The following is a 41,094-nucleotide window of genomic DNA, read 5'->3' on the forward strand; positions in this document are numbered from 1 at the left end:
CGAACACCGGTCGCAGCACGTCATGGGGGTGGTTGTCAAGCCCCGAGACCGGCCCTGACCTGCGAAAACGCCCTTCGGGTGCGCCGAAAAGCGTGTTATTCTGGAAAGCCACGGAAGGGGTCCTGTCACATGACGTTCAAGGTTGGCGACACGGTGGTCTACCCCCATCACGGGGCCGCGCTGATCGAGGCCATCGAAATTCGCCAAAGGTGTGGACAAGACCTACCTGGTGCTCAAGGTGCAGCAGGGAGACCTGACGCTCCGCGTGCCCGCCGAGAACGCGGAGTTCGTCGGCGTGCGCGATGTAGTCGGCCAGGAGGGTCTGGACCGGGTCTTCGAGGTGCTCCGCGCACCGTACACCGAAGAGCCGACCAACTGGTCCCGTCGCTACAAGGCGAACCTGGAGAAGCTCGCCTCGGGTGACGTTATCAAGGTCGCCGAGGTTGTGCGCGATCTCTGGCGTCGCGAGCGCGAGCGCGGTCTGTCGGCCGGCGAGAAGCGGATGCTCGCCAAGGCTCGCCAGATTCTCGTCAGCGAACTCGCGCTGGCCGAAAACACCAACGAGGACAAGGCGGAGACGCTGCTCGACGAGGTGCTCGCCTCGTAGTGCAGTCGGGCTGCCGCCCACCGCTCACAGCGCCCGGTGCCGGCGCGCCGCTCCCAGGACGACCCGTCCTGGAGTGGTGCAGTGGCACTTCGGGCGCTGAGGCGTGTCCGGACGACGCCCCTTCGCCCGAGCCGGCTGGTCCCGGGATGCCTGACCGTTTCTGCGTGTACTGCCTCTGCGCGTGCCGCGGTACGTGTCGGCGGGCGGAGACCATGGTGCTTTCGGAAGGGGTCCCGGACGCCCGTCGTGCACGGGGTCGTCGTGCACGCCATGGCCATACCCACTTCGCCGAAGGAGTGAAACCTGAACGCCACAGCAGCAGTCGCAGCAGCAGTGGTGCCCGCCGCGGGACGCGGTGAGCGGCTGGGGCCCGGAGCCCCCAAGGCCCTGCGGGAACTGGGCGGGGTGCCGCTCCTGGTGCACGCCGTCCGGGCGCTCGCCCGCAGCCGGGCGGTCGGCCTGGTCGTGGTCGCCGCGCCGGCCGACGGCGTGGCCGAGGTGGTCGGCCTGCTCGACAGCCACGGCCTGGACGGCAAGGACGTCCGGGTGGTGGCGGGCGGGGCGACCCGCCAGGAGTCCGTCCGGCTCGGCCTCGCCGCCATTCCCTCCGAGGTGGAGATCGTCCTGGTGCACGACGCGGCCCGGCCGCTCGTCCCGGTCGAGGTGGTGGACGCGGTCGCGGCCGCCGTCCGGGCCGGGGCCGAGGCCGTGGTGCCCGCCGTACCGCTGGCCGACACCGTCAAGCGGGTCGAGCCGAACCCCGGTCTGCCCGAGCCCGTGCTCGACACGCCCGACCGGGCCACCCTGCGGGCGGTCCAGACGCCGCAGGGCTTCCGCCGGGAGACGCTGGCCGAGGTGCACGCCAGGGCGCTGGCCGAGGAGGCCCGGGGCGGTCTGCCGCCGGTCACCGACGACGCCGGCCTGGTGGAGCGCTTCGGCGGCCGGGTGGTGGTGGTGCCCGGCCACGAGGAGGCGTTCAAGGTGACCCGTCCGCTGGACCTCGTGCTCGCCGAGGCCGTACTCGCCCGCCGGAGGGCCTCCGATGGCTACTGATCCGTCCGCACCGCTGCTGCCCCGGGTGGGCATCGGCACCGACGTGCACGCCTTCGAGGCCGGCCGCCCGCTCTGGGTGGCCGGGCTGGAGTGGCCGGGCGCCGAGTACGGCCTGGCCGGGCACTCGGACGCCGACGTGGCCGCGCACGCCTCCTGCGACGCGCTGTTCTCGGCCGCCGGGATCGGCGACCTGGGTGCGCACTTCGGCACCGACCGGCCCGAGTGGTCGGGCGCGTCCGGGGTGACGCTGCTCAAGGAGGCGGCCCGCCTGGTGCGCGGGGCCGGCTTCGAGATCGGCAACGTCTCGGTCCAGGTGATCGGGGTCCGGCCGAAGATCGGCAAACGCCGGGACGAGGCCCAGGCCGCGCTCTCGGCGGCGGTCGGCGCGCCGGTCTCGGTCTCCGGGACCACCACCGACGGACTCGGCCTCACCGGCCGGGCCGAGGGCCTGGCGGCGATCGCCACGGCGCTGGTGTACGAGCGGCGCTGAGGAGCCGGGGCGCACGCGGTGGGCGGCCCCGGCCGGCGCGTCCGGCCGGGGCCGCCGTCGGGCGGCGTTGCTGCACCGGGGTGGAGCCGTCCGGGAATACCCGGGGACTGACGAGTGTTCAGGACTGTTCGCCGGGGCCGGAGTCGCTACCGTTCGGTGCGGGCCTCCTCGGCAGGCCCCCCGTACGCCGCTTGACGAGAAGAGGTCCCCGATGGCCGCACACCTCTCCGACCGGGCCAAGGCCCTGATCGACGGCAAGAGCTTCGCCGTGGTCTCCACCCTCCAGCCCGACGGCAGCCCCCAGTCCTCCGTGGTCTGGGTCAAGCGCGACGGCGAGGACATCCTGTTCTCCACTGTCGAGGGCCGCCGCAAGCACCTCAACCTGGTGAAGGACCCGCGGATCTCCCTGGTGGTCAACCCGCCGGAGAGCCCGTACACCTACCTGGAGGTGCGCGGCGAGGTCACGCTCACCCGCGAGGGCGGCCGGGAGCTGATCGACGAGCTGGCGGACAAGTACCGCGGCGAGAAGGTCTACAACTACGACGGCCCGGACGACGTGCGGGTGGTCGTCCGGATCACCCCGCGCAAGGTGGTCGGCAACCTCTGACCGACCGCCCGGCGGCCTGGTGAGGAGAGGGGTGTCTCCGCCGAGCCGCGGAGAAGAAACGGTGCATCCGCGGTATTGACATTCGAGAATGTCGCGGGGCACCCCCTCATGCCCACTACGCTTGACGCTGTGAGCATTCGACTGTACGACACCAGCACCCGCCAGGTACGCGACTTCGTCCCGCTTGTACCGGGTTGTGTCTCGATCTACCTGTGCGGCGCTACCGTCCAGTCGGCGCCTCACATCGGGCACATCCGGTCCGGCCTCAACTTCGACATCATGCAGCGGTGGTTCGCCTACCGCGGCTACCAGGTGACCTTCGCCCGGAACGTCACCGACATCGACGACAAGGTCATCGCCAAGGAGCGCGAGTTCGGCACGCCCTGGTGGCAGATCGCCTACGCCAACGAGCGCGCCTTCAACGACGGCTACGCGGCGCTCGGCTGCCTGCCGCCGACCGTCGAGCCGCGGGCGACGGGGCACATCCCCGAGATGATCGAGATGATGCAGGCGCTCATCGCCCGGGGCCACGCCTACGCGGTGGACGGGAACGTCTACTTCGACGTGAAGTCCTACCCCGGCTACCTGGAGCTCTCCAACCAGAAGCTGGAGAACCTCCGCCAGCCCGAGGGCGAGGGCGAGACCGGCAAGCGCGACCAGCGCGACTTCGCCATGTGGAAGGCGGTCAAGCCGGGCGAGCCGAGCTGGGACACCCCGTGGGGCCCCGGCCGTCCGGGCTGGCACCTGGAGTGCTCCGCGATGGCCCACAAGTACCTCGGCCGGGCCTTCGACGTCCACGGCGGCGGGATCGACCTGATCTTCCCGCACCACGAGAACGAGATCGCCCAGTCCAAGGCGTACGGCGACGACTTCGCCAGCTTCTGGGTGCACAACGCCTGGGTCACCATGAGCGGCGAGAAGATGAGCAAGTCGCTCGGCAACTCGGTGCTGGTCTCCGAGATGGTCGAGCGGTGGCGTCCGATCGTGCTCCGCTACTACCTGGGCGCCCCGCACTACCGCTCGACCATCGAGTACAGCGAGGAGTCGCTGCGCGAGGCCGAGGCCGGCTTCGGCCGGATCGAGGGCTTCGTCCAGCGCGTGGTCGAGCGCTTCGGCAAGGTCGACGCGGCACCCGAGGTCCCCCCGGCCTTCGCCGAGGCGATGGACGACGACCTGGGCGTCCCGCAGGCGCTGGCCATCGTGCACACCGCCGTCCGCCAGGGCAACAGCGCCCTGACCGCGGACGACAAGGAGAGCGCGGTGGCGCGTCTGGCCGAGGTCCGTGCGATGCTCGGAGTGTTGGGTCTCGACCCGCTCGACCCGCACTGGGCCGGGGCGGAGCGCGGCGAGGACCTCCACGGCGTGGTCGACTCGCTGGTCCGGATGGTGCTGGAGCAGCGCCAGGCGGCCCGGGACCGCAAGGACTTCGCCACCGCGGACGCCATCCGCGACCAGCTCGGCGTGGCCGGGCTGGCCATCGAGGACACCCCGTCCGGCCCGCGCTGGACGATCAACAGCCAGTAACCCCATCTGACGATCGGGGTGAGGGTGGGCCGCACCGGACCGGTGCGGCCCTCCCGCATGACGTAGCGCATGCCGTCGGCCGGCTCCGGTTCCCACCGGGCGGCCGGGCATGCCGGACAGACAGGAAGTACAGCCATGGCCGGCAACAGTGCACGCAGGAACCGCCGCAACCCCGGATCGAAGAAGGGTGCGAGTGTCGGTACCGGCGGTCACAGCCGGAAGGCGCTCCAGGGCAAGGGCCCGACCCCGCCCGGCGAGGAGCGCAAGGGCCACCCGAAGCAGCGCCAGGCCAACGCCGCGCTCAAGCGCGAGCGGGACGCCAAGGCCCGGGCCGGCATGCGCCGGGCCGGTGCCGGCGGCCGCGGTGGCCGGGGCGGTGCCGGTTCCGCCGAGCTGGTCTTCGGCCGCAACTCGGTGGTCGAGGCCCTCCAGGGCGGTGTTCCGGCCAACGCGCTGTACGTCATGCAGTTCATCGACACCGACGACCGGGTCCGCGACGCCTTCCAGGCCGCCAACGACCGCGGCATCCCGCTGATGGAGGCCCCGCGGCCGCAGCTGGACCAGATGACCGGCAACATGAACCACCAGGGCCTGGTGCTCCAGGTCCCGCCGTACGAGTACGCGCACCCCGAGGACCTGCTGGGCTTCGCCGCGGACGCCGGCGAGGACGCGCTCATCATGGCGCTGGACGGCGTCACCGACTCGCGCAACCTGGGCGCCGTGGTCCGCTCCGCCGCCGCCTTCGGCGCGCACGGCGTGGTCATCCCCGAGCGCCGGGCGGCCGGCATGACCGCCGGTGCCTGGAAGACCTCCTCGGGTGCCGCGGCGCGGCTGCCCGTGGCCCGTGCCACCAACATGACCCGGGCGCTGGAGGCCTACCAGAAGGCCGGCCTGATGGTGGTCGGCCTGGCCGCCGACGGCGAGGCCGAGATCGGCGACCTGGAGGCGCTGACCGGCCCCGTGGTGATCGTCGCGGGCAGCGAGGGCAAGGGCCTGTCCCGGCTCGTCTCGGAGACCTGCGACATCCGGGTGCGGATCCCGATGCCGGGTGCCACCGAGTCGCTGAACGCCGGCGTCGCCGCGGGCATCGTCATGTACGAGGCCGCGCGCCTGCGCAGCAAGGTCGGCTGAGCGGGGTTCTCCGCACAGCACGGACGAGGCGTGCGGCGCAGGCGGTCTTCCGAATTGGCCGTAGCGCGTCCGCAATCCTGGTGAAAGCGATCGGGCCCGACCGGGCCCGATCGCTTTTCTCATGATCACTTCAAGTGGGCGCCGGACATCCACCCGGGAGAGTGTCCTAACCGGGTGTCACCCGGTTAGACGGGTGTGGACACCAGAACACCTCGGCGCCCCCTCCTGGGCGGCGGCAGCACCGGGATAGACGCGGGCCCCGGCCTCAACACCGTCAAGGTGCCTTCCGACCCCGCGCGCCTCAGCAGCACCCAGGCGAGCTTCCGGCTCCAGCTCGGCGCCCCGGTGGCGCCGCTGATCGACCCCCCGGCCGGACTGCTGTCCACCGGCGCGGCGTTCGGCGACCCCTACGCCGCCCAGGGCCTGATCCGCCGTCCGCTGGTCACCCCGCAGGTCGTGGTGCCCGCCTCCGCCGTACCGGCGTTCGCCGGGGCCGGCGGCGCCGGTGCGCCGCGCCGCAAGGGCAGGGTCACCGCCGTCACCTGGACCGGGCAGGCACCCCCCGGGGACCTCGCGGCCACCCGGCTGCTGGAGGCCGTCCGGCTCACCGGCGTGCCCGCGCCGGCCGGGGTCGGCGGGCGCGGCACGGCCGACAACGACACCCAGGTGATCCCGCCGTACGCGGGCGCCCGGACCGTGCCGCGCCAGCCGCGCGGGGGCGGCGGGAGCGCCACCGGGGTCGGCGTCGGCCCGGTCGGCGCGCCGCAGGGCTGGACGCCCAGCGGCGAGCTGCCCGAGGTCTCCGCGGCGTCCGCCGAGGGCCGGCAGCCCTGGTACCCCGGCCGCCGGGTCGACCTCGGCCTGGTGCTCCTGCCGCTGCGCGCCGTGCTGGGCTCGCTCTCGGTCTACGCCGGGTTCAGCAAGCTCTGCGACCCGGTGTACTTCGACGGCGGCGAGCGCGGCTCCATGATGCGCTGGCTCTCCTCGCTGCACCCGTGGAAGGTCGCCGAGCCGCTGCTCTCCTTCGCCATGGCCCACCCGGTGGGCTCGGGCCTGGTGGTCTCGTTCACCGAGATCGTGGTGGGCGTGCTGACCCTCCTCGGCCTCTGGCAGCGGCTCGCGGCCGGAGCGGCGATGCTGCTCTCCGCGGCCCTGCTCTTCACCGTCAGCTGGCGGGCCGTGCCGGTCTACGACACACCCGACCTGATCTTCCTGGCGGCCTGGAGCCCGCTGCTGATCGCCGGAGCGCCGTACGCCTCGCTGGACGGGCGGCTCAACCTGGAGGCCTGGCGCCGGTACGGTTCCGGTGCGCCGGCGGCCCTGCGCCGCCGGGTGCTGCGACGGGGCTCCGTGCTCACCGCGGTGGTGGTCGGCCTGACCCTGCTGCTCGGGTCGATGCTGGGCGCGGCGGTCCGCACCGGCGGCCGTCCGCACCCCGCGCCGTCCCGGCCGGCCACCGACTACGGCACGCCGGTCTGGCCGAGCGGAGGGCCGTCCGTGGCCCCCGGCGGGCAGGGCTCGTCCACCTCGCCCTCGCCCGCCCCCTCCCGGCCCGCCTCGCCGACGCCGAGTGCGTCCGCGCCGTCCTCCTCGGCCCCGGCACCGTCCTCGTCGAAGGCCGGGACGGCCACCCCGAGCGGCAAGGCGCGGTCGACCAAGCCGGAGACCGGCGGCACGGGCTCGGCCTCGTCGGCGGCCCCGTCGGCCTCGTCGCCGGCCGGCTCGTCCCCCGCACAGCGCAGCACCCCCGCGCCGGGCGGCTCGGGGGCGGCGCCCAAGCCGAGCCAGAGCACCGGCTCCGGCCCGGGGCTGCTGGGCGGGGTGCTGGGCAGCGGGCCGCTGGCCGAGCTGTCCGGTGACGGCGGCCGGAGCACGCGGCCGGGGTCGCCGACGTCCACCTGACGGGCGGTCGGGTCCGGCGGGCCGTCGGACCGCGTCGGGCCGTCGGGCGCGCAGGGCTCGCCGGGCGCGTGCGGCGCGTGCGGCTCGCCGGGAAACGGATCGGCCGGGTGCTCCGTGGGGGAGCACCCGGCCGATTGCCGTGCCGTGGCCGACCGTTGCGGGCCGTTCCGTTCCCGGGGCTCTGTGCGGGGCCCGGCGAGCACCGTGGGGCGTCGTGGGGCCCCGCTCAGGGCGCGGGGTGCCGTCGGGCGGTGCTCAGGGCGCGGGGTGCCGCGGGCCGCCGTGGGGACCGGCTACCGGGGCGTGCGGCCGGCTCCGGAGGCGAGCTCCTTGGCGGCCTCGGTGAGGTCCTTCGCGGTGTCGATGGCGCGCCAGTAGACGCCCTGCGGCAGCTGGTAGCCGGCCAGCCGCTTGCCGCGGGCCAGCTGCGGGAACGTCGTCCGCTCGTGGTCGCCGACGTCCGGCAGCAGTTCGGTGAACTCCGGGGCGAACACGTACAGGCCCGCGTTGATGAGGAAGGGGGAGGGCGGGGCCTCGATGAAGTCCAGCACGTTGCCGAACTGGTCGGTCTCCACGGCGCCCCACGGAATTCGCGGCCGGGCCAGCGCCAGCGTCGCGACGGCGCCCCGCTCGTGGTGGAAGGCGGCCATGTCGCGCAGGCTGAACCTGGTCCAGATGTCGCCGTTGGTGGCGTACCAGGGCTCGTCCGGCCGGGGGAGCGCCTTCGCCGCGTACTTGAGCCCGCCGCCGCGCCCGAGCGGCTCGGCCTCGACGACGGTGCGGACCCGCAGCGGCAGGTCGGCCTTGTCGAGCCACTCCTCCAGCACGTCGGCCAGGTGCCCGCAGGAGATCACCACGTCGGTGACGCCCTCGGAGGCGAGCCAGGCCAGCTGGTGGCCCAGGATCGGCGTACCCGTCCCCGGGATCTCGACCAGCGGCTTCGGGCGGTCGTCCGTGTAGGGCCGCAGGCGCGAGCCCTGGCCGCCGGCCAGGATGACGGCCTGGGTGACGACGGCCTGCTGGGGAGTGGGGGGCTGCGGAGCCTGCGGGGGCGTGGTGTCAGCGGTCATGCCTGCACAATAGGCGTGTGCTGCCGGTCGCCCGCAGCGGCGGTGGCGTCAGCCGGTGATTCCCGACGCGAACGAGCCGTCACAGACCGGGCGGGCGAAGGAACGGGCGCGCTGGACGTCCCCCTGGTACTTGCGCACCGCCGCCTTGCCCAGCTCGGTGGCGAGCGTGCTGCAGTACGGCGTCAGCGCCGGCTGCTCGCGCATCGAGCGCTCCAGCAGGTCCAGCGCGGTGCCCGGGTTGTGCGCGCGCAGGTCGTCCAGCAGGGCGACGCGCAGTGTGTCCTGCGGCGCGAGCCCCTCCGGCGCCTTGCCGGTGGACGCCCGCCCGATGCCGGCGCCGTCCCCGCTGGACGCCGCCACGACCTGCTGGTCCAGGCCCGTCGGCGGAGCCCACGGCACCCTGGTCACGGCGAGGGTGCCGGTGGTCACCAGGACCACGGGCAGGGTGAGGGCGATGGTCTGGCCGATGCGGCGAACTAGCTGCTTCACGCTCAGGAGAGTAGCGCCGAGTACGCGCCGGATCGCCCTCCGTTACACCATCGAGTGACACCGTGTCCCGGTTCGTCCCGTCGCCGTGTTGACGAAGGAGCGTCGGGCCCGTGGACCGGCGGCGGAATCGCGACGGAGCCCCGCCGGACCGCACGGTCCGACGGGGCTCCGTCCTGCGCTCTCCCCCGCCCGGCGGCTCGTCCGCCCGGCGGGTGGTGGCTCAGTTGCTCAGGCGGGCACCGGTGCTGGTGGAGAACACGTGGGTCTCGTTGGCGATCGGCACGACGTGGATGGTCTCGCCGCGCGCCGGGATCTGACGGCCGTGCACGCGGACGACCAGGTCCTTGTCCTCGCCGCCGATCTTGGTGGTGCCGTACACGAAGCCGTCCGAGCCGAGCTCCTCGACCACGTTCACGGTGACCGCGACGCCCTCGATGCCGCCGCCCGGGACGATCTCGAAGTGCTCCGGGCGGATGCCGACGGTCACGGTCTTGTCGGTGCCGGCGCCGGACAGGTCCTCGCGGGAGATGTTGACGACCGAGCCACCGAACTTCACGCCGCCGTCGACCAGCGGCACCTCGATCAGGTTCATCGCGGGCGAGCCGATGAAGCCGGCCACGAAGAGGTTGGCGGGCTTGTCGTACATGTTGCGCGGGGTGTCGACCTGCTGGAGCAGGCCGTCCTTCAGCACCGCGACCCGGTCGCCCATGGTGAGCGCCTCGGTCTGGTCGTGGGTGACGTACACGGTGGTGATGCCCAGGCGGCGCTGGAGGCCGGCGATCTGCGTACGGGTCGAGACGCGGAGCTTGGCGTCCAGGTTCGACAGCGGCTCGTCCATCAGGAAGACCTGCGGCTCGCGGACGATCGCGCGGCCCATCGCGACACGCTGGCGCTGACCGCCGGAGAGCGCCTTCGGCTTGCGGTCCAGCAGCGCGGTGAGGTCGAGGATCTTCCCGGCCTCCTCGACCTTGGCGCGGATCTCCGCCTTGTTGACGCCGGCGATCTTGAGCGCGAAGCCCATGTTCTCCGCGACGGTCATGTGCGGGTACAGCGCGTAGTTCTGGAACACCATCGCGATGTCCCGGTCCTTCGGCGGAAGGTGCGTCACGTCGCGGTCGCCGATGCGGATCGCGCCGCTGTTGACGTCTTCCAGACCGGCCAGCATGCGCAGGCTGGTCGACTTGCCGCAGCCCGAGGGGCCGACCAGGACGAGGAACTCCCCGTCCGCGATGTCCAGGTCCAGCGCGTCCACGGAGGGCTTGTCGGCCCCGGGGTAGACACGGGTCGCCTTGTCGTACGTCACAGAAGCCATGGCTGTGCTCTCCTTCACCGGCAGGAACGTGCCGGACGATCCGAGTAAAGGGTGGATGTCGTGCCGCCGCCCCGCCAACTGGTCTGAACCACTGAGCGCACCGGCTCCCGGTGACGCTACCTGGGCCCTCGCTGCTTGTCAGCCCCCGGCCATCCCGATTTCGGCATCGGTTCCATCACACCCGCCCGCCCTCACCCGGCCCCGGCCGTCCCCCGGATATGCCAGCACCGCCCCACCCCCGCCCGGTAGACTTCCCCCGGTGCCGCCGTGACCATGTCGCGGACGGTCACCATGCCTCCTTAGCTCAGCTGGCCAGAGCACCGCTCTTGTAAAGCGGGGGTCGTCGGTTCGAACCCGACAGGGGGCTCCAGCAGCGAACGCCCCGGACCAGTGCGGTCCGGGGCGTTCGTCGTTCCCGGGCCGGCGCGGGCCGTTTCGCCGAGGGGTCTGTGCACCCCGGTCAGTGGGATCGGAGGTCCGGGGCACCTGCGTCGGACCGGAGTTGGCGCAGGGTCCAGGTGGTGGCGGGGGGTTCGGCGAGGTGGGCGGTGTGGGTGGTGAAGAGTTCGGCGGCGCGGCGGTAGGAGAGGCGGGCGCGGCCGGTGTGGGGGCAGCGGTCGGCGGCGGGGGTGGTCGCGGGGGCGCGGCGGTCGGTGAGGAAGAGCGGGCCGGTGGTCCGGCCGGCGAGGAGCAGGGGGAGCAGGCGGGCGGTCCCGGCCCGCCAGCGGAGGGGCGGGGCGGACGGAAGGGTGCGGCGGCGGGGGAGGTCGAGGTCGTCGGCGTCGAGGGCGAGGACGGTCTCGATGGCGGCGCCGCTCTCGTGCAGCAGGTGCCAGAGGACCTGTTCGCGGAGCGGGGCCCGGCGGGCGAAGAGGGCGCGCAGCTGGTCGGCGGTGAGCGGGGCGGGGCCGTCGGCGGTGGCGGGGAGGGGGTGCGGGCGCAGGCCGGCGGTGGGGTCGGTGCGGATCCAGCCGTGGGCGCGCCACCAGGTCACGGCGGCGCGCAGGGTGGAGAGTTCGCGGTTGAGCGTGCGCGGGTCGGTGCCGGCGGCGCGGTGGCCGGCGGCGGCCCGGAGGCGGGCGGGGGCGTCCGGGTGGTCGAGCAGGGCGAGGGGGAGGACGGGCGGCCGGGCGCGGCGCCGCCCGGGGCCGGTGGGGGCGGGGCGGTCGGCGAGCGCCCAGGCCCAGGTGTCGAGGGCGATCCGGTAGATGCGCCGGGAGGCGGCGCCGAGGCCGGCGGCGGCCAGGTAGCGCTCGACGGCGACGGCGTACTCGACGGGCTGGGGGCTCTCCACGGGAATGGCTCTTCTTTCCGCAGTAAATGACATCTGGGGGAGGGGTTCAAGAATAGCCATTAGCCGCAGTAAACGGCAGTCTGAGCTGGTGGATTGGCGATATTTACTGCGGCAGACCCAGCCCGTCGAAGAATTGATGCAGAAAGACTCAACTTTTCCTCCGGACACCCTTGTTCACGGCTCCTCGGCGGGGGCAGACTTGCCGCCCATGGCAGTGGATACGGAGCGGGTTCCGTCGCGCGGGCAGCGGTCGGGCGGGCGTCTCGCCGTGCTGGGCGAACGCGATTTCAGGTGGTTCTTCGTCGGGTACGCGACGTCGTTGTTCGGCTCCTCGATGGCACCGGTGGCGGTCGCCTTCGCGGTGCTCGACGGCGGAGGGGGCGGGACCGACCTGGGGTGGGTGATGGCGGCCCGGATCCTGCCGATCGTGCTGGTGATGCTGGTCGGCGGGGTGGTCGCCGACCGGCTCGGCAGCCGGCGGGTGATGCTGGTGGCGGACGTGCTCCGCTGTGGGGTGCAGGGGGTGTTCGCGGCGGCGCTGGCGGCGGGGCACGCGCCGGTCTGGGTGATGGTCGGACTGGTCGCGCTCTGGGGGCTCGGCGAGGGCGTGTTCCTGCCGGCACTCGGGGCGCTGGTGCCCGCACTGGTCGCCCGCAAGGAGCGTCTTCCGGACGCCAACACCCTGCTGGGGCTGGCCCGTTCGGTGTCCACGGTGGCCGGGCCGGCCACGGCGGGCGTGGTGGTGGCGGCGTACGGCCCGGCGGCGGTGCTGCTGGTCGACGCGGTCACGTACGGCGTCGGCGCGCTGGCGCTGGCCCGGCTCGGGGTGGCCGCACCGGAGGAGCCGGGGGAGCCGGAGTCGATGCTGGCGGACCTGCGCGAGGGGTGGTCGGAGTTCCGCTCCCGGCCGTGGCTCTGGATCACCACGGTCCAGATGGCGTTCTTCAACCTGCTGGTCTGGGCGCCCTTCCTGGTGCTCGGCCCGCTGACCGCCCAGCGGGCGCTCGGCGGCGCGCGCGGCTGGGGCCTGGTGATGGGCGTGTACGGGGCCGGCGCGGTGCTGGGCGGCCTGCTGATGCTGGGCCGCAGGCCGGTGCGGCCGCTCGCGGTGGCCACGGCGGCGACCCTCGGCTGGGCGCTGCCCTCGGCGGCGCTCGCGGCGGGCCTGTCACTGCTCTGGACGGCGGCGGTGGCGCTGGTGGCCGGGGCCGGTTCGGCGGTCTGCGGGGCGCTGTACAACTCCACGATGCAGCGTTGGGTGCCGGCCGACGTCCTCGCCAGGGTCACCGCGTTCGGCGGGCTCGGCGCGTTCGTGCTCGGGCCGCTCGGCCTGGCGGCGGCCGGCCCGCTGGCGGACCGGGTGGGTGCGGCGTCCGTGCTCGGCTTCGGCGCGCTGTGGCAACTGGTCGCGGGCGTCGTGGTGTTGGCGGTTCCGGCGGTGAGCCGGCGGCAGTGGGACGAACCCGCGGAGCCCGGCGCCGAGGGCGGGCGCCCCGGCCGGGCGGGCAGGGGGTGACGCATGCTGCCGCAGCGCCGGGCGCTGCGCGAGGCGCCCGCCCGGTCACCCGGGGTGAGCGGGCGCGCAGGGCGGCCCGGGCGGTCGTACGGTGGAGGGAGTGCGGGGGCGAACGGAGGAGGTAGGCCATGCCCGGTTCTGTCACCATCAGCCATCACGAGTCGGCGGTCGCCCTGGATCACGCGGACGCCAAGCGGCTCGCCACGGTGCTGGAGGAGCTCGCGTACCTGCTGGAGATCCCCGGTCCGAACCGGATCAACGACGCGCAGCTCGGCGCCCTCTGCGAGGGCCGGTCGCCGGACCGGGCCGAGTTGTCGCACTGGTCGCGCGGGATCGCCGCGGAGCTGAAGGGACGGCTCTAGCCGCGGCCGTGGCGGACCGGCCGGAGTCGTACGATGGCGCGCGGGGCGTGTGGTTCTCGCGCGCCTTCCGGGTGCCGGTCCGACCGGCGGCCGGACCGGCGGAGGAGGGTGGGGGCCCGCACGTGCCGCAGTCCGAGGCGCATTCCGAGCCGCAGTCCCGGCGGACGTCAGACCCGCAGCCCGGCCGGAGGACAGGCCCGCAGCCGGGCCCGATGTCCTGGCTGACCGTGGAGACGCCGTTGCCCAGCGGGCCCATGCACATCGCGGTGACGCCGCTGGGCGTGGCGGCCGCGGGCTACCTGGGGCACGCGGGCGGCGAACTGCCCCACTGCACGGACGAGTCGAAGATCGCCGCCGTCACCGACCGGATCGGAGCCTACCTGGCGGGCCGCAGCCGGGAGTTGGGCCTGCCGATCGACTGGAGCCTGAGCACCGGGCCGCACCGCGCGGTGTTGCAGACGCTCTGGCGCGACGTGCCGTTCGGGCGGACCATCACGTACGGCGAACTGGCCGCCCGTAGCGGGGTGTTCGAGTCCGTGACGGAGCCGGGGCTGGCGGCCCGGACGGTCGGGCAGATGATGGCCGCCAACCCCGTCGCGCTGCTGGTGCCGTGCCACCGGGTGGTGGCGGCGGACGGGATCGGCGGATTCGGCGGCGGCCGGGTCGGGATCGACGTGAAGCGCTGGCTGCTCACCCTGGAGGGTGTGTTGGAGCCGACGCTGGACTGGAACGGGCCGCTGTGACCGGCGGACCGGGCCGCCGGAGCGGGCCCGGCCGGCCGCGCCGCTCAGTGCACCAGCTCCACCGGGGTGAGGCCGCGGCCGAACGGGGACTGCCGCGGCAGGACCGGCCGGACGCCCGAGACCAGCGTGTAGTCGATGCCCGTGTGGTCGATGCCGGCGAGTTCCCCGGCGCGATCGGTGTCGGGCCGCTCGCCGAGCGCCAACTGCACCGCGTTCCACGGCAGGTTGAGGCCGCACAGACGCAGCTGGTGCAGGCCGCCCGAGGGCCGGGTGTTGACGTCGATGATCACCGGTTCCCCGGCCAGGTGGCGGAACTGCACGTTGGAGAGGAAGGCCATCCGGGTGGACTCGACCACCCGGCGGGCGGGTTCCAGGTACTGCGGGGCGGTGGTGAAGCTTCGGCGGCGCCGGTGCTTGCTGCGGCCGACGGCGGCGAGCAGGGTGCCGTCGCGGTCGGCGAGGCAGTCCACCGAGACCTCGGGGCCCTCCAGGTAGGGCATCACCAGCAGGTCGGCGGCTCCGGCAGGGCCCTCGGGCGCGGCGGCCTCCAGTGCGGCGGCCACCTGGTCGACCTGGACCCGGCTGTCCCAGCCGGCCAGCCGGTGGAGGCCGAAGGGCTCGCGGGTGAGCACCCGGAACCCCTCGCCGCCGGCGCCCGAGGAGGGTTTGAGGCAGGGGGTGAGCCCGGCGGCCTCGATCAGCTCGACGGCGGCGATCAGGTCGGCGGCGGTGCGGACCTGCCACCACGGCGGGGTGGGCAGTCCGGCGGCGGCGATCGCCGCGTAGCCGTCCGCCTTGCTGTCGAAGGCCGCGATGGCGGTGGCGGGCGGGCAGACCAGGGCGGTGCCTATCGCCTCGAACTCCTGCTGGTGCAGGGATATCGCGAGCTGGTGGAGGCGGGGCAGGAAGACGTCGACGGAGTGCCGGGCGCAGTAGTCGAGGGCGTAGCCGACGTAGGCGTCGGGGGTGAGGTCGCCCGGCTCCAGGGTCGCGTGGTCGGCGGCGGCGAGGACGGGGGAGTCGGGGTCGACGTGGGTCGCGTGGACCTCGACCGGCCGCGGGGCCTCGCGCAGCTGTTCGATGAAGAACACGTTCTCGGCGTAGGTGCGGTTGAGCCAGACACGTACGGGGGCGCTCATGACGGCCTCCCAGGGCAGGGGTGAACGAGGGGGAGGGCATCCGGTCCGGCCATACTCGTCAACTGGCCCCGTGGCCCTTTGAGGTGGCACCTTAGCGGCCGCCCGGACCGGCGTGAACGGAGGGTCGGCCGGGGCGGTCGGGGCGTGGGCCGGGCCCGGGGCGGAGGCGCGGGGCGGCTGCCGGTGCGCGGTCGGGCGGATGGCCGGGCGGGTGGCCGGGTGTGCGGCCCGGCGGCGGCCCGGTCGGGGCATTGTCGAATGTTCGAATAATGGTCGAACTTGTATCGATCAGGTGATCTAGTCGTCCTATTTGTTCGGTTATTCCGACCACTCGAAAGAGTGATTGCGGAGCCCGCCGAATAGGCTCACCATGATTGTTGCAAGGCGACACTTCACCGGGTATTCGAAGGGCTCTCCATGTCGACCGAAACCAACGTCGGTATTCCTGCGCCGGGCGGCGAGTCGCCTGCCCAGCAGAGTCTCGGCACGGCGGGCGCGAGGAACCTCGCGACGACCACCAAGTCCGCGCCGCAGATGCAGGGCATCAGCCCGCGCTGGCTGCTCAGGATGCTTCCGTGGGTCGAGGTGTCCGGCGGCACCTACCGGGTCAACCGTCGCCTGCGGTACGCGGTCGGCCGCGGCCGGGTGGGCTTCGTGAAGACGGGCTCCGAGGTGCGGATCGTCCCGCCGACGCTGCGCGAGGTGCCGGTGCTGCGCGGTTTCGAGGACGACGCCGTCCTGGAGGAGCTGGCCGGGCGCTTCGTCCAACGCGAGTTCTCCGCCGGTGAGGTGCTGGTCGCCGCCGGGGCGCCGATCGACGAGGTCTTCATCATTGCCCACGGCAAGCTCGACCGGCTGGGATCCGGCAAGTACGGCGACGAGACGGTCGTCGGCAGTCTCGCCGACGGCGACCACCTGGGCGACGAGGCGCTCCGGCAGGAGGACGGCGCCTGGCCGTACACGGTGAGGGCCGCCACCGCAGGCACCGTCCTGGCGATCTCATGGCCCTCGTTCCAGGAGCTCGCGGACCGCTCCGAGGCGCTCCAGCTCCAGATCATGGACTACCTGGCCGGCTTCGAGCAGGCGCAGAACAAGCACGGCGAGGCGGCGATCGGCCTCTCCGCCGGCCACCGGGGCGAGTACGAGCTGCCCGGCGCCTTCGTGGACTACGAGCTGAAGCCCCGCGAGTACGAGCTCAGCGTCGCGCAGACTGTGCTCAAGGTGCACAGCCGGGTTGCCGACCTCTACAACCAGCCGATGAACCAGACCGAGCACCAGCTCCGGCTGACCATCGAGGCGCTGCGCGAGCGCCAGGAGGACGAGCTCGTCAACAACCCCGAGTTCGGACTGCTGCAGAACGCCGAGTACGACCAGCGGATCCAGACCCACTCCGGCCCGCCCACCCCGGACGACATGGACGAGCTGCTGAGCCGCCGCCGCTCCACCAAGATGTTCCTCGCCCACCCCCGGGCGATCGCGGCCTTCGGCCGGGAGTGCAGCCGCCGCGGCCTCTACCCGGACACCGTCGAGGTCCAGGGGAGGCAGGTCTTCGGCTGGCGGGGGGTGCCGGTCTTCCCGTGCAACAAGATCCCGATCGTCGGCGGTAACACCAGCTCGATCATCGCGCTGCGCACCGGGGAGGACAACCAGGGCGTCATCGGGCTGCACCAGACCGGAATTCCCGATGAATACCAGCCGGGCCTCTCGGTCCGGTTCATGGGAATCAGCGAGAAGGCCATCATTTCCTATCTCGTCAGCGCCTACTACTCCGCCGCCATTCTGGTGCCCGACGCGGTCGGAGTCCTGGAGAACGTCGACGTCGCGCACCACCGCGACTGACCGGGCCGGTCGCGACCGCGCCGCCCGGCCGGGGCTTACTTGCGCCCCGGTCGGGCGGCGCCCACCGTCACAACAGGGGGAGGAACCCATGGGAATCTTCACGCTGGAACGCGACCACCGCGAGGGGCACGAGGCGGAGGACGTGCTGGCCCGCGCCCGCGGCCTGGTCGACCCGGTGATGCGCGCCGCCGTCGACTCGCTGCCCGGCTCGATGCGCAAGGTGGCCGGCTACCACCTCGGCTGGTGGGAGGCGGACGGCACGCCGGTGGCCGCGCCCTCCGGCAAGGCCATCAGACCGGCGATGGTGCTGGCCGCCGCCCAGGCCCTCGGGGGCACCCCGGCCGCGGCCACCGCCGCCGCGGCCGCCGTCGAGCTGGTCCACAACTTCACCCTGCTCCATGACGACGTCATCGACCGTGACGAGACCAGGCGCCACCGCCCCACGGCCTGGCGGGTGTTCGGCACCACCGAGGCCATCCTCGTGGGGGACGCACTGCACTCCCTGGCCCTGCGGCTGCTCGCCGGGGACACCCACCCGGCCGCCCAGGGCGCCATCCGCCGGCTGACCGACTGCGTGGTCGAGCTCTGCGAGGGCCAGCAGATCGACTGTGCCTTCGAGCAGCGCAGTGACGTTTCGCTCGCCGAGTGCCTGGCGATGGCGGAGGCCAAGACGGGCGCGCTGCTCGGCGCCGCCTGTGCGATGGGTGCGCAGTACGCGGGCGCCTCGGAGGAGGCCGCGCAGGCGATGGACGGCTTCGGCCGCGAGATCGGCCTGGCGTTCCAGCTGATCGACGACCTGATCGGGATCTGGGGCGACCCGGCCGTCACCGGCAAGCCGGTCGGGGCGGACTTGGTCGCGCGCAAGAAGTCGCTGCCGGTGGTGGCGGCGCTCGGCTCCGGCACGGCCGACGGGCACGTCCTGGCCGGGCTCTATGCGCTCGAACGCCCTCTCAGCCCGGAGGAGTTGAACCGCTGTGCGGCCGCCGTCGACGGGGCCGGCGGGCGGGGCTGGGCCCAGGGGGAGTCCTGCGAGCGGATGGCCACCGCGATGGCCCAGCTGGCCGTGGCGGTGCCCGAGCCGTCCGCCGCCGACGAGCTGCTCGCCCTCGCGGAGCTGGTCACCCGCCGCACGCACTGACACCGCGGGGCGGGCGGGGGCTGGTCGGTCCGGCTCCTGCCCCCGCCCACGCATGCCCCGGAGGGGCTCTGCCGGCGTCGGCGAGGGTTACTCGGCGTCGGTCGTTCCCAGGGCCGCGAGCAGGCGCTGCTCCTTCGCCGGGACGATCCCCTGGAGGTGGTGAGCGCCCTTGCGGCCCTTGAGGCCGTCGGCATTGGTGTCCTCGGCGGGCTCGCGCTGCTGGAGCCAGGCCCAGGTGTCGCGCGCGGTCTCGGCGAACGGCCGGCAGCGGAGCCCGGCCTCCTGCGCCCGGGCGGTGTCGGCGAGCCAGACGGCCGCCATCTCCGGTATGTCCGGTGCCCAGAGCGGGAGTTCCAGCCACGGCTGGACGCTGTCCGGGCCCTCGGCCAGCAACGGGCCGTCCTCCACCCAGACCAGCTCGGCGCGCGGACGGCCGTCGGAGGGCTCGCCGGCCACTTCCCGGCAGGTGGCCAGGAACCCCCCGAAGGTGACGTTTCCGGCCGGGGCGGTGGTGAGGTAGCGCCCGGTGTGCCCGGCGGTCACCACCCCGATGCCGAAGGCGGCGAAGTCTCGGACGTCGATCACCTGCATCGCGCGCTCCGGGTCGCCCGGCGCCAGCACCGGGCCGCCGCGGGCCATCCGCTCCAGCCACCAGGGCAGGCGGCCGCCGGTCTCGTACGGGCCGATCAGCAGCCCGCTGTTGAGGATCAGCGTGCGTCCGGCGCCGAAGTGTTCCAGCACCGCGCGCTCGCAGCCGGCCTTCAGCGCATTGCTGAACGGCTGGTCGGCCGGGGTGTCGGCGGGGCAGGGGTGCAGCGGCGACTCCTCGTTCACCACCTGGCCCGGCCAGTCGGCGAAGGCGTGCACGGAGGAGACGAAGGTGTAGCGGTCGGCGTGCTCGCGCAGCAGCCGGGCGGAGATCACGGTCTGGGCGGGCTGCTGCGCCGAGGTGTCGACGACGGCGTCCCAGTGCCGCCCCTCGACCAGCTGCGTCAGGTCGTCGGCGGAGTCCCGCTCGCCCCGGATGGCCTCGACCCCGGGGAGGTCGGCATAGGAGCGACCGCGAGTGAAGGTGGTCACCTCGTGGCCCCGGGCGAGGGCCTCGGAGGCGAAGGCCCGTCCGAGGAAGGACGAACCGCCAAGCAGGAGGATTCTCATACCGGCAAGGCTGCCTCCACCCGGCCGTCCGCATGCGCCCGTTCGCTTCCAGCGGAGGCAGGCCTGCGACGGGTACCGGAGCCCGTCGAGGTGCTGATCCAAGTGCCGAGGTTGATCTGCCCGTCGAGGCGCTGATCTGCCCGCCGAGGTGCTGGTCCGCCCGTCGAGGTGCTGATCCAATCGGGCCCGCATAGCATCCCCGTGTACCGATATGTCTGATTTAAGAACGATGCTTCGGCACTGGGGAGAGCGACAGCATGGTCAACCCGGCACTCGTGGACCCGGCCACCATCCGCGCGACCGCCGCCGAGGCATGGGTCCGCGGCTATCCGATCCTGCAGAACTACCGCACCCTGTACGCGCAGGCCGTGGACGACGCGGACCCGAGGTACGTCGGGGGCTTCGGTGTCTTCCGGCACTATCCGCAGCCCTTCACCCCGGCCAACACCGACATCGTCACCCCCAACAACGACACCCCCTACTCGTGGGCCTGGCTCGACCTGCGGGCCGAGCCGTGGGTGGTCTCCGTCCCCGCCTCGGACCGCTACTACGTCGTCCCCCTGCACGAACTCGACACCGTGTACGCCGGGTTCATCGGCACCCGGGTCACCGGCCAGGAGGCCGGCGACTACCTCGTGGCGGGCCCCGACTGGCAGGGCGAGGCACCCGAGGGGATCAAGGGCGTCATCCGCACCGCCACCCGGCTGATCGGCATCGTCGGCCGCACCTACCTCGCCGGGACCTCACCCGAGGACGTGGAGGAGCTGGAGCGGATCCAGCGGCAGTACCAGCTGCGCCCGCTGCACGAGTACGCCGGCACCCCGGCGCCGCCGCCGGCCCCGCACCCGGTCTGGCCGGTCTGGCGCGAGGAGGTGATGGACTCCATCGAGTTCCTCGGCTTCCTCGACTTCCTGCTCGGGTTCTTCCCGGCCCCGCCGGCCGAGGCCGACCTGCGCGGGCGCCTCACCGACCTCGGCGTCGACGGCCGCGGCGAGTTCGAGCCCGCCGCCCTGCCGCTGGAGGTCCGCGCCGAGATCGAGCGCGGCATCGCCGACGGCCGCGCCGAGCTCGACCGCGCCGCCCGCGAGACCTCCGGCTCCACCGGCCTCTTCGGCACCCGCGAGCAGGTCGGCACCGCGTACCTGAAGCAGGCGCTCGGCGCGATGGAGGGCCTGTACGGGCTGCCCGTCGAGGAGGCCTGGTACAGCGGCTGGCTCGCCGACAGCGAGGGCGGCCGGCCACCGAACGCCAGCAACCACGACTACATGCTCCGGTTCGCCCCGGACCGGCTGCCGCCCGCACGGTTCTTCTGGTCGGTCACCATGTACGCCCTGCCGGAGCGTCTGCTGGTCGACAACACGCTGGACCGGTACTCGATCGGCGACCGGACCCCCGGACTGGTCCGCGACGCGGACGGCGGCCTCACGCTCTACGTCCAGCACAAGCGGCCAGCCGACGCCCAGCACTCGGCCAACTGGCTGCCCGCGCCGGACGGCCCGTTCACCGTGGTCATCCGGCTCTACGGCCCGGACGAGTCGGTCCTCGACGGCCGCTGGACGCTCCCGCCGCTGACGCCGCGCTGACGCCACGCCGATCGGGCGCCCCACCCCCACTCCGCGCCGCCCGCCCGCGCCGCCCGTCCGCCCGGACCTGCGTTCCACGTGCCCGCCCGTGGGGACCCGTGCCACCCGTCCGCCCACCCGTAGCCATGCCGGACCCGAGAAGGACTCCCGATGACCCAGCCCGAGCTGGAGGCCCTGGCCGCCGACGCCTACGTCTACGGCTACCCCCTGGTCTCCGACCTCACCATGGTCGAGCGCTTCACCGAGGGCGGCATGGGCATCCTGCCGGCGGCTCCGTTCAACCGGGTCAGCCATGCCGGGCGGCTGGTCGGACCGGACGACCCGTTCGTCTCCGTCAACAACGACACCGTCTACTCGGTCGCCCAGCTCGACCTCTCCGAGGGCCCGCAGGTGCTGCACGTGCCGGACACCGACGGGGCGTACTACGTCCTGCAGTTCGTCGACGCGTGGACCGACAACTTCGCCTACGTCGGCCGCCGGGCCACCGGTACCGGCGCGCAGACCTGGTTGATCGTCCCGCCCGGCTGGCACGGCACCCCCACGGACCACGAGCACGTGATCGTCTCGCCGACCACGGTGGCCAGCATCGTCGGCCGCTTCGCCTGCACCGGCCCCGAGGACCTCCCGCGCGTCCGCGCCCTCCAGGAAGGGCTGACGCTCGAACCGCTGGAGCCGGGCGGGCTCGCCGCCGGGCTGCCCGGACCGGACCCGGAGGTGCCCGAGCGGCTGGCGTTCTTCGAACGGCTCCGGGTCTGGATGGCGGCCTTCCCGCCGGCCGCCCCGGACGTCGACTACCAGCAGCGGTTCGCCCCGCTCGGCTTGCTCGACACCGGGCCCTCGCCGTACCGGGCCGCCGCGCCCGAGTGGACGCTCGCCCTGCTCAAGGGCCTGGCTGCCGGCCGCGAACGGGTCGAGGACGCCATCCGGCCGCCGGAGGACCACCCGGCCGGCGAGTGGCGGACCGCCCTGCACCTGTTCGACTACAACATCGACTTCCTCGGCCCCGGCACGATCGACGAGCCCGACTGGCGCATCCCCGACCGCCGCGCCGCCTACCTCAGCCGGGCCGCCGCCGCCCGCGCCGGCCTCTGGGGCAACCACGCGTACGAGGCGGTGTACGCGATGACCTCCGACGACGCGGACGGGCACCCGCTCAACGGCGCCCACACGTACACGCTGCGCTTCGACCAGCCCCCGCCGGCCGACGCCTTCTGGTCCGTCACCATGTACGGCCTGCCCGAGCACTACCTCGTGGCGAACCCGGTCGGGCGGTACTCGATCGGCGACCGCACCCCCGGCCTGGTCCACGGCGAGGACGGGTCGCTGACGCTCCGGCTCCAGCACGAGCAGCCCGAGGACCCGGCCGGGGCGGCGAACTGGCTGCCCGTCCCGGAGGGCGGGTTCCGCCCGATCATCCGGCTCTACCAGCCGGGGCCGACCGTCCTGGACGGCACCTACCGGGTGCCGCCGATCCGGCGGAGCTGAGCCGCACCGGCACGGGAGCCGACGACCGGGCACGACCTGACGGCCGCGCCCGACCTGACCGCCACGTACGACCGACGACCCGCGCAACCGAGGAGCACGTACGACCGACGCCCACGTACGACCCGACGACCACGCGTAGGCGAGGGCCGGGCACGGAGCCGGCGAGCTGCCGTCGTACCGACGAAGGGATGCAGGGATGGGCGACGCCGTCGGCCAGATGCTGGTCTCGGCCATGGGCATCGCGATCAGCCCGATGCCGTTGATCGCGATGATCCTGATGCTGGCCACCCCGAAGGGGAAGGCGAACGGCCTGGCCTTCACGGCCGGTTGGGTGGTGGCGCTGGCGGCCGTGGTCGGCGTGGTCGTGGCGGCCGGTTCGGGGCTGAGCGCCGGATCCCCCAAGCCGGCCTGGGCCTGGTGGCTCAAGCTGGCGCTGGGTGTGCTGTTCCTGCTGCTGGGCCTCAGGCAGTGGCGGGACCGCCCGCGTGAGGGGCACGTGCACGGCCCGCCGAAGTGGATGCAGGCGATCGACCGGTTCACCCCGCGCAAGGCGGCCGGTCTGGCGGCCGTCCTGGTCGCGGCCAACCCGAAGAACCTGGTGCTGGCGGTCGGCGGCGCCGTCTCCATCGCGACCAGTACGGCCTCCGGCGGCGGCAAGGCGGTCGCGGCCGCGCTGATGGTGCTGATCGGCTCGCTCTGCACGCTGCTGCCGCTGGGGGTCTACCTGTTCGGCGGGGACCGGTCGGCCCGGGTGCTGGGGGAGTGGAAGGCGTGGATGGCGGCGCACAACGCGGCGATCATGGTCGTGGTCCTGATCGTCCTCGGCGCGAAGTACACCGGCGACGCGATCTCGGGCCTGACGACGTAGGGCCGTCCGTGCGCCGCCGCGCCCGACCGGCGCAGCCCGCCGTGTCCACCCCGCCCATCCTGCCAGCCGTGCCCCGACCGGCTCACCGCGGCGACGCGGACCCGGTCGCCGCAGGGGCGGACGCACCCCCGGACGACGACGGCGGCGGCGACGACGGCGAGGCCGACGCCGTGCCGGTCGGCGCGGGTGTGCGGGTCGGCGCGGGCGACGAGGGAGCTCCCGTCGGCGAGGCCGTGGTGCCGGGGGAGGGCGGCGGTGAGCCGGGCGCGGTGCTCGGCCCGCCGGACGGAGTCCCGCCCGGCGACGCCGGTCCCGACGTCGGTCCCGCCGTCGGTCCCGACGTCGGTCCCGACGTCGGTCCCGACGTCGGTCCCGCCGTCGGCTCGGCCGGGGCCGAGGCGGAGCCGCCCCGGTGGTGCGGGCCGCCCTCCAGGGTCACCACGGCCTGTGAGGGCGGCAGCGCGATCCTCGCGGTCCAGTGCGTGCCCGGGGCGAGGTCCTCGTCGACGGTGACGATCACGGTGATCCGCTGGCCCGGGGCGAGCGTTCCGGCTTCCCGGCTGAGCCGGAGCCAGGCGGCGTCCACCTCGGCGTGCCAGCGGATCTCGGTGACCCCGGAGTTGGTGAGGGTGAGAACGGTCCGGTTCCCGTACTCGCCGGCCTCGACGGTCAGCAGCCCGGCCGGAGCGGGCCCGGGGGCTCCCGGCCCGCCGCCTCCGGGGCCGGCCGCCGCACCGGCCACGGGTGCCGGTGCGGCGACCAGCGTCGGACTGCCGAGCGGAGTCGCGCCGTGCGCCGGAACCGGGATGGCCGGCCCCTGAATCCCCGGAAGCAACGTTTCTGCACGGAGCGGTCCGGCCCCGGCAAGCTCCAGCCCGGCCACCGCGGGAGCCGCCCCGACGGCACCCACCACCCCGCCGACCTGCCCGACCTGCCCGGCCTGACCGGGCTCCCCGCCGGCGCCCCCGGACCCGCCCGGCCGGCGGCCGGCGGCCCGCTGGTCGTCCTCGACCCGGACGGAGGAGACCGCCGCGGCAGCCCCGGCCCCGCCGCCACCCCGGTGGCCGGCCCAGAGCGCGACCACCGGGGCCGCCAGCACCGCAGCCAGCACGCCCGTGGTCACCACCCGCCGGCGCACCGCCGGTCCGCGGCGCGCGTCCGGCGCGCGGTGACGGGGGAACCCGCCCTGGTCGAACCGCAGGCCGGGCTCGACCACCGGGGCCGGGACCGCCGTCCGCCGCGCCGCCGGGGCCCCGGTCGCGCGCGGCAGGAACAGCACCCCGCCGTGCCGGACGGCCCCGCCCGCCGGCGCTGCCGTCCGTACGGCGGGAGCGGACGGCGCGGTGAGCACGGGCAGGCCCGAGAGGCCCGTCGTCCCCTCCGTTACCTCACCCGCCACCCGCTCGGTGGTGCCCCGGCAGGTCGGGCAGTCCACCACGTGCTGCACCAGCTCGCGGCGCAGTGCCGGGCCGAGTACCCAGTCCCGCCAGCTCTCCGCGCCGGCCCCGCCGAGCCGGTCCAGCTCGGGGCAGCTGCCGACGCCGAGCACCAGCAGCGCCGTCCTGGTCCGGCCGACCTCCGCCTCGGCCGAGGCGAGCAGCGCACGGGACGTCTCGAACGGGACGCCCAGCACGGCCGCCACCTCGATCGGGGTGAGCCGGTGGCGGACCGACAGCTCCAGGGCCTCGCGCTGCTCGGGGTCGGTGCCGGCCGCCTCGGGCCAGGCGAGCGAGGCCAGCTCGCGCCGCCGCCTGGCAGCCTCGGCCGTCGGCACGCCCGCCCCCGCGCCCGAGGGGCCGGAGACGACGCCCGGCGAAGCGGAGACGCCCGGCGAACCGGGGACGCCCGGCGAACCGGAGACCACGCCTGTCGGGCCGGAGAGCACGCCCGTAGGACTGGAGACCAAGCCCGTAGGACCGGCGCCGGCCCCGGGAAGCCCGCCACCGGACCCCGCGCCGTCCCCCATCCGCCGCAGGCAGGAGTACCGCGCCAGCGAGTACAGCCAGGCCCGCACCATCCCGGGCTCCGCCAGCCGCGTCCCGTGCCGCAGCGCCAGCTCGCGCACCTCGCGCAGGGCGGCCGCGGCCGCGTCGTGCTCGCACAGCACCGAGAGGCAGTAGGTGAACAGACCGTCCACCTGCCGCTCGTACGCCGCGAGCACGGGGTCGCGCGGCCCTTCAGTACTCGTTGTCACCCGCCCGACGGTAGAGAGACGGGGCGCCGAGTCCGCGCCATTCCCTGCTGTTGTACTTCTTTCGGGTAACAACATCGCCCATTCGTGGACCTTCCACGAGCCCCCGCGTCCGGTCCCGCGCCCCCTGCCCGCCCCGGTCCGCGCCCCCTGCCCACCCGGCCCGCGGCCCGTTGTCGTACCCAGGCGCTACGGTGACCGCATGGCTGCCCGCACCAAGACCACCGCCAAGCCGCGCCCGGCGTACCGCTGCACCGAGTGCGGCAACCAGCTGCCCAAATGGGTCGGCCGGTGCCCGGAGTGCAACGCCTGGGGCACGGTCGAGGAGTACGGCGCCGTCCCGATCCGGACGACGGCCGCCGGCCCGGTCAGCGCGCCCGCCCGCCCGATCGCCCAGGTGGACGGTCAGGTGGCGACGGCCCGCTCCACCGGCGTGCCCGAGCTGGACCGGGTGCTCGGCGGCGGCCTGGTCCCGGGCGCCGTGGTGCTGCTGGCCGGTGAGCCGGGTGTCGGCAAGTCCACCCTGCTGCTGGACGTCGCGGCCAAGGCGGCCTCCGCCCAGCACCGCACGCTCTACGTCACCGGTGAGGAGTCGGCCGGCCAGGTCCGGTTGCGCGCGGACCGGATCAACGCCCTCTCCGACCACCTCTACCTCGCCGCCGAGTCCGACCTCGGCGCCGTCCTCGGGCACATCGAGGCGGTCGGTCCCGGCCTGCTGATCCTGGACTCGGTGCAGACCATCGCCTCCGCGGAGCTGGACGGCGCCCCCGGCGGCCCGGCGCAGGTCCGCGAGGTGGCGGGCGCGCTGATCCGGGCGTCCAAGGAGCGCGGCATGGCCACCCTGCTGGTCGGCCACGTCACCAAGGACGGCCAGATCGCCGGCCCCCGCCTGCTGGAGCACCTGGTGGACGTGGTGCTCAGCTTCGAGGGGGACCGGCACGCCCGGCTGCGCCTCATCCGCGGGGTCAAGAACCGCTACGGCGCCACCGACGAAGTGGGCTGCTTCGAGCTCCACGACGAGGGCATCGTCGGCCTGGCCGACCCGTCCGGCCTCTTCCTGACCAGGCGTGACAAGCCCGTCCCGGGCACCTGCCTCACCGTCACCCTGGAGGGCAAGCGCCCGTTGGTGGCCGAGGTGCAGGCGCTGATGGTGGATTCGCAGATCCCGTCCCCGCGCCGGACGACCTCGGGCCTGGAGTCGCCCCGGATCGCGATGATCCTGGCCGTGGTCGAGCGGCACGGCGGGGTCAAGCTCGGCAAGCAGGACATCTACACCGCGACGGTGGGCGGGGTGAAGCTGAGCGAGCCGTCCGCCGACCTCGCGGTCGCGCTCGCGGTGGCCAGCTCCTCCACCGACACCCCGCTCCCGAGCAACCTGGTGGCCATCGGCGAGGTCGGCCTGGCGGGCGAGGTGCGGCGGGTGACGGGTGTGCAGCGGCGCCTGGCCGAGGCGCACCGGCTGGGCTTCACCCACGCCCTGGTCCCGCCGGACCCGGGCAAGGTGCCGCCGGGGATGAAGGTGGTCGAGGTCGCGGACATCGGCGAGGCGCTGCGGGCCATCCCGGGCCGCCGCCGGGCCGCCGCCAAGCCGCGCGGTGAGGCACCGTCGGCGCCGCCCACTCCGCGCCGGGCCGCCTCCGCACCCCCCGTCGCGGCCCACCCGGAGGAGCTGATGGAGGGCTGGGAGCCGCTCGACTCGGACGAACTGCGCTGACCCAAGCCCTGTCGTTGCCGCACGCAGTTAGACTTTCCCCTGTCTCATTGGTGATAAGGCAGTACTAAGCGACAGAGCAACAGACCGTAGGCCGGCGCACGGCGCGAGGCGCGCGGTACGGGGTCGACCGGAGGAGTCACGTGGCAGCCAGCGACCGGGCGGACAAGTCCTCCCGCGAGGAGGCCCTGCTGCGGGCCTCCCTCACCGCCATCGCGCCCGGCACGGGGCTGCGTGACGGCCTGGAACGCGTGCTGCGGGCCAACACCGGTGGTCTCATCGTGCTCGGATTCGACAAGACGGTCGAGTCGATCTGCACCGGTGGGTTCGTCCTGGACGTCGAGTTCACCGCCACCAGGCTGCGCGAGCTGTGCAAACTCGACGGCGCCGTGGTGCTGGACAAGGACATCACCAAGATCGTCCGGGCCGGGGTGCACCTGATGCCGGACTCGACCATCCCCACCGATGAGACCGGCACCCGGCACCGCACCGCGGAGCGGGTCAACCGGCAGACCGGGTTCCCGGTGGTCGCGGTCTCGCACTCGATGCGGCTGATCGCGATGTACGTCAACGGCACCCGCCGGGTCCTGGAGGACTCCACCACCGTCCTCTCCCGGGCCAACCAGGCGCTGGCCACCCTGGAGCGGTACAAGCTCCGCCTGGACGAGGTCGCCGGCACGCTCTCCGCCCTGGAGATCGAGGACCTGGTGACGGTCCGCGACGTCACCGCCGTCGCCCAGCGCCTGGAGATGGTCCGGCTGATTGCCACCGAGATCGCCGGCTACGTGCTGGAGCTCGGCATCGACGGCCGGCTGCTCTCGCTCCAGCTGGACGAGCTGATCGCGGGCGTGGAGCCGGAGCGCGAGCTGGTCGCGCGGGACTACTTCCCGGAGCGGGCCGCCAAGAAGGGCCGGACGGTCACCGAGGTGCTGGCCGACCTGGAGGCGCTGACCCACGCCGAGCTGCTCGACCTCCAGACGGTGGCGAAGGCACTCGGCTACTCGGGCTCGCCGGAGTCGCTGGACTCGGCGGTCTCGCCGCGCGGCTACCGGCTGCTGGCCAAGATCCCGCGCCTGCCCAACACGGTGATAGAGCGGCTGGTCGAGCACTTCGGCGGTCTGCAGAAGCTGCTGGCGGCCAGCATCGACGATCTGCAGACGGTCGAGGGCGTCGGCGAGACGCGGGCCCGCTCGGTCCGCGAGGGTCTGTCCCGCCTGGCCGAGTCGTCCATCCTGGAGCGCTACGTCTGACCGGCGCGCCGCTGGGCAGGTGAACACCGGACGCGTGGAACACCGGATGGGTGAACACCGGACGCGTGGAACGGCCCCGGGGAGTTGATCCCCCGGGGGCCGTTCCGTCGTCGTGGGCCCGTTACTGCGTCACACGGAGCAGCAGGTTGGGGCTGCCGCTGCCGATCGAGGTGAGCCTGCCGCTGGTCGCGGCCGAGGTGAGGGCGGTGGTGACGCCCGCCGGGGTGGCCCCCGGGTGGTACGAGAGGTGGACCGCCGCCGCGCCGGCCACGTGCGGGCTGGCCATCGAGGTGCCGGAGATGGTGTTGGTGGCGGTGTCGCTGGTGTTCCAGGCCGAGGTGATGGAGCTGCCGGGGGCGAAGAGGTCGACCCGGCTGCCGTAGTTGGAGTAGCTCGCCCTGGCGTCCGTGCTGGTGCTCGCGCCGACGGTGATCGCGGTCGGGACCCGGGCGGGGGAGTAGTTCTGCGCGAGGCTCCCGGAGTTGCCGGCGGCTATCGCGTAGGTGACGCCGGAGGCGATCGAGTCGGCCACCGCGTTGTCCAGCGAGGTGCTGGCCGAGCCGCCGAGGCTGAGGTTGGCGACGGCGGGCTTCCTCGCGTTCTGGGTGACCCAGTTGACGCCCGCGATCACGCCCGCGGTGGTTCCGGAGCCGTTGTTGTCGAGCACCCGGACGCCGACCGCCTTGGCGCTCTTGGCCACCCCGTACGCGGACCCGGCGATGGTCGCGGCGACGTGGGTGCCGTGGCCGTTGCCGTCCTGGGCGACCGCGTCGTTGTGCTTTCGGCTCGTCATACCGGAGACACGCCAAGGACATCGGGCGTCACCGGGGTTTCGGGGTGAACCGGGAGGAAGGCACGGAGGAACCCGGATTCCGGCAAGCCGGGAGCCGGCCGGGCGTCACCCGCCGACACGTGCGGACACCGGCCGACACCGTTCCTCAACGCCGCCGCAGCGGGCCGCTCCGCCGGTCCGACCGGAAACGGCCGGAAACGGCCGGAAGCAGTCGGACACGGTCGCGGGCACTCGTGAAGGCCGCCGCGCGGACGGGGGCCGCCCGGGAAGGACCGGCCCCCGGGGCACCGGGACCGGGGCAGGGGGCGCCGCCCGCGAGCACCCGGAGACACGCCGAAGCCCCGGCGGGAAGGGCCGGGGCTTCGGGGAGGTGGGTGAGGCGGGCTCAGCTCTCCAGGCGGATCGAGGAGCGCGCCGACACCTGGCCGCCGGAGAGGCCGGTGAGGTCGGCGACCACCAGGTAGTTGCCGGCCGGTGCGGGCGCCGGGTCGGCCGTGGCGCACTGCTGCTTGCTGCGGCTGCGGTCCCAGGTGAAGGTCTCGGTCAGGCTGCCGTTCGCCGGGATCTGCACCCAGTTGCCGCTACGGTCGGACGGGCAGTCGCCGGAGGACCAGATGCGCTCGCCGTTGCTGGCCGTGACGGTGATGGCGGAGGCGGTCCGGCCGAGGTCCACCCGGCAGTTGGCGGCCGAGGAGTTGTGGACGGTCAGCGCCAGCTTCGGCTTGTCCTTGGGCTGGTAGGAGTTCTGGGCTCCGGCCAGCTCCAGCGTCACCTGCGAGGAGGCGCAGACGGGCAGCGCCATGACCTCGGGGGTGTTCACCGCGGGAGCACCGCCGCCGCTGCCGCCGCTGCCACTGGTGCCGCCGCCGGTGCCGCCGGCCGTACCGCCGCCCGCGGCCGCACCACCCGCGGCGCCGCCGCCCGCCGCACCGCCGGTCGCGGGGGCGGGGTTGGGCGCGCCGCCCGTGCCGCCGGTGCTGAGGCTGACGTCGCCGCCGCCGGAGCCGGAGACCGCGCCGCCGCCCGGGTTGGTACCGCCGCTGCCGCTGCCGGGGCGCGGGTTGTTCGCGGAGCCGCTGGGGGAGGCGCCGGGCGTGATCGCCTGGGCGGGGGTCTGGGACTGGGAGGGTGCGGCCTGCGCGGCCTTGCCGGATGATCCGCCGTCGCCACCGCCCTGATCGGACATCAGCCAGGCGATCAGGGCGACGACCGCGGCGACGGCGACGAGCACGACGACGCGTCGTCGCCAGTAGATCGAAGCCGGCAGCGGTCCCACGGGTTGACGGAGAGAGGGCACGCCCAAACTCTACGAGACAGTGTGTGCCCTGTGACTCACCAACACCGCACAGTCGCCCCTTCCTTCACATGATCCGCCATTTGCGCCGTTCGAGGGAGGCCGAGCGGGGGGTTTCGCGAGGCGATACGGAATCATCCACTCCGCTTCGGAAGCCCGGACGGGCGTGGGAGGATCGAAGGGCCATGGCTGCCATCACCGTCACCCCCGCCCCCAGTGCCGCCACCGACCGGCTGCCGGTGCCGCTGCCGGTGCTGCACTCGACCGTCCTCGGCTGGTACGAGGCCAACGCCCGCGAGCTGCCCTGGCGGACTCCCGAGGCCTCGCCCTGGGCGGTGATGGTGAGCGAGTTCATGCTCCAGCAGACCCCGGTGAAGCGGGTGCTGCCCGCCTACGCGGCGTGGCTGGAGCGGTGGCCGACGCCGGCCGACCTGGCCGCCGAGGCGCCCGGTGAGGCGGTCCGGATGTGGGGCCGGCTCGGCTACCCGCGGCGGGCGCTGCGCCTGCACGCGGCGGCGGTGGCGATCACCGAGGAGCACGGCGGCCTCGTCCCGGACGACCACGCGACGCTGCTCTCGCTGCCCGGGGTGGGGGAGTACACGGCGGCCGCGGTCGCCTCGTTCGCCTTCCGGCAGCGCCACGTGGTGCTGGACACCAACGTCCGCCGGGTGTTCGCCCGGGCGGTGACGGGTGTCGAGTACCCGGCGCAGGCCACCACGGCCGCCGAGCGGCGGACGGCGACCGCGCTGCTTCCCGACGACACCGCGACGGCGGCGACCTGGGCCGTCGCCGTGATGGAGCTGGGCGCACTGGTCTGCACGGCCCGGAGCCCGGAGTGCGGCGGCTGCCCGCTGTTCGCCGGCTGCGCCTGGCAGCGGGCGGGCCGCCCGCCGTACGAGGGCCCGGCCCGGCGAGGCCAGTCGTACGAGGGGACCGACCGGCAGGTCCGCGGGAAGCTGCTGGCGGTGCTGCGTGCCGAGCACGGCACGGTCGAGCAGGCCCGGCTGGACGCCGTCTGGCCGGACGCGGTGCAGCGGGCCCGGGCGCTGGACGGCCTGGTCGCCGACGGCCTGGTCGAGCCGGTCGAGCAGGGTGTCTACCGGCTGCCGCAGTAGTCGCCCGGGGAGGCGGCCGTGCGCGCCGCCGCCGCGGTTCCCGCCGGTCCGGCGAGCGGAAACAGGAAATCCCCCTCTCCTGGAAGGAAGAGGGGGATCTCCGGGTGGCGGGACGTCAGATCGCGACGGCTTCGGCATTGGGCTCGGTGGCCTTGCCGTCGCCCTCCGGTGCCGGAGCACCGGCGCCGCGCAGCGGGATCTCGCGGATGAAGAGCGCGGCGGCGACCGCGATCACCGCGACCCCGGCGCCCCACAGGAAGACGGTGTGCATGCCGTTGGCCACGGCGTGGTGGTAGGCGTCCTGGACGGGGGCGGGCAGCGCCTTGAGTGCGGCCGGGCTCAGCTGGCTCGGGTCACCCTTGCCGCCGCCGTTCGCGGCCGCCTCGCCGAGCCGGTCCTTCATGGTCGCGGCGACGCGGTTGTTGAACAGCGCACCGAACAGCGCGACGCCGAAGGAGCCGCCGATGGTGCGGAACAGCGTGGCGGTGGAGCTGGCCACGCCCATGTCCTTCAGCTCGACGCTGTTCTGCGCGACCAGCATGGTGATCTGCATCAGGAAGCCCATGCCGGCGCCGAGCACGACCATCCAGCAGGACGCGACGAAGCTGCTGGTGTCGGTGGAGAGCGTGGAGAGCAGGACCATGCCGGCGGTCATCACGATCGTGCCGATGATCGGGAAGATCCGGTACTTGCCGGTCTTGGTCACCGCCTGGCCGACCACCAGTGAGACGACCAGCATGCCGAACATCATCGGCATCAGCAGCAGGCCGGAGTTGGTGGCCGAGGCGCCCTGGACGATCTGCTGGTACAGCGGCAGGAAGACGGTCGAGCCGAACATCACGAAGCCGACCACGAAGCCGATGATCGAGACCAGGGTGAAGTTCAGGTTCTTGAACAGGCCGAGCGGGAGCATCGGCTCCTGGACCCGCTGCTCGACGTAGCAGAAGGCGATCAGGGTGGCGGCGGCCAGCGCGGCCAGGCCCAGGATCTGCTTGGAGCCCCAGGCGTACTCCTGGCCGCCCCAGGTGGTGATCAGGGTCAGCGCGGTGATGCCGGTGGTGAGCAGGACGGCGCCGAGGTAGTCGATCCGGGCCTTGCTGCGGACCTTCGGCAGCTTCAGGGTGACCATGACGACGGCGAGCGCGACCGCGCCGAGCGGCAGGTTGATGTAGAACGTCCAGTGCCAGCTCAGGTGGTCGGTGATGAAGCCGCCGACCAGCGGGCCGCCGATGGTGGCGAGCGCCATCACCGCGGCGAACATGCCCTGGTACTTGCCGCGGTCGCGCGGCGGGACCAGCGCGCCCATGATCGACATCACGCCGACCATCAGACCGCCGGCGCCCAGGCCCTGGAGGGCGCGGAAGCCGATCAGCTCGTTCATGTTCTGGGAGAGGCCGGAGAGGGCCGAGCCCACCAGGAAGATCACGATCGAGGTGAGGAAGGTGCCCTTGCGGCCGTAGAGGTCGCCGAGCTTGCCCCAGATCGGGGTGGAGGCGGCGGTGGCCAGGGTGTACGAGGTGACCACCCAGGACAGGTGCTCGGCGCCGCCGAGGTCGCCGACGATGGTCGGCATCGCGGTGCCGACGATCAGGCCGTCGAGCATGGCGAGCAGCATGGTGACCACCAGGCCGACCATCACCAGGCGGATCTCACGGGGGGAGCGCGCCTGCTCCTCCTCCTCGGACGTCTTCTTCTCCGGTGCCGGGTTGTCGGCCTTGGGTTGTGACATGGGTGGGGTCTCCCGGACAGGATCGGACGACCGGTCGGGCCTTCGCGGCTCACTTACTTGTCGCCCGGCTAGTTTGTTGACCGTGGGCACGGTAGGTTGTTCGCTAGCCGGTCGTCAAGCCAGTTTCCCGGCCGGTGTCCTGGGCAGGGAGAATGAGCCCGGGGAAGGTGTCGAACGGCACCCGACGAACGAGTAGTAGTCAACCGACGCAGTCATGAGGCAGGCCATGGGTACTCCGCACAGCCCCCGCAGCGACACCCGGGCCCGCATCATCGTGGTGGCACTGGAGCTCTTCTCCGAGCAGGGCTACGAGCAGACCTCGCTGCGGGAGATCGCCGACCGGCTGGGCGTCACCAAGGCCGCGCTCTACTACCACTTCAAGACCAAGGACGACATCGTCCACGGCATCGTCGAGAGCATGGCCGCTCCGATCGACGAGACCATCGCGTGGGGGCGCGAGCGGCCCTGGACACCGGAGCTGCGGGACGAGCTGATCCGGCGGTTCGCGGCGGGCATGTCCGAGCGGGCGCCGCTGCTGCGCTTCTTCCACGAGAACCAGCCCGCGCTGCGCGACTCGCCGGCCGGGCTGGAGTTCAAGGAGCGGATGGTCGCGATGGTCCGGCTGGTGCACGGCCCGGAGGCCACCTTCGAGGACAGGCTGCGCGCCGCGATGTCGCTGTTCGCCATCAACTCGGCGCTGTTCCTGCTCAAGCAGGACACCTCCGACGAAGAGGCGGCCGGGCACGTGCCGGACGACGCGGTGAAGGTGGCCACGCTGGAGGAGGCGATGGCGGCCGCGCAGCGGGTCGCGCTGGAGATCGGCGCCCTGATCGACCACCCCGCAACGCGCGTCTGACCGGGCCGGGGCCGCACTCGAACACCCGGTGGCGGCCCGGACGCCCGACCGCGCCCTGGGGGCCCGTCGGAGCTGTGGGCCGCTCAGAACCCGGTGACCCCGTGCCCGGAGAGGTACGCGATCGGGTTGATCACCGAGCCGTAGTGGTTGCTGGAGCGGATCTCGAAGTGCAGGTGCGGCCCGGTCGAGTTGCCGGTGCTCCCGGACTTGCCGATCTGCTCGGCCGCCGACACCCGCTCGCCCGCCGACACCGAGATCGACGACATGTGCGCGTACTGCGCGAAGCGCCCGTCGGGGAGCCGGAGCACGACCTCCTTGCCGTAGGCGCCGTCCCAGCCGGCCGACACGACGGTGGCGTTGCCGACCGCGAGCAGCGGGGTGCCCGGGGCGACCGCGAAGTCCACCCCGGTGTGGTAGCCGGCCGCGTACTCGGGGTTGGCCACCCCGTACGGGTTGCTGGTCGGCGCGCCCGGGACGGGGGCGGACCAGTCGGGAGCCGGAGCCGGAGCCGGAGCCGGAGCCGGAGCGGGGGCCGGGGCGGGGGCCGGGGCCGGCGCGGGCTCGGGGGCCGGCTCGGCGGCGGGCGTCTGGTCGGCGGACGGCGCCGGGGCGGCCGCGGGCGGCTCGGTGGCCAGCAGGTTGGCGGCGACCGCCACGTACTTCTGGGCGGAGTCGTGCTGGTGCGGCAGCTTGTACGAACTCGGGCCCGCCACCTGGACGAGAGCCGCGGTGGGAGTCGCGCCCTGAGCGGCCGTGAACGCCGAGTTGCCGGGGGTGGTCGGTATGACCGTCTGCGCCGAGGCGCTGCCGGGGGCGGCGAGCAGCAGGGCGCCGGACAGTATCACCGCGCTGGCCCCGACCGCCGTGACGGTGCGGTGCCGGTCGGCGCCGAGCGGGCCGAGGGGCAGGGCGCGGCCGGGCGCGGTGAGCGCGCGCAGCGGGGCGGCGTGGGTGCGGACGGCCTGGCCGAGCCGGGGCTGCCAGGCCGCCGCCTGGGTCGCCGCGCGGGCGGCGAGGCGGCGGAGGGCCGGCCCCATGGGCGGGACGGAAGACATCGGGGAGCTCAACCTCACGGACGTACGGGGGCGGCACAACGAGCCCGTTCGGGCGTGCTGAGCGGGGGACCACTCAGGTGTAACCGTCACCGGGCGGAGTCCCAAACGGTGTGACGTACTACGGCGTGTAGTCGGCGTGGCGCCGGAGATTCAAGCTGACGGAGTAACGATCAGACGATCCGATCGTCGGTTCACGGCCTGGACCGTTCCGTGCGTCCGTCCGGGTCGTCTACTACGGCTGGTCGTATCGCCTCGCGCCGCTGTGACCAGTGCCACCCGCCCCCGGGGTTTGGACGCCTCCGGGGTGCGGATCCGGGGCACACGCCCGCACCGCTGACCGGAGGCCTCCACTGCGGGACCATCGACACATGTATCCCAACAGGAGCGAATCCACCGAAGGCGGCCACGGTCCGGGCCTCCAGGAGCGCCGCTTCGCCGCGCGGCGCGGCTGCGAGCGGCTGCTCTCCGGCACCCGGCCGCGGACCCTGCGCGAGCACCTGGCCGCCCTGGCCGAGGACGCCGAGGGCGTGTACGACCTGGACCGCCGGCCGGACATGTACGGGGACGGCGTGGTCGGCGCCCTGGAGGAGAAGGTCGCCGGACTGCTCGGCACCGAGGATGCGGCGTTCTTCCCGACCGGCACCATGGCCCAGCAGGTGGCGCTGCGGATCCACGCCGAGGCCGCCCGCCTGCCGACGGTCGCGACGCACCCGCTCGGCCACACCGAGCAGCACGAACGGCACGCCCTCACCGTGCTGGGGGGCCTGCGCAGCGTCTGGCCCACCGTCGCGCCGCGGCTGCCGACGGTGGCCGAGCTGGAGGCGTTCGACGAGCCGTACGCCGCGATGATCGTGGAGCTGCCGCTGCGCGAGGCCGGGTTCGTCCTGCCGACCTGGGCGGAGCTGGAGGCGGTCGCCGCGGTGGTCCGGGAGGGGCACGGGGCGGCGCTGCACCTGGACGGCGCGCGGATCTGGGAGTCGGCCGTCCACTTCGGGCGTTCGCTGCCGGAGATCACCGCGACGGCCGACTCGGTCTACGTCTCCTTCTACAAGACGCTCGGCGGGATCAGCGGTGCCGCGCTGGCCGGCGGCTCGGCCTTCGTCCGGACCGCCAGGGCCTGGCGGCACCGCTACGGGGGCCAGCTCTTCCAGCAGTGGCCGGCCGCGCTGGCCGCCCTGGCCGGGCTGGACCGCGAACTGCCGCGGCTGGCCGGGTACGTGACGCACGCCAAGACGGTCGCGGCGGCGCTCGCGGAGGCGTTCGCGGTGGTCCCGGGCGCGCGGGTCCACCCGGCGCCGCCGCACACCCACCAGTTCCAGCTCTGGCTGCCCTACACCCCGGAGGAGCTGGACACCGCGGGCCTTCGGCTGGCGGAGGAGGCGGGGACGGCCCTGTTCGGCGCCTGGCGGGAGCGGGAACTGCCCGGCCTGTCGATGACCGAGGTCACCGTGGCGGCCGACGCGCTGGACTGGACCGAGAAGGAGATCGCGGAGGCGGTGGACGCCTTTCTCGCCCTGCTGCCGAAGCGGCCGCTCTAACGGCTCTGAACCGCTCTGAACCGCTCCGAGCCGAGCCACGTCGAGTCGCTCCGAGCCGTCCTGCGCCGGAGCGAGTCGGGCTGAGCCGTTCTGCGTCGGGCTGAGCCGTCCTGAGCCGGAGTGAGCCGGGGGAGCCGGGCCGAAAGAACGTCCGGCCCGCCCCCGCGGGTGCGGGGACGGGCCGGACGGGTGAATCAGTGATGCCTGGTCAGAGGCTGATCGTCACTGCTCGTTTCGATCAGTTGTCGACCGGGCGGACCCGGATCCAGGTCTCCAGGTAGTTCGAGGACTCGTTCTCGACCTCGATGCTGGTACCGGTCTTCGGGACCTTGACGCTGCTGTACTTGTTGTCCTCGGACCAGTACGACTTCAGGTCGCTGAACTCGTCGACGCCCTTGGCGCGCGGGACGACGGTCTCGACGCCGGCCTTGTGCAGGGTCAGCGCGTCGGTCTTGCGCGAGCCGAAGGGCGAGTCGTAGCCCTGGATGCGCGGGCGCATCAGGGTGCCGTCGGCCCACTTGATCGGGGTCGGGTGCGAGTCGATCGGGAGGATCAGACCCTCGCCCGGGTGGTTGGTGACGTTGTTGTCGCTCTGCGACTCGTCCCAGTACCAGATCAGCAGGCCGGCCTGGTACGGGTAGTGCTCCACCCAGTTCGGCTTGGCGGCACCGAAGCCGAAGTTGTACGGGCCGGTCTTGAGGGTCCGGTCGTACGAGATGTACTGGCGGTTCTCGGCGATGTAGTAGTTCGCGTACTCGTTCGAGAACTTGCCGGCGATGCGGGAGAAGCCCTTGGCGGCCCAGCCGTTGTCACCGTTCTCGGCACCGTCGGTGAAGACGGTGGCGCCGTCGGCGGTGACGCTGATCTCGTCCAGGGCCAGGCCCTTGAGGTGCAGACCGCCGTCGGTGGTGTTGTGGAAGCGGACCTTGACGGCCTTGCCGGCGTAGGCGTCCAGCGGGAAGACCAGGTCGCCCCACTTGTTGCCCGAGTTGCCGCTCAGCGACGCCTTGTCGGCGGCGTTGTGCGGGAGGGCGGTGCCGTTGAAGGTGCCCTCCAGGGCCTTCCAGGTGGCGCCACCGTCGGTGGAGACCTCGCCGTAGGCGTAGTCGAAGTCCTGCTCCAGGTCGTACCAGGCCTTCGCCGAGAGCGAGGCCTTGGTCTTGCCGGTCAGGTCGACGTCGCGGGTCAGCGTGACGTCGAGGTTGTCGGCGCTGCCGCTCCACCACTCGTTGGCACCCGCGAACGGGGTGTTGATCTCGGTGGTGACGACCTTCTTGGGCAGGTCGACGACGAGCGCCTGCGGCAGCTTGGAGTTGTACTCCACCGGGCCGATGTGGTGCGTCGACTCGGTGCCGGCCTTGGCCTTGTCGAACTTCAGCCAGCCGAGCTTGAGCTTGCTCCAGACGTCGAGGTCGTTCGGCATGTCGCCGATCGAGTTCTTGCCCTCGCCCAGCCAGGAGCCGGAGGACATCAGCGACCAGAAGCCGACCGAGTTGTCGATCCCGCTGCCCGAGGTGTCGTACAGGTCCGGCAGGCCGAGGTCGTGACCGTACTCGTGGGCGAAGACACCGAGGCCGCCGTTCTCGGGCTGCATGGTGTAGTCGCCGATCCAGATGCCGGTGTCGCCGACCGGGGTGCCGCCGAGCAGGTTGTTCGCCGGGCCGGTCGAGCCGCGCTGGGTGCCGTAGACGTACGAGCGGTGGGCCCAGAGCGCGTCGGTGCCCTGCTTGCCGCCGCCCGCCGACTGGTCCTCACCGGCGTGCACGATCTGGAAGTGGTCGATGTAACCGTCCGGCTCGTTGAAGTTGCCGTTGTGGTTGTAGTCGTACCGGTCCCACTGGTCGTACTGCGAGATGGTGGCCTTGATCTGAGCGTCCGTCTGGCCCTTGGCCTTCTGGTCGGCGACCCAGGCGTTGATGCCGTCGCGGATCAGGTCCTGCGCGTTGTTGCAGACGTGCTGGCCGCAGTAGTCCGAGCCGTAACGGGCCTCGTTCCACGGCACCTTGACCCAGTCGGTGACCTGGCCGTCGACGGTGTAGCGGCCCGAGGACTGCTTCTCGTAGAACGTCTTCAGCGAGTCCTGGGTCTTGCTGAAGTACATGTCCTGGTAGTGCTGCTGGTTGTAGTCAGCCTGCCAGAGCGTCGAGTTGTTGGTCGCCGCGTCGGGCTTCTCGATCTGGTTGTGCACCGGACCAGGGGTGCCACCGAACTTGGTCTTGCCGTCCGGCGTCTTCGTGGTGTTGTCCACCTGGTCACTGAAGTCGACCAGGATGGTGAAGATCTTGTCCGTGCGCTCACGGGCCAGCTCGACGTACTTGTCCTTGCCGAGCTTGATGCTGCTGCCGCCGCCGTGCTGCTCGATCTTGGCGGTGCCGGCGAGGAGCTGCTCGGTGGCGGCCTTCTGCTCGGCCTCGACCTTCTCGGTGAGCGGGCCCGGCAGGTTGTGTTCAGTGCTGACCTGAACGGCGTCGGCCGGGTCCTGCGGCACCGGGGCGGAACCGGCGGCGTAGGCCGTGCCCGGGAGCAGCCCCGCGCCGAGCGCGGCTATGACCGCGGCGGCCGAAACGCCCGCAGCGGCTTTCCTGGTCATCTTCAACGTTGTGACGTCCTCCCCAAACCGGTCCGGCTCATGGCCTTCCGGTAAACCAAATGAAAGACAGGTGGACGACATTTGATCCAAGGGTCGACGGAAAAGATAGACCTTGACCGTGACATGGCCACACCGCTATGCTCCGCGACTCCCTATCAGCTGACGATCCGTCAACGTCATTGCCATTAAAGATGACAGTTGATTTGGTCGCACTCGCACCACCCCCTGAGCGCGCCCGCCACCTGCGGCTTCGTGGGGTGGATCACAGGTTTTGCCAACGCGCGTAAAACGGTCTGAGCCCCCGGCGCGAACGCCGGGGGCTCAGACCGTTGTCTGTTATCTGTTAAATGTTGCTACTTCGTCAGGTCCGGACCCGGCGAGGCAACGGCGGCCGGAGTGTCCGCGACCGCGGACTTCTCCACACCGGTGAAGGTGAACTTCGCGTCCTTGCCCTCGCCCTCGACACCGACGACCACGATGTGGCCGGCCCGCAGCTCGCCGAAGAGGATCTTCTCGGAGAGGTGGTCCTCGATCTCGCGCTGGATGGTGCGGCGCAGCGGACGGGCACCCAGGATCGGGTCGTAGCCGCGCTTGGCCAGCAGCTTCTTGGCCTCGACGCTGAGCTCCAGGCCCATGTCGCGGTCCTTGAGGCGGCCGTCCACCTTGTCGATCATCAGGTCGACAATCTGGATGATGTCTTCCTCGGACAGCTGGTGGAAGACCACGATGTCGTCGACGCGGTTCAGGAACTCGGGGCGGAAGTGCTGCTTGAGCTCCTCGCCGACCTTCGCCTTCATCCGCTCGTACCCGGTCTGGGTGTCACCCGTGGCCGCGAAGCCCAGGTTGAAGCCCTTGGAGATGTCCCGGGTGCCGAGGTTGGTCGTCATGATGATGACGGTGTTCTTGAAGTCGACCACGCGGCCCTGGGAGTCGGTCAGGCGACCGTCCTCCAGGATCTGCAGCAGCGAGTTGAAGATATCCGGGTGGGCCTTCTCGACCTCGTCGAAGAGGACGACGGAGAACGGCTTGCGGCGCACCTTCTCGGTGAGCTGGCCGCCCTCCTCGTAGCCCACGTAGCCGGGGGGCGAGCCGAAGAGCCGGGAGACGGTGTGCTTCTCCGAGAACTCCGACATGTCGAGCGAGATCAGCGCGTCCTCGTCGCCGAAGAGGAACTCGGCGAGCGTCTTGGACAGCTCGGTCTTACCGACACCGGACGGGCCGGCGAAGATGAACGAGCCGCCGGGGCGCTTCGGGTCCTTGAGGCCCGCACGGGTGCGCCGGATGGCCTGGGAGAGCGCCTTGATGGCGTCCTTCTGGCCGATGACGCGCTTGTGCAGCTCGTCCTCCATGCGCAGCAGCCGGGAGGACTCCTCCTCGGTGAGCTTGAAGACCGGGATGCCGGTGGCGGTGGCCAGGACCTCGGCGATGAGCTCCTCGTCCACCTCCGCGACGACGTCCATGTCGCCGGCCTTCCACTCCTTCTCGCGCTTGGCCTTGGCCTGAAGGAGCTGCTTCTCGTCGTCGCGCAGGGACGCGGCCTTCTCGAAGTCCTGCGCGTCGATCGCGCTCTCCTTCTCGCGGCGAACGTCGGCGATCTTCTCGTCGAACTCGCGCAGGTCCGGCGGCGCGGTCATCCGGCGGATGCGCATCCGCCGGATGACC

Annotated in this window: 31 protein-coding genes, 1 tRNA gene and 2 pseudogenes; 21 read left to right on the forward strand and 13 right to left on the reverse strand. The window is 72.9% G+C overall.

Going from position 1 to position 41,094, the window contains the following annotated elements; translation table 11 throughout:
- Positions 1–129: 129 nt before the first annotated feature.
- The 7 genes and pseudogenes from C2142_RS21660 to C2142_RS21690 all read left to right on the forward strand — a co-directional run bounded on the left by C2142_RS21660 (position 130) and on the right by C2142_RS21690 (position 7,314).
- Positions 130–607: pseudogene (locus tag C2142_RS21660) on the forward strand (CarD family transcriptional regulator).
- A 333-nt stretch (positions 608–940) separates the two neighbouring features.
- The gene (gene ispD / locus C2142_RS21665) at positions 941–1,660 is read left to right on the forward strand and encodes a 2-C-methyl-D-erythritol 4-phosphate cytidylyltransferase (RefSeq protein WP_148644186.1); all 720 of its coding nucleotides are present in this window, start codon (positions 941–943) and stop codon (positions 1,658–1,660) included.
- Complete coding sequence (gene ispF / locus C2142_RS21670; RefSeq protein WP_148644187.1) at positions 1,650–2,150, forward strand: 2-C-methyl-D-erythritol 2,4-cyclodiphosphate synthase; 501 nt, start codon at positions 1,650–1,652, stop codon at positions 2,148–2,150. The genes ispD and ispF overlap by 11 nt, the downstream gene beginning before the upstream one ends.
- Positions 2,151–2,361: 211 nt before the next feature.
- A complete protein-coding gene (locus C2142_RS21675; RefSeq protein ID WP_148644188.1) occupies positions 2,362–2,757 on the forward strand; it encodes a PPOX class F420-dependent oxidoreductase in 396 nt (131 codons plus the stop codon).
- A gap of 129 nt (positions 2,758–2,886) precedes the next feature.
- A complete protein-coding gene (gene cysS / locus C2142_RS21680; RefSeq protein ID WP_148644189.1) occupies positions 2,887–4,281 on the forward strand; it encodes a cysteine--tRNA ligase in 1,395 nt (464 codons plus the stop codon).
- 135 nt (positions 4,282–4,416) lie between these two features.
- A complete protein-coding gene (gene rlmB, locus C2142_RS21685; protein ID WP_148644190.1) occupies positions 4,417–5,412 on the forward strand; it encodes a 23S rRNA (guanosine(2251)-2'-O)-methyltransferase RlmB in 996 nt (331 codons plus the stop codon).
- Positions 5,413–5,691: 279 nt separating this feature from the next.
- A complete protein-coding gene (locus C2142_RS21690) occupies positions 5,692–7,314 on the forward strand; it encodes a DoxX family membrane protein (RefSeq protein ID WP_241002712.1) in 1,623 nt (540 codons plus the stop codon).
- A gap of 293 nt (positions 7,315–7,607) precedes the next feature.
- Here the strand turns inward: C2142_RS21690 and C2142_RS21695 are convergent, their stop codons facing one another.
- From C2142_RS21695 to ugpC, 3 genes are all read right to left on the reverse strand, one after another.
- Positions 7,608–8,384, reverse strand: coding sequence for a nucleotidyltransferase family protein (locus C2142_RS21695; protein WP_148644192.1), 777 nt, complete (start codon positions 8,382–8,384; stop codon positions 7,608–7,610).
- A 48-nt stretch (positions 8,385–8,432) separates the two neighbouring features.
- On the reverse strand, positions 8,433–8,873 hold the full coding sequence (locus C2142_RS21700; protein ID WP_148644193.1) for a hypothetical protein: 441 nt from the start codon (positions 8,871–8,873) through the stop codon (positions 8,433–8,435).
- 220 nt (positions 8,874–9,093) lie between these two features.
- Entirely contained in the window at positions 9,094–10,185 is a 1,092-nt protein-coding gene (gene ugpC / locus C2142_RS21705) for a sn-glycerol-3-phosphate ABC transporter ATP-binding protein UgpC (protein ID WP_148644194.1), read from the reverse strand.
- A gap of 293 nt (positions 10,186–10,478) precedes the next feature.
- Between ugpC and C2142_RS21710 the strand changes: the two genes are divergently transcribed.
- Positions 10,479–10,555: transfer RNA gene (locus C2142_RS21710), tRNA-Thr, on the forward strand.
- A 90-nt stretch (positions 10,556–10,645) separates the two neighbouring features.
- Here C2142_RS21710 and C2142_RS21715 read toward each other — a convergent pair.
- Positions 10,646–11,479, reverse strand: a complete 834-nt coding sequence (locus tag C2142_RS21715) for a hypothetical protein (protein ID WP_148644195.1) — start codon at positions 11,477–11,479, stop codon at positions 10,646–10,648.
- A gap of 208 nt (positions 11,480–11,687) precedes the next feature.
- Here C2142_RS21715 and C2142_RS21720 point away from each other — a divergent pair, with 208 nt between their 5' ends.
- The 3 genes from C2142_RS21720 to C2142_RS21730 all read left to right on the forward strand — a co-directional run bounded on the left by C2142_RS21720 (position 11,688) and on the right by C2142_RS21730 (position 14,100).
- Positions 11,688–12,995 carry an MFS transporter gene (locus C2142_RS21720; RefSeq protein WP_148644196.1) on the forward strand — a complete coding sequence of 436 codons (1,308 nt, stop codon included), beginning with the start codon at positions 11,688–11,690 and terminating at the stop codon, positions 12,993–12,995.
- Between the two features lie 128 nt (positions 12,996–13,123).
- Positions 13,124–13,357 (forward strand): hypothetical protein, encoded by a 234-nt coding sequence (locus C2142_RS21725; protein ID WP_148644197.1) that lies wholly within the window; start codon positions 13,124–13,126, stop codon positions 13,355–13,357.
- Positions 13,358–13,569: 212 nt separating this feature from the next.
- The gene (locus C2142_RS21730; protein WP_148644198.1) at positions 13,570–14,100 is read left to right on the forward strand and encodes a methylated-DNA--[protein]-cysteine S-methyltransferase; all 531 of its coding nucleotides are present in this window, start codon (positions 13,570–13,572) and stop codon (positions 14,098–14,100) included.
- A 44-nt stretch (positions 14,101–14,144) separates the two neighbouring features.
- On the opposite strand, the gene C2142_RS21735 is transcribed toward C2142_RS21730, so the two are convergent.
- Positions 14,145–15,239, reverse strand: a complete 1,095-nt coding sequence (locus C2142_RS21735) for an ATP-grasp domain-containing protein (protein ID WP_148644199.1) — start codon at positions 15,237–15,239, stop codon at positions 14,145–14,147.
- Between the two features lie 417 nt (positions 15,240–15,656).
- On the opposite strand from C2142_RS21735, the gene C2142_RS21740 reads away from it, so the two are divergent.
- Entirely contained in the window at positions 15,657–17,078 is a 1,422-nt protein-coding gene (locus C2142_RS21740; protein WP_148644201.1) for a family 2B encapsulin nanocompartment shell protein, read from the forward strand.
- Positions 17,079–17,166: 88 nt separating this feature from the next.
- A complete protein-coding gene (locus tag C2142_RS21745) occupies positions 17,167–18,216 on the forward strand; it encodes a family 2 encapsulin nanocompartment cargo protein polyprenyl transferase (RefSeq protein ID WP_148644202.1) in 1,050 nt (349 codons plus the stop codon).
- An 87-nt stretch (positions 18,217–18,303) separates the two neighbouring features.
- Here the strand turns inward: C2142_RS21745 and C2142_RS21750 are convergent, their stop codons facing one another.
- Positions 18,304–19,374, reverse strand: coding sequence for an NAD-dependent epimerase/dehydratase family protein (locus C2142_RS21750; protein ID WP_148644203.1), 1,071 nt, complete (start codon positions 19,372–19,374; stop codon positions 18,304–18,306).
- Between the two features lie 257 nt (positions 19,375–19,631).
- On the opposite strand from C2142_RS21750, the gene C2142_RS21755 reads away from it, so the two are divergent.
- The 3 genes from C2142_RS21755 to C2142_RS21765 all read left to right on the forward strand — a co-directional run bounded on the left by C2142_RS21755 (position 19,632) and on the right by C2142_RS21765 (position 23,310).
- Positions 19,632–20,957 carry a DUF1254 domain-containing protein gene (locus C2142_RS21755; protein WP_148644204.1) on the forward strand — a complete coding sequence of 442 codons (1,326 nt, stop codon included), beginning with the start codon at positions 19,632–19,634 and terminating at the stop codon, positions 20,955–20,957.
- Positions 20,958–21,107: 150 nt separating this feature from the next.
- Complete coding sequence (locus C2142_RS21760; protein ID WP_148644205.1) at positions 21,108–22,442, forward strand: DUF1254 domain-containing protein; 1,335 nt, start codon at positions 21,108–21,110, stop codon at positions 22,440–22,442.
- Between the two features lie 196 nt (positions 22,443–22,638).
- On the forward strand, positions 22,639–23,310 hold the full coding sequence (locus C2142_RS21765) for a GAP family protein (RefSeq protein ID WP_148644206.1): 672 nt from the start codon (positions 22,639–22,641) through the stop codon (positions 23,308–23,310).
- Between the two features lie 82 nt (positions 23,311–23,392).
- On the opposite strand, the gene C2142_RS21770 is transcribed toward C2142_RS21765, so the two are convergent.
- A complete protein-coding gene (locus tag C2142_RS21770) occupies positions 23,393–25,504 on the reverse strand; it encodes a sigma-70 family RNA polymerase sigma factor (RefSeq protein ID WP_148644207.1) in 2,112 nt (703 codons plus the stop codon).
- Between the two features lie 199 nt (positions 25,505–25,703).
- Here C2142_RS21770 and radA point away from each other — a divergent pair, with 199 nt between their 5' ends.
- Positions 25,704–27,215, forward strand: a complete 1,512-nt coding sequence (gene radA, locus C2142_RS21775) for a DNA repair protein RadA (RefSeq protein WP_148644208.1) — start codon at positions 25,704–25,706, stop codon at positions 27,213–27,215.
- Positions 27,216–27,403: 188 nt separating this feature from the next.
- The gene (gene disA, locus C2142_RS21780) at positions 27,404–28,462 is read left to right on the forward strand and encodes a DNA integrity scanning diadenylate cyclase DisA (protein ID WP_148644934.1); all 1,059 of its coding nucleotides are present in this window, start codon (positions 27,404–27,406) and stop codon (positions 28,460–28,462) included.
- 121 nt (positions 28,463–28,583) lie between these two features.
- On the opposite strand, the pseudogene C2142_RS21785 reads toward disA, so the two are convergent.
- Positions 28,584–29,237 (reverse strand): annotated as a pseudogene (locus C2142_RS21785) (S8 family peptidase); the annotation flags it as partial.
- Positions 29,238–29,640: 403 nt separating this feature from the next.
- Positions 29,641–30,552, reverse strand: a complete 912-nt coding sequence (locus C2142_RS41665; RefSeq protein ID WP_162002519.1) for a hypothetical protein — start codon at positions 30,550–30,552, stop codon at positions 29,641–29,643.
- Between the two features lie 182 nt (positions 30,553–30,734).
- Between C2142_RS41665 and C2142_RS21795 the strand changes: the two genes are divergently transcribed.
- The gene (locus C2142_RS21795; RefSeq protein ID WP_148644212.1) at positions 30,735–31,664 is read left to right on the forward strand and encodes an A/G-specific adenine glycosylase; all 930 of its coding nucleotides are present in this window, start codon (positions 30,735–30,737) and stop codon (positions 31,662–31,664) included.
- A 115-nt stretch (positions 31,665–31,779) separates the two neighbouring features.
- Here the strand turns inward: C2142_RS21795 and C2142_RS21800 are convergent, their stop codons facing one another.
- Positions 31,780–33,300, reverse strand: a complete 1,521-nt coding sequence (locus C2142_RS21800) for an MDR family MFS transporter (protein ID WP_241003245.1) — start codon at positions 33,298–33,300, stop codon at positions 31,780–31,782.
- Positions 33,301–33,619: 319 nt separating this feature from the next.
- Here C2142_RS21800 and C2142_RS21805 point away from each other — a divergent pair, with 319 nt between their 5' ends.
- The gene (locus tag C2142_RS21805; RefSeq protein WP_162002520.1) at positions 33,620–34,249 is read left to right on the forward strand and encodes a TetR/AcrR family transcriptional regulator; all 630 of its coding nucleotides are present in this window, start codon (positions 33,620–33,622) and stop codon (positions 34,247–34,249) included.
- A gap of 83 nt (positions 34,250–34,332) precedes the next feature.
- Here the strand turns inward: C2142_RS21805 and C2142_RS21810 are convergent, their stop codons facing one another.
- On the reverse strand, positions 34,333–35,286 hold the full coding sequence (locus C2142_RS21810; protein WP_148644214.1) for a M23 family metallopeptidase: 954 nt from the start codon (positions 35,284–35,286) through the stop codon (positions 34,333–34,335).
- Positions 35,287–35,672: 386 nt separating this feature from the next.
- On the opposite strand from C2142_RS21810, the gene C2142_RS21815 reads away from it, so the two are divergent.
- Positions 35,673–36,842 carry a beta-eliminating lyase-related protein gene (locus tag C2142_RS21815; RefSeq protein WP_148644215.1) on the forward strand — a complete coding sequence of 390 codons (1,170 nt, stop codon included), beginning with the start codon at positions 35,673–35,675 and terminating at the stop codon, positions 36,840–36,842.
- A gap of 238 nt (positions 36,843–37,080) precedes the next feature.
- Here C2142_RS21815 and C2142_RS21820 read toward each other — a convergent pair whose 3' ends face one another.
- Positions 37,081–39,432 (reverse strand): immune inhibitor A domain-containing protein, encoded by a 2,352-nt coding sequence (locus C2142_RS21820; RefSeq protein WP_148644216.1) that lies wholly within the window; start codon positions 39,430–39,432, stop codon positions 37,081–37,083.
- A 353-nt stretch (positions 39,433–39,785) separates the two neighbouring features.
- Positions 39,786–41,094: AAA family ATPase (locus C2142_RS40160; RefSeq protein ID WP_241002714.1), on the reverse strand; the 1,309-nt coding region annotated here is incomplete at its 5' end.

The sequence above is a fragment of the Streptomyces sp. CB01881 genome (assembly GCF_002953255.1).
In the GTDB taxonomy this organism is placed as follows: domain Bacteria; phylum Actinomycetota; class Actinomycetes; order Streptomycetales; family Streptomycetaceae; genus Kitasatospora.

What these genes read in the sequence shown, in the direction of transcription:
- ispF (WP_148644187.1), top strand. Translation starts at nt 1,650, where the DNA reads ATGGCTACTGATCCGTCCGCACCGCTGCTGCCCCGGGTGGGCATCGGC.
- C2142_RS21675 (WP_148644188.1), top strand. Translation starts at nt 2,362, where the DNA reads ATGGCCGCACACCTCTCCGACCGGGCCAAGGCCCTGATCGACGGCAAG.
- rlmB (WP_148644190.1), top strand. Translation starts at nt 4,417, where the DNA reads ATGGCCGGCAACAGTGCACGCAGGAACCGCCGCAACCCCGGATCGAAG.
- C2142_RS21695 (WP_148644192.1), bottom strand. Translation starts at nt 8,384, where the DNA reads ATGACCGCTGACACCACGCCCCCGCAGGCTCCGCAGCCCCCCACTCCC.
- ugpC (WP_148644194.1), bottom strand. Translation starts at nt 10,185, where the DNA reads ATGGCTTCTGTGACGTACGACAAGGCGACCCGTGTCTACCCCGGGGCC.
- C2142_RS21720 (WP_148644196.1), top strand. Translation starts at nt 11,688, where the DNA reads ATGGCAGTGGATACGGAGCGGGTTCCGTCGCGCGGGCAGCGGTCGGGC.
- C2142_RS21725 (WP_148644197.1), top strand. Translation starts at nt 13,124, where the DNA reads ATGCCCGGTTCTGTCACCATCAGCCATCACGAGTCGGCGGTCGCCCTG.
- C2142_RS21730 (WP_148644198.1), top strand. Translation starts at nt 13,570, where the DNA reads ATGTCCTGGCTGACCGTGGAGACGCCGTTGCCCAGCGGGCCCATGCAC.
- C2142_RS21735 (WP_148644199.1), bottom strand. Translation starts at nt 15,239, where the DNA reads ATGAGCGCCCCCGTACGTGTCTGGCTCAACCGCACCTACGCCGAGAAC.
- C2142_RS21740 (WP_148644201.1), top strand. Translation starts at nt 15,657, where the DNA reads ATGTCGACCGAAACCAACGTCGGTATTCCTGCGCCGGGCGGCGAGTCG.
- C2142_RS21745 (WP_148644202.1), top strand. Translation starts at nt 17,167, where the DNA reads ATGGGAATCTTCACGCTGGAACGCGACCACCGCGAGGGGCACGAGGCG.
- C2142_RS21750 (WP_148644203.1), bottom strand. Translation starts at nt 19,374, where the DNA reads ATGAGAATCCTCCTGCTTGGCGGTTCGTCCTTCCTCGGACGGGCCTTC.
- C2142_RS21755 (WP_148644204.1), top strand. Translation starts at nt 19,632, where the DNA reads ATGGTCAACCCGGCACTCGTGGACCCGGCCACCATCCGCGCGACCGCC.
- C2142_RS21760 (WP_148644205.1), top strand. Translation starts at nt 21,108, where the DNA reads ATGACCCAGCCCGAGCTGGAGGCCCTGGCCGCCGACGCCTACGTCTAC.
- C2142_RS21765 (WP_148644206.1), top strand. Translation starts at nt 22,639, where the DNA reads ATGGGCGACGCCGTCGGCCAGATGCTGGTCTCGGCCATGGGCATCGCG.
- radA (WP_148644208.1), top strand. Translation starts at nt 25,704, where the DNA reads ATGGCTGCCCGCACCAAGACCACCGCCAAGCCGCGCCCGGCGTACCGC.
- C2142_RS21795 (WP_148644212.1), top strand. Translation starts at nt 30,735, where the DNA reads ATGGCTGCCATCACCGTCACCCCCGCCCCCAGTGCCGCCACCGACCGG.
- C2142_RS21800 (WP_241003245.1), bottom strand. Translation starts at nt 33,300, where the DNA reads ATGGTCGGCCTGGTGGTCACCATGCTGCTCGCCATGCTCGACGGCCTG.
- C2142_RS21805 (WP_162002520.1), top strand. Translation starts at nt 33,620, where the DNA reads ATGGGTACTCCGCACAGCCCCCGCAGCGACACCCGGGCCCGCATCATC.
- C2142_RS21810 (WP_148644214.1), bottom strand. Translation starts at nt 35,286, where the DNA reads ATGGGGCCGGCCCTCCGCCGCCTCGCCGCCCGCGCGGCGACCCAGGCG.
- C2142_RS21815 (WP_148644215.1), top strand. Translation starts at nt 35,673, where the DNA reads ATGTATCCCAACAGGAGCGAATCCACCGAAGGCGGCCACGGTCCGGGC.
- C2142_RS21820 (WP_148644216.1), bottom strand. Translation starts at nt 39,432, where the DNA reads ATGACCAGGAAAGCCGCTGCGGGCGTTTCGGCCGCCGCGGTCATAGCC.